This is a genomic window from Derxia lacustris, from assembly GCF_002105195.1.
GTDB classification, from domain to species: Bacteria; Pseudomonadota; Gammaproteobacteria; order Burkholderiales; family Burkholderiaceae_E; genus Derxia; species Derxia lacustris.
In genome coordinates this window covers 113,736-170,408 of the sequence record NZ_MUHU01000001.1, presented here as the reverse complement: position 1 = coordinate 170,408, position 56,673 = coordinate 113,736, and the positions used below count along the sequence as shown (strand labels likewise).

Annotated in this window: 46 protein-coding genes and 2 riboswitches (2 of these 48 running past the window's edge); of the genes, 30 read left to right on the top strand and 16 right to left on the bottom strand. The window is 69.2% G+C overall.

Annotation, left to right across the window (positions count from 1 at the left end; genetic code table 11):
- Both B9P64_RS00660 and B9P64_RS00655 read left to right on the top strand, forming a co-directional pair.
- Positions 1-60: the 3' end of a YkgJ family cysteine cluster protein gene (locus B9P64_RS00660; protein WP_085314566.1), read on the top strand. The gene continues 234 nt to the left of window position 1, outside the view; the window shows 60 of its 294 coding nt (coding positions 235-294); its start codon lies off the left edge, out of view; its stop codon occupies positions 58-60.
- A gap of 120 nt (positions 61-180) precedes the next feature.
- Entirely contained in the window at positions 181-984 is an 804-nt protein-coding gene (locus tag B9P64_RS00655) for a hypothetical protein (protein WP_085314346.1), read from the top strand.
- On the opposite strand, the gene B9P64_RS00650 is transcribed toward B9P64_RS00655, so the two are convergent.
- Positions 945-1,670 carry a GntR family transcriptional regulator gene (locus B9P64_RS00650; RefSeq protein WP_085314345.1) on the bottom strand — a complete coding sequence of 242 codons (726 nt, stop codon included), beginning with the start codon at positions 1,668-1,670 and terminating at the stop codon, positions 945-947. The two genes, B9P64_RS00655 and B9P64_RS00650, sit on opposite strands and share 40 nt — an antisense overlap.
- A gap of 5 nt (positions 1,671-1,675) precedes the next feature.
- Positions 1,676-2,419, bottom strand: coding sequence for an aspartate/glutamate racemase family protein (locus tag B9P64_RS00645; protein WP_085314565.1), 744 nt, complete (start codon positions 2,417-2,419; stop codon positions 1,676-1,678).
- A 124-nt stretch (positions 2,420-2,543) separates the two neighbouring features.
- Here B9P64_RS00645 and B9P64_RS00640 point away from each other — a divergent pair, with 124 nt between their 5' ends.
- From B9P64_RS00640 to B9P64_RS00615, 6 genes are all read left to right on the top strand, one after another.
- Positions 2,544-3,554, top strand: coding sequence for a porin (locus tag B9P64_RS00640; RefSeq protein WP_176256670.1), 1,011 nt, complete (start codon positions 2,544-2,546; stop codon positions 3,552-3,554).
- 96 nt (positions 3,555-3,650) lie between these two features.
- Positions 3,651-4,670: an ABC transporter ATP-binding protein gene (locus B9P64_RS00635; RefSeq protein WP_085314343.1), complete on the top strand. Its 1,020-nt coding sequence runs from the start codon at positions 3,651-3,653 to the stop codon at positions 4,668-4,670.
- Positions 4,671-4,710: 40 nt separating this feature from the next.
- Positions 4,711-6,009, top strand: coding sequence for an ABC transporter substrate-binding protein (locus B9P64_RS00630; RefSeq protein WP_139826064.1), 1,299 nt, complete (start codon positions 4,711-4,713; stop codon positions 6,007-6,009).
- 2 nt (positions 6,010-6,011) lie between these two features.
- Positions 6,012-6,902 carry an ABC transporter permease gene (locus tag B9P64_RS00625; RefSeq protein WP_085314342.1) on the top strand — a complete coding sequence of 297 codons (891 nt, stop codon included), beginning with the start codon at positions 6,012-6,014 and terminating at the stop codon, positions 6,900-6,902.
- Positions 6,902-7,777 carry an ABC transporter permease gene (locus tag B9P64_RS00620; RefSeq protein ID WP_085314341.1) on the top strand — a complete coding sequence of 292 codons (876 nt, stop codon included), beginning with the start codon at positions 6,902-6,904 and terminating at the stop codon, positions 7,775-7,777. Before B9P64_RS00625 ends, B9P64_RS00620 begins: the two co-directional genes overlap by 1 nt.
- A 68-nt stretch (positions 7,778-7,845) precedes the next feature.
- Entirely contained in the window at positions 7,846-8,304 is a 459-nt protein-coding gene (locus B9P64_RS00615) for a hypothetical protein (RefSeq protein WP_217808628.1), read from the top strand.
- A 9-nt stretch (positions 8,305-8,313) separates the two neighbouring features.
- On the opposite strand, the gene B9P64_RS00610 is transcribed toward B9P64_RS00615, so the two are convergent.
- From B9P64_RS00610 to B9P64_RS00600, 3 genes are all read right to left on the bottom strand, one after another.
- Positions 8,314-9,936, bottom strand: coding sequence for a mechanosensitive ion channel family protein (locus tag B9P64_RS00610; protein WP_085314340.1), 1,623 nt, complete (start codon positions 9,934-9,936; stop codon positions 8,314-8,316).
- 134 nt (positions 9,937-10,070) lie between these two features.
- On the bottom strand, positions 10,071-12,098 hold the full coding sequence (locus B9P64_RS00605) for a site-specific recombinase (protein ID WP_085314339.1): 2,028 nt from the start codon (positions 12,096-12,098) through the stop codon (positions 10,071-10,073).
- Between the two features lie 195 nt (positions 12,099-12,293).
- Positions 12,294-13,445, bottom strand: coding sequence for a porin (locus B9P64_RS00600; RefSeq protein ID WP_235839844.1), 1,152 nt, complete (start codon positions 13,443-13,445; stop codon positions 12,294-12,296).
- A gap of 339 nt (positions 13,446-13,784) precedes the next feature.
- Here B9P64_RS00600 and B9P64_RS00595 point away from each other — a divergent pair, with 339 nt between their 5' ends.
- Together B9P64_RS00595 and B9P64_RS00590 are read left to right on the top strand one after the other, a co-directional pair.
- Positions 13,785-14,720, top strand: coding sequence for a beta-propeller fold lactonase family protein (locus B9P64_RS00595; RefSeq protein ID WP_085314338.1), 936 nt, complete (start codon positions 13,785-13,787; stop codon positions 14,718-14,720).
- Positions 14,721-14,929: 209 nt separating this feature from the next.
- The gene (locus B9P64_RS00590) at positions 14,930-16,681 is read left to right on the top strand and encodes a PQQ-dependent methanol/ethanol family dehydrogenase (RefSeq protein ID WP_085314337.1); all 1,752 of its coding nucleotides are present in this window, start codon (positions 14,930-14,932) and stop codon (positions 16,679-16,681) included.
- Positions 16,682-16,791: 110 nt separating this feature from the next.
- On the opposite strand, the gene B9P64_RS00585 is transcribed toward B9P64_RS00590, so the two are convergent.
- Positions 16,792-16,989, bottom strand: coding sequence for a YjfB family protein (locus tag B9P64_RS00585; RefSeq protein WP_085314336.1), 198 nt, complete (start codon positions 16,987-16,989; stop codon positions 16,792-16,794).
- 176 nt (positions 16,990-17,165) lie between these two features.
- Here B9P64_RS00585 and B9P64_RS00580 point away from each other — a divergent pair, with 176 nt between their 5' ends.
- Complete coding sequence (locus B9P64_RS00580) at positions 17,166-18,428, top strand: putative Na+/H+ antiporter (protein ID WP_085314335.1); 1,263 nt, start codon at positions 17,166-17,168, stop codon at positions 18,426-18,428.
- Positions 18,429-18,468: 40 nt separating this feature from the next.
- On the opposite strand, the gene B9P64_RS00575 is transcribed toward B9P64_RS00580, so the two are convergent.
- Positions 18,469-19,362: a cache domain-containing protein gene (locus tag B9P64_RS00575; protein WP_085314334.1), complete on the bottom strand. Its 894-nt coding sequence runs from the start codon at positions 19,360-19,362 to the stop codon at positions 18,469-18,471.
- 371 nt (positions 19,363-19,733) lie between these two features.
- On the opposite strand from B9P64_RS00575, the gene B9P64_RS00570 reads away from it, so the two are divergent.
- Positions 19,734-20,870 (top strand): HD-GYP domain-containing protein, encoded by a 1,137-nt coding sequence (locus B9P64_RS00570; RefSeq protein ID WP_085314333.1) that lies wholly within the window; start codon positions 19,734-19,736, stop codon positions 20,868-20,870.
- Positions 20,867-23,704, top strand: coding sequence for a PAS domain-containing hybrid sensor histidine kinase/response regulator (locus B9P64_RS00565; RefSeq protein ID WP_085314332.1), 2,838 nt, complete (start codon positions 20,867-20,869; stop codon positions 23,702-23,704). Before B9P64_RS00570 ends, B9P64_RS00565 begins: the two co-directional genes overlap by 4 nt.
- Before the next feature lie 24 nt (positions 23,705-23,728).
- Here the strand turns inward: B9P64_RS00565 and B9P64_RS24865 are convergent, their stop codons facing one another.
- From B9P64_RS24865 to B9P64_RS00555, 3 genes are all read right to left on the bottom strand, one after another.
- The gene (locus B9P64_RS24865) at positions 23,729-23,872 is read right to left on the bottom strand and encodes a hypothetical protein (protein WP_176256669.1); all 144 of its coding nucleotides are present in this window, start codon (positions 23,870-23,872) and stop codon (positions 23,729-23,731) included.
- Positions 23,850-24,134: a pyrroloquinoline quinone biosynthesis peptide chaperone PqqD gene (gene pqqD, locus B9P64_RS00560; RefSeq protein WP_235839843.1), complete on the bottom strand. Its 285-nt coding sequence runs from the start codon at positions 24,132-24,134 to the stop codon at positions 23,850-23,852. Before pqqD ends, B9P64_RS24865 begins: the two co-directional genes overlap by 23 nt.
- A 349-nt stretch (positions 24,135-24,483) precedes the next feature.
- On the bottom strand, positions 24,484-26,841 hold the full coding sequence (locus tag B9P64_RS00555) for a sigma-54-dependent Fis family transcriptional regulator (RefSeq protein WP_085314331.1): 2,358 nt from the start codon (positions 26,839-26,841) through the stop codon (positions 24,484-24,486).
- A 276-nt stretch (positions 26,842-27,117) separates the two neighbouring features.
- Between B9P64_RS00555 and pedF the strand changes: the two genes are divergently transcribed.
- From pedF to B9P64_RS00520, 7 genes are all read left to right on the top strand, one after another.
- Positions 27,118-27,606, top strand: coding sequence for a cytochrome c-550 PedF (gene pedF, locus B9P64_RS00550; protein WP_085314330.1), 489 nt, complete (start codon positions 27,118-27,120; stop codon positions 27,604-27,606).
- 3 nt (positions 27,607-27,609) lie between these two features.
- Complete coding sequence (locus B9P64_RS00545) at positions 27,610-28,461, top strand: transporter substrate-binding domain-containing protein (protein WP_139826063.1); 852 nt, start codon at positions 27,610-27,612, stop codon at positions 28,459-28,461.
- Positions 28,462-28,649: 188 nt separating this feature from the next.
- On the top strand, positions 28,650-30,212 hold the full coding sequence (gene adh / locus B9P64_RS00540) for an aldehyde dehydrogenase (RefSeq protein WP_085314328.1): 1,563 nt from the start codon (positions 28,650-28,652) through the stop codon (positions 30,210-30,212).
- A gap of 159 nt (positions 30,213-30,371) precedes the next feature.
- Positions 30,372-30,797: a DUF779 domain-containing protein gene (locus tag B9P64_RS00535; RefSeq protein ID WP_085314327.1), complete on the top strand. Its 426-nt coding sequence runs from the start codon at positions 30,372-30,374 to the stop codon at positions 30,795-30,797.
- A gap of 140 nt (positions 30,798-30,937) precedes the next feature.
- A complete protein-coding gene (locus B9P64_RS00530; RefSeq protein WP_085314326.1) occupies positions 30,938-32,386 on the top strand; it encodes a DegQ family serine endoprotease in 1,449 nt (482 codons plus the stop codon).
- A gap of 315 nt (positions 32,387-32,701) precedes the next feature.
- Positions 32,702-33,268 (top strand): dCTP deaminase, encoded by a 567-nt coding sequence (dcd, locus tag B9P64_RS00525; protein WP_085314325.1) that lies wholly within the window; start codon positions 32,702-32,704, stop codon positions 33,266-33,268.
- A 130-nt stretch (positions 33,269-33,398) separates the two neighbouring features.
- Positions 33,399-35,666: an arginine/lysine/ornithine decarboxylase gene (locus B9P64_RS00520; protein WP_085314324.1), complete on the top strand. Its 2,268-nt coding sequence runs from the start codon at positions 33,399-33,401 to the stop codon at positions 35,664-35,666.
- On the opposite strand, the gene B9P64_RS00515 is transcribed toward B9P64_RS00520, so the two are convergent.
- On the bottom strand, positions 35,642-37,402 hold the full coding sequence (locus tag B9P64_RS00515; RefSeq protein WP_085314323.1) for a diguanylate cyclase domain-containing protein: 1,761 nt from the start codon (positions 37,400-37,402) through the stop codon (positions 35,642-35,644). The genes B9P64_RS00520 and B9P64_RS00515 overlap by 25 nt on opposite strands.
- Positions 37,403-37,543: 141 nt before the next feature.
- Positions 37,544-37,639, top strand: a riboswitch (glycine riboswitch).
- A riboswitch (glycine riboswitch) is annotated at positions 37,640-37,720 on the top strand.
- 79 nt (positions 37,721-37,799) lie between these two features.
- Here B9P64_RS00515 and gcvT point away from each other — a divergent pair.
- The 3 genes from gcvT (at position 37,800) to gcvP (ending at position 42,448) form a co-directional block, all read left to right on the top strand.
- Entirely contained in the window at positions 37,800-38,927 is a 1,128-nt protein-coding gene (gcvT, locus tag B9P64_RS00510; RefSeq protein ID WP_085314322.1) for a glycine cleavage system aminomethyltransferase GcvT, read from the top strand.
- 133 nt (positions 38,928-39,060) lie between these two features.
- Positions 39,061-39,441 (top strand): glycine cleavage system protein GcvH, encoded by a 381-nt coding sequence (gene gcvH / locus B9P64_RS00505; protein WP_085314321.1) that lies wholly within the window; start codon positions 39,061-39,063, stop codon positions 39,439-39,441.
- Between the two features lie 64 nt (positions 39,442-39,505).
- Positions 39,506-42,448, top strand: coding sequence for an aminomethyl-transferring glycine dehydrogenase (gene gcvP, locus B9P64_RS00500; protein ID WP_085314320.1), 2,943 nt, complete (start codon positions 39,506-39,508; stop codon positions 42,446-42,448).
- Here gcvP and B9P64_RS00495 read toward each other — a convergent pair.
- Positions 42,436-43,707 (bottom strand): PEP-CTERM sorting domain-containing protein, encoded by a 1,272-nt coding sequence (locus B9P64_RS00495; protein WP_139826062.1) that lies wholly within the window; start codon positions 43,705-43,707, stop codon positions 42,436-42,438. The genes gcvP and B9P64_RS00495 overlap by 13 nt on opposite strands.
- 179 nt (positions 43,708-43,886) lie before the next feature.
- Here B9P64_RS00495 and B9P64_RS00490 point away from each other — a divergent pair, with 179 nt between their 5' ends.
- The gene (locus tag B9P64_RS00490) at positions 43,887-44,852 is read left to right on the top strand and encodes a hypothetical protein (RefSeq protein ID WP_085314318.1); all 966 of its coding nucleotides are present in this window, start codon (positions 43,887-43,889) and stop codon (positions 44,850-44,852) included.
- 49 nt (positions 44,853-44,901) lie between these two features.
- Here B9P64_RS00490 and B9P64_RS00485 read toward each other — a convergent pair whose 3' ends face one another.
- Positions 44,902-45,945, bottom strand: a complete 1,044-nt coding sequence (locus tag B9P64_RS00485; RefSeq protein WP_085314317.1) for a helix-turn-helix domain-containing protein — start codon at positions 45,943-45,945, stop codon at positions 44,902-44,904.
- A 138-nt stretch (positions 45,946-46,083) separates the two neighbouring features.
- On the opposite strand from B9P64_RS00485, the gene eat reads away from it, so the two are divergent.
- Entirely contained in the window at positions 46,084-47,460 is a 1,377-nt protein-coding gene (gene eat / locus B9P64_RS00480; RefSeq protein WP_085314316.1) for an ethanolamine permease, read from the top strand.
- Between the two features lie 134 nt (positions 47,461-47,594).
- On the opposite strand, the gene B9P64_RS00475 is transcribed toward eat, so the two are convergent.
- The gene (locus tag B9P64_RS00475) at positions 47,595-47,798 is read right to left on the bottom strand and encodes a hypothetical protein (protein ID WP_085314315.1); all 204 of its coding nucleotides are present in this window, start codon (positions 47,796-47,798) and stop codon (positions 47,595-47,597) included.
- A 175-nt stretch (positions 47,799-47,973) separates the two neighbouring features.
- Between B9P64_RS00475 and B9P64_RS00470 the strand changes: the two genes are divergently transcribed.
- From B9P64_RS00470 to B9P64_RS00450, 5 genes are all read left to right on the top strand, one after another.
- On the top strand, positions 47,974-49,413 hold the full coding sequence (locus tag B9P64_RS00470) for an ethanolamine ammonia-lyase subunit EutB (RefSeq protein ID WP_085314314.1): 1,440 nt from the start codon (positions 47,974-47,976) through the stop codon (positions 49,411-49,413).
- Positions 49,410-50,327 (top strand): ethanolamine ammonia-lyase subunit EutC, encoded by a 918-nt coding sequence (gene eutC / locus B9P64_RS00465; RefSeq protein ID WP_085314313.1) that lies wholly within the window; start codon positions 49,410-49,412, stop codon positions 50,325-50,327. The genes B9P64_RS00470 and eutC overlap by 4 nt, the downstream gene beginning before the upstream one ends.
- Positions 50,328-50,447: 120 nt before the next feature.
- Positions 50,448-51,746 (top strand): OpgC family protein, encoded by a 1,299-nt coding sequence (locus B9P64_RS00460; protein WP_085314312.1) that lies wholly within the window; start codon positions 50,448-50,450, stop codon positions 51,744-51,746.
- Positions 51,743-52,564 (top strand): SGNH/GDSL hydrolase family protein, encoded by an 822-nt coding sequence (locus B9P64_RS00455; RefSeq protein ID WP_085314311.1) that lies wholly within the window; start codon positions 51,743-51,745, stop codon positions 52,562-52,564. The genes B9P64_RS00460 and B9P64_RS00455 overlap by 4 nt, the downstream gene beginning before the upstream one ends.
- 20 nt (positions 52,565-52,584) lie before the next feature.
- Positions 52,585-53,553 (top strand): SGNH/GDSL hydrolase family protein, encoded by a 969-nt coding sequence (locus B9P64_RS00450; protein ID WP_085314310.1) that lies wholly within the window; start codon positions 52,585-52,587, stop codon positions 53,551-53,553.
- 24 nt (positions 53,554-53,577) lie between these two features.
- On the opposite strand, the gene B9P64_RS00445 is transcribed toward B9P64_RS00450, so the two are convergent.
- Positions 53,578-54,879, bottom strand: coding sequence for a hypothetical protein (locus B9P64_RS00445; RefSeq protein WP_139826061.1), 1,302 nt, complete (start codon positions 54,877-54,879; stop codon positions 53,578-53,580).
- Positions 54,876-56,673 carry the 3' portion of an outer membrane lipoprotein-sorting protein gene (locus B9P64_RS00440; protein ID WP_217808627.1) on the bottom strand. Its footprint extends 1,346 nt past the window's final position, so the window shows 1,798 of its 3,144 coding nt (coding positions 1,347-3,144); its start codon lies beyond the right edge, outside the window; it ends in the stop codon at positions 54,876-54,878. Before B9P64_RS00440 ends, B9P64_RS00445 begins: the two co-directional genes overlap by 4 nt.

Below are 56,673 nucleotides of genomic sequence, written 5' to 3'. Positions count from 1 at the left end.
GCCAGCCGCGAGCAGGCCATGAGCTGGCTTGCCACGCTCGAAGCGGCCACGCGGCCCTGAGCGGCCGCCCGCAGCGGCTTCGCCCCGTTTTTTGCCCGAACCGCCGGCGCCCGCGCGCGGCACATTCGGCCCTCAGCGCCGGCCGGAATCTCCTGGCGGCGCAGCCGGGGAGGGCGGGGGATGGGCTGGGGAAATCGTCTGGCGGCGCTGGCCGCCGTGCCGCTGGCCGCATCGGCCATCGCCATGCTGGGCGCGCTCGGCTGGGCCCAGCGGCTCGATGACGAGGCCGCCGCCGCCCAGCTGCATGCGCAGCGCAAGGAAGCGGTGCTGGCCGACTGGCTGCGCGCCGAGCATGCGGCGCTCGACGCGCTGAGCGCCGCGCCCGAGCCCGACCGTCCGCGCAGCGACGCCACGCTTGCCGCCGCCGAACTGCGCCAGCGGCTCGGCGCGCTGGCCGTCGGCAGCGCCGAACGCCAGACGCTCGATGAACTCGACCGCCGTCAGCGCGCGCTGCAAGCCGAGCGCCGCGTGCAATCGATGGCGGCCCGGCTTGGCCAGCCCGAGCTGGCGCGGCTGCGCTTCGAGCGCGAGCTACTGCCGGCCGCCGGCGCGCTGCGTCAGCTGGCCGAGCGCTTCGCCACCGACCTGCGCGCCGATGCCATCCAGCGTGCCGCCCGGCGCGAGGCCGAGCGCAGCCAGCGCGCCGGCTGGCTTTATTGCGCGGCGGCCGGGCAGGCGGCGCTGGCCGCGCTGCTGCTGCTGGCGCGTGCCTTCGATGCCGACATTGCCCGCCCCACCGCAGCGCGCGCTCCGGCGGCGGCCGGCCCGCGCGTGCAGCCGGCCGACCGGCCCGGCGTCTTCGATGGCAATCGCTGGTCGCTGGCCAGCGCGCGCCTGCGCGATGCCGACATCGTCGATGTGGAAGCGCGCAGCGCCGATCCGGCTCAGCCGGCGGCGCGGCCCGACTTGCGCGAGCGCGCATAGCTCGCGAACACCGCCGCCAGATCGGGCTCGTCCGGCTCGGTTTCCAGCTTGAGCTGGCGTTCGCAATGCAGCAGATGCTCATCGCTGAGCGCCACCGCGCCGGCCGCGTCGCCACGCTCGATCGCATCGAGCAGCTGGACGTGCTCATCGCTGGCGCAGAGGCTCGCCTGGGCCGACTGGTAGAGCGCAATCATCAGCGAGGTGCGCGCCACCAGCGTCTTGAGCATGCGGCGCAGCTCGTCGTTGCCGGCCGCCTCGGCCAGCCGCAGATGGAAGCTGCCCGACAGCTCGATCCAGGCGCTGCGGTCGCCGCGCTCGAAGGCGGCATGCTCCTCGGCCGCCAGCGCGCGCAGACCGGCCAGCCAGCGCTTGTCGGCCTGCGCGGCCAGCTTGCGCACCAGGCCGGCCTCGATCACCCGGCGCGCCTCGAACACCGCGCGCGTCTGCTCGATGTCGGGGCTGGCCACCGAGGCGCCGCGATTGGGCTGCAACTCGATCACCCGCTCATGCGCCAGCCGCACGAACACCCGCCGCACCACCGCGCGCGTGGTGCCGAACACCTCGCACAGCGGCGCCTCGGTCAGGCGCGCGGCTGGTGGCAGCCGGCGCGTCATCACCGCGTCGAAGATGGCTTCATAGACCTCGTCGTCGATCGCCGAGCCCAGGCTCGCGTCGTCGCTGTTCACAGACCTCAAGAACTTCCTCCCGGCGCGAAACGCGCCATCAATCCCGCATACGGCTTGGCCAGCGGCGCCGCGTAATCGCCGTGGCGCGAGGTGGCCAGCCCCAGCGCCGCCAGCCCTTCCAGCAGCTTGACCGCCGCCGTCACGCCCTCGACCACCGGCACGCCGAGCGCCGCCTGGAGCCGGTCGCGCAGCTCGGCCATGCCGGCGCAGCCGAGCACGATGGCGCCCGAACGGTCCTCGCGCAGCGCGCGCCGGCATTCGTCCTCGATGCGCTCATAGGCGCCCGAGCCCGGATGCTCAAGCTCAAGCACCGCAATCTCGCACGCCCGTATTGCCCGGCATTGACGCGTGAAACCGTAATTGTGCACAAGATGCTCAGTGATGATGCACGTCCGCTCCAGCGTGGTGACCACGGAGAAACCCGTCGCCACCAGCGTGGCCAGATGCATCGCCGCTTCGGCCACGCCGATGACCGGCGCCCGCGCGATCTCGCGCGCCGCATCCAGCCCCGGATCGCCGAAGCAGGCGACGACATGCCCGGCCGCGCCCAGCAGCTCGCCGGCGCGGATTTCCTCCAGCAGCCCGACCGTGGCGATCGCCTCGTCGTAATGGCCTTCGATCGAGGCCGGCCCCATCGCCGGGCTGACGCAATCGATGCGCGTGCCGGGCGCGGCCACGCGCGCGGCGGCAGCGCCGATGGCGGCGGTCATCGGCGCGGAAGTGTTGGGATTGATGACGCGGATGAGCATGGCGAAAAGTCCTCGGGCGGCGATTTGGTATGCGACTTGCTGTATGCAATCGACTCGCCAGATTGTGCACAAAACTGGTGAGCTTCGGGCGCAAACACATTCAAAGCACAACCACGGGGAAAGCATGAAGAAAGCCATCATCGGCGCCGCCCTGGCCTGCGCGGCCAGCACCACCTGGGCCCAGAGCAGCAATGTCACGCTCTACGGCATCGCCAGCACCGACGTCGTCAGCGTCAACAATGTGTACGACGCCAGCGGCAGCAAGAAGAGCCAGACCCGCATCGACAACGGCGCCATCGCCGCGTCGCGCATCGGCTTTCGCGGCAAGGAGGATCTGGGCGACGGACTGAGCGCGCTGTTCGGGCTCGAAGCCGGTCTCAACCTCGACGACGGCAAGTCGAGCATGGACGGCCGGCTGTTCAATCGCGGCGCCTTCGTGGGGCTCGACGGCGGCTTCGGCACGGTCACGGTCGGCCGGCAGTGGAACCTGAACGACGACGTGATGTGTGGCTTCTTCATCTGCGGCGGCTATGCGGCCTTCCGCTATACCGAGTTCGACTGGCTCAGCGACCTGACCAACAACTCGGTCAAGTACTACACGCCCAAGGTCGCGGGCCTGCGCGCGGCGGTGCTGTATTCGGCTGGCGAGTCGACGGTCAGCGCCAACGGCGGCCGCACGGTCGAATCGGCCGTGACTTATGAGCTGGGCGGCTTCAACGCCGGCGCCACCTGGCACGACGGCAAGAATGCCGACGCCAGCCGCGACGACCGGCTCTGGTCGCTCGGCGCCAGCTACAAGCTCGGCGACTGGCGCGTGCGCGGCGCCTATGCCAACAGCAAGATGGAAAGCCTGAGCCTGCCGACCGCCATCGCCTGGGATGTGGGCATCGACTGGTTTGCCGCGCCGCAATGGCGCCTCGCGCTCGACCATGTGGCGCGCAACCAGAAGACCACCGAGAACGACAGCCATTTCGAGCGCTTCATCGTCTGGTATCTGCTGTCCAAGCGCACCGACATCAATCTCAACCTGGTGCACATGAGCAACGACGGCAGCGCGCGCGAGCGCTTCTACGGCAGCGGCGCGGCCGGCAAGGGCCAGACCGTGGCGTCGCTCGGCCTCACGCACAACTTCTGACGCAAGCGAACGGCGGCGCGGGCGAGTCATGGAACTTGCTTCGCCGCCCGGTCGGCGTCGCTCCGGCGCCGGCTTCATCGGCAAGAAAGGGCAGTCATGCGAACCGCATCCGACATCGAACTCGTCAAGGTCAGCAAGCTCTACGGCGGCAACACGCGCGCGGTCGATGCCATCGATCTGCGCATCGCCGCCGGCAGCTATTGCTGCCTGCTCGGCCCCTCGGGCTGCGGCAAGACTTCAACCCTGCGCATGGTCGCCGGCCATGAGGAGGTGAGCGACGGCGACATCGTCATTGGCGGGCGCAACGTCACGCTGCTGGCGCCGTCGGAGCGCGGCACGGCGATGATGTTCCAGAGCTATGCGCTGTTCCCGCACATGAGCGCCATCGACAACGTGGCCTACAGCCTCAAGGTGCGCGGGCAGACAAAGGAAGCGCGCCGCAAGCGTGCCGCCGAGGTGCTGGAGCTGGTGTCGATGACGCCCTATGCCGAGCGCAAGCCGGCCCAGCTCTCGGGCGGCCAGCAGCAGCGCGTGGCGCTGGCGCGCGCGCTGGTGAATGAGCCGCGCGTGCTGCTGCTCGACGAGCCGCTGTCGGCGCTCGACCCGTTTCTGCGCGTGAAGATGCGCGCCGAACTCAAGCGCTGGCAGAAGGACCTCGGCATCACCTTCGTGCATGTCACGCACTCGCAGGAAGAGGCGATGGCGCTGTCCGATCTGGCGGTGGTGATGAACGCCGGCCGCATCGAGCAGGCCGGCTCGCCGCACGACATCTTCAACCGGCCGCGCACCGAATTTGTCGCGCGCTTTCTGGGCGGCCACAACGTCATCCGCACCGATGGCGGCGCGGCGACGGCGCCGGTCGCGGTGCGCGCCGACAAGGTGAAGCTGGCTGCCGGTGCAAGCGCTGTCGCCGGCTTCGACGGCAGCTCGATCGCCGGGCTGGTGCGCGGCATCGAATACCAGGGCGTGCATGTGCTGGTCACGCTCGATGCGCCCGGCAATCAGGAACTCACCGCCATGGTCGACGAGGCCAGCTATTACGCCGCGCCGCTGCAACCGGGCGAGGCGGTCACGCTGAGCTGGAGCGGCAGCGATGCGCACCGGCTCGCCGCCTGAAACCCCATCCCATCCCCGATTCATCCCCCAGGACCGAGACATGACCGACAAGCTTTCCCGCCCCGTGACCGACAACGCCGCGCCCGCCAACAGCTCGCGCCGGGGCCTGCTCAAGGGCGCCATCGGCGTCGCCGGCGTCAGCGCCATCACCGGCTTTCCGTATGTGCATGCGCAGGAAAAGATCGTGCTGCGCTACGTCGGCACGGCGGTCAACCAGAGCAAGGAGATCGCCGACAGGTTCGAGCAGGACACCGGCATCAAGATCCAGTACATCCCGCTCAACACCGACGACGTGACCAAGCGCATCGTCACCCAGCCCAGCTCCTTCGACCTGGCCGACACCGAGTTCTTCTCGCTGCGCAAGATCGTGCCGACCGGCAATCTCGTGGGCATCGACAGCAAGCGCATCAAGAACGCCGACAAGATCACGCCGCTGTTCACCAAGGGTGAAGTGGGCGGCAAGAAGGTCGGCGAGCAGGGCACGGCGCCGAAGAAGGTCATCTATCTCAAGGGCGCCAGCAGCAAGGAGTTTGCGAGCGAGCCGACGCAGTTCATGTCGCTCATTCCCACCGTCTACAACGCCGACACGCTCGGCATCCGGCCCGACCTCATCAAGCGCCCGATCACCAGCTGGGCCGAGCTGCTCAACCCCGAGTTCAAGGGCAAGGCGGCGACGCTCAACATCCCGTCCATCGGCATCATGGACGCGGCGATGGTGGTCGAGGCCATGGGCATCCACAAGTACGCCGACAAGGGCAACATGACCCGCGCCGAGATCGACCTGACCATCAAGACGATGATCGAGGCCAAGCGCGCCGGCCAGTTCCGCGCGCTGTGGAAGGACTTCAACGAGAGCGTGAATCTCATGGCCTCGGGCGAGGTGGTGATTCAGTCAATGTGGTCGCCAGCGGTCACGGCGGTGCGCGGCAAGGGCCTCGACTGCGTGTTCCAGCCGCTCAAGGAAGGCTATCGCGCCTGGGCTGCCGGCTTTGGTCTGCCCAAGGGCCTGAGCGGTCGCAAGCTCGACGGCGCCTACGAGTTCATCAACTGGTTCCTCGACGGCTGGGCCGGCGCCTACCTGAACCGCCAGGGCTATTACGCCGCCGTGCTCGACACCGCCAAGGCAAAGATGGAGCCCTATGAGTGGGCCTACTGGATGGAAGGCAAGCCGGCCGCCAAGGACATCAAGGCGCCCGACGGCACGGTGCTGGAGAAGGCCGGCAAGGTCCGCGACGGCGGCTCGTATGAAGCGCGCATGGGCGGCATCGCCTGCTGGAACTCGATCATGGACGAGAACACCTACATGGTTCAGAAGTGGAACGAGTTCGTGGCGGCCTGAGCATGAGCACACGCCGCTTGCCCGGCCTGCCGGCGTGGTTGCAGGCCACGCCGGCCGTGATCGTCTTTGCGCTGTTCTTTGTGCTGCCGCTCGCGCTCGTCGCCGTCGTGAGCTTCTGGCAGTACAACGAGTACGAGATCATCCCGGCCTTCACATTCCAGAATTACAAAGACATCTTTGCGGGCTGCTTCGGCGGCGGCGCGGGCGACGGCATGTGCACCACGCTGCGCACCTATGCGTCCACGCTCAAGTTCTGCGCGCTGGTCTGGGTCATCACGCTGCTCATCGGTTTCACGGTGAGCTATTTCGTGGCCTTTCATGTGCGCACGCAGGGCATGCAGACGCTGCTGTTTCTGCTCTGCACGATTCCGTTCTGGACCTCCAACGTGATCCGCATGATTTCGTGGATTCCGCTGCTGGGCCGCAATGGCGTGGTGAACCAGGCACTGATGGGCAGCGGCCTTGTGAACAGTCCGGTCGAGTGGCTGCTGTACAGCGACTTTGCCGTGGTGCTGGCCTTCGTCCACCTGTTCACCATGTTCATGATCGTGCCGATCTTCAACTCGATGATGCGCATCGACCGCGCGCTCATCGAGGCGGCGCGCGACGCCGGCGCGACCGGCTTCCAGATCCTGCGCGACGTGATCGTGCCGCTGTGCAAGACCGGCATCATCATCGGCTCGATCTTCGTCATCACCATCGTGATGGGCGACTTCGTGACCATCGGCGTGATGGGCGGCCAGCAGATCGCCTCGGTCGGCAAGATCATCCAGGTGCAGACCAGCTATCTGCAATTTCCGGCGGCGGCGGCCAATGCCGTGATCCTGCTGCTCGTGGTGCTGATGATCATCTTCGGCCTCACGCGCATCGTCGACATCCGCAAGGAGCTGTGATGAACGAAGGCAAGCGTCCGGCGAGCTTCTATCTGCTCGCGCTGTTTTTCGCGGCCTATGTGCTGTTCCTGTACGGGCCTACCATCACGATCTTCGTGCTCAGCTTTCAGGGGCCGGAAGGCGGGCTGACCTTCCCGATGCGCGGCGTGTCGCTGCACTGGTTTGCCAAGCTGGCCGAGGGCGTGGGCGTGGTCGACATCTGGGCCGCGTTCGGTCGCTCGATCCGCGTGGGGCTGGTGGTGATGGCGATCAACGTGGTCATCTCGCTGCTGGCGGGGCTGGCGTTCCGCAAGCGCTTCTTCGGCGATGGCGCGCTGTTCTACACGTCGATCGCCAGTCTCATCATGCCGTCGATCGTGGTGTCGCTCGGCATCGGGCTGGCGTTCCGGCTGCTCGATACCGCGCTCAAGGGCTGGTTCGAGAGCATGGGCTGGCAGGAGCTGGCCGACGGCTTCGGCAGCACGATGGGGCTCTACACCTCGGCGCTCGGCGCCCATCTCACATGGACGCTGCCGTTCGGGCTGCTCATCATGTTTGCGGTGTTCAACCGCTTCAACACCGCCTACGAGGAAGCCGCGCGTGACCTGGGCGCAACGCCGTGGCAGAGCTTCAAGGATGTGGTGCTGCCGATCATCGGGCCGAGCGTGATCGGCGTGGGCATGTTCGGCTTCACGCTGAGCTGGGACGAGATCGCGCGCACCTCGCAGGCCATCGGCGACCTGAACACGCTGCCGCTCGAATTGCAGGGGCTGACCACGACGGTGACGACGCCGGTGATCTATGCGCTCGGCACGGTGACCACGCTGCTGTCGCTGCTGGTGATCGGCGTGGCGGTGCTGGGCATGAAGCTGCTGGCGGCGCGGCGCAAGGGCTGAGCGCGCGGCGCGCATACTCGGCCGACCGGGGCGGCACTCCTTCGCCCGATTGCCGAAGGCCGCCCGTCATGCCTCTCTCCAAGCCGCTGCGCTTCCACGACCTTGCGCGTCTCGGTCGTGAAACTCCCGATGCCAGCTTTGCGCCGTTCGACGGCCGCGTGGCACTCGACGATTCGGGCTTTCTGCGCGCCGGCGCCTTCGTGTTCGACAAGTGGCGCGAGCGCGCAGCGGAGCGCGGCGAGCCGCTGCCGCTCGACCTGTCGCGCTCGTGCAAGTACGGCTCGCTGTTCATGAGTCTGGTCTACGGCGGCAGCATCGCCGGCAACTACCAGCATCAGTACAACATCATCGACGGCCGCATCGTCGACCTGAGCCATGCGGCGGCCGACGTGTTCGCGATGCGGCGGCCGTATGCGCATGAGCCGGAGCTGTTCGATCTGGACATGCATCGGCGGTCGATGGAGAACATCGCGCCGCGGGTGGGGAGTTGGGTCGAGGAGTTTCTGGCCTTGCCGCCCAAGACCTGACACCGGGATTCAGGCTGCGGGCGGCGCCTCATGCCACTGCCCCCTCGGCACCAGCACCGCCTGCGCCGGCTGCTCCATGAAATGCGGCGACATGATCTGCACGCCCGCCGCATTGAACTCGTCCTGGATTGCCGCATGCAGCTGGCTCAGCACCGGCAGCCGGCGCAGCGGCACGTCGATGTGCGCGAACAGCTCGTACTCCACATAAAAGTCTTGCAGCGCGCGCTGGTACACGAAGGGCTCGGGCTGGCGCCGCAGGCCTTCGGTATTGGCAGCGGCGGCCTTGAGCAGCGCATGCACCTGCCGCCACGGCGCGTCATAGCCGATGGTCACCTTGGTCGAGATGAGCGTGCCCTGCTGGCCCGACAGCTTGCTGTAGTTGCGCACCGAGCTGCCGACCATCACGCCGTTGGGAATGGTGATTTCCTCGTTGCGGATGTTGACCAGCTTGACCGACAGCACGCCCATTTCCTTCACCACGCCGTCGACCTCGCCCACGGTCACGAAATCGCCGACGCGAAAGGCGCGCGAATACACCAGCACCAGCCCGCTCATGAGCTGGCTGACCACGCCCGACGAGCCGAGCGTGAGCATGAAGCCGAACAGCACCGACAGTCCCTTGAACACCTCGCTGTTGGAGCCCGGGATGTACGGATAGACCAGCGTGAACGCCAGTGACCAGGTCAGCACCACCAGGATGCGGCGCGTGGCATTGGAGGTTTCGGGATGCAGGCCGGGCACGACAAAGCGGCCGGCGGTCACGCCGTCGAACACGCCGTTGATGACGCTGACCGCGCCGCGCGCGATGAACAGGATGAAGGCGATGGTCACCAGCCCCGGGATGGCATCGAGCGCGCCGCCGGCAAACCGCGCCAGCAGATCGGCCACGAAATCGGCCATGCGCCCGCCGAGCGGCGCCGTCACCGCGAACCGGTTGAGCACGAAGGCGATCCACGAGTAGACCAGGCTGGCGCCGATGACCAGTGCAATGGCTTGCAGCAACCGCACCAGCACGCGAAAGGCATGCTCGGACCAGTCGATGCCGAGCACATGGCGACGTGCGATGCGCGCCTCGATCAGCTTGTGCAGCGGCCGCACCACCCGGCGCGTGGCCTGGCCGAGCAGCCACAGCAGCGTCACCAGCACCGCGCTGGCCACCAGCGACGCGAGCACTCCGCGCAGCAGGCTGGCGCCGCGCGTCAGCTCGACGCGGGCCTGGATCGCATCGCGCAGCCGGCCTTCGGCGCGGTCCACGGCGGCGTCGAGCGTCAGCCCTTCCTCGCCGTCGAGGTCGCGCTCCAGCACGGTGAAGGCCACGGTGTCGCCGAGCCGCAGCGTCACGCCGCGCTGGTTGTTCCACAGGAAGGGCTCGCGCGTGATGCCGGCGTCGAGATGGCGGTCGTCGAGGTTGTCGAGCCGGCGCAGGGCGCGGCTGGCGCGGGTCTCGGGATCGGCGCCGGCGAAGTCGCTGCGCATGGTGTGCAGGTCGCGGTTCATGAAGCGCAGCGTGGCTTCATGCGGCGGCGGGTCGGCCGCGTCGGTGGCGCGGGCGTGGCCCGGGATGGCGGCGGTCAGCGCGAGCAGCAGCAGGCCAAGGCGGAACAGCAGGCGGAGCGGGCGGGCAGCGGACATGGCGGGCGGCGGTGGCGGATGACGGCGCTACTTGTAGCCGCGCGGCGCGCCGGCGGCAATCGCGCCGTGCCCGCGGCGCTGCATCGGCGCGTGCCCGGTGGCGCGGCGCCCGGCCAGCCGGCGCCGCCCGCCGGCTAGCGCTCGATCGTGCGCGGCGGTGCGCCGATGAAGCGCAGCGGCTGGCTGCGCCAGCGCCGCCACAGCGCGCCGGCCAGCGCCTTCACCTGCCGGCCGTCCATGCTCACCTGGCGCGCGCGCAGCGCCATCCACAGCGCGAGCGAGAAACTCACGCCCAGGTTCACCAGCCCGATCAGCGCCACGCCGGCCGCCGCCGTCGCCACCGTCTGCCAGGGCAGGGCGAAGTCGAAGGCCACCAGCGCAAAGCCCAGATTGGCCGAGGCGAAGGCGATGTGCCGGATGTCGATCGGCCAGCCGAGGATGGCGCCGACGGTGCCGGTGCTGCCGAGCATGAAGCCGAACAGCAGATTTCCCATGATCCCGCCGAGCCGGCTTTCCATGTACTCGCCAAAGCGGCCGGCGCGGTGCTCGCCGAGCAGCCGGCGCAGCCAGCCGATGCGCGCCACCCGCGCGCCGAAGCGCTCGATGCGCGCCTTGTTGTCGAAATAGCCCGACAGCACGCCCGAGAAGAACAGGAACACGCCGGCAATCGCCGCATGCGGCAGCGCCAGGCCGAGCGGATCGAGGTCTTCGAGCAGATGCGTGGCCTTCTCGATGCCGACCGCCGGCTGACCGAGCCACAGGCTCATGCCCCAGCACAGCGCCATCGCGGTCGGCAGCGCCACGGTCACATTGCCGAGGATGGCGGCGATCTGGGTGCGCACCACCGCGCCGATGAGTTCGGCCATCTCGTCGAGCCGCGCGATGCGGCCCCGGCTCACCTCGCCGAGCTGGCCGACGAGGGTTTGCGCCGTCATCGCCGGCTGCTTGGTGGCCACGGTCAGATGCAGCAGATAGATCAGCACGAAGCCGATGCCGTAATCGAGGCTGTACAGCAGCGCCGTGCCGGCCAGCGACGCATCGACCTTGCCGAGAAACACCTTGAGCAGCGCCATGCCGGCGATGATCAGTCCGGCGCCGGCGGCCGAGCGCCACATGGCCCAGTACTCGGCGCGGTTGCTGGCGATGTAGTGCTCGCCGGTCTGGGCCGCGTTGTCGGTCACGCGCAGCGCCAGCAGGCCGAGGCCGCCGGCAATGTGGGCGCGCACGCTGTCGCGCCGGCTTTCGGCTTGCAGCGTGTCGTGGGCGATGGCGGTCCAGCCGGCGAGGGCGGCGTCGCGCGCCTCGCCGCGAAACCGCGCGCCGAGCAGGCTCACCACCGCTTCGAGCCGGTCCAGGCTCTGGCCGGCGCGCGTCATCAGATAGGTGAGATGGGTGCTGGTGCCGACGGTGCGCGCGATGCGGTGGGCGCGCTTCAGCACGTCCTGGCACTGGTCGATGATGACCACCAGCTGGCGCTCGTCCTCGACCGGCGCGGACGGATCGTCGAGATGGGCGCGGTAGCCGTCGACGAACACCTGCGTCTCGCGCGCCACCGCCAGAAAGCGCGCGGTGAAGTCGCGGAAGGTCGGCGCGAGCGGCGCGAGTTCGCGCTCGATGCCGAGACCGCCGACGCGATAGGCCAGCAGCAGCGCCGCGTCGAGCAGATCGTCGACCAGCTGGCGCCGTTCGGTCTCGCCGATGCCGTCGCCCGGCGCGATGCAGCGCCAGAAGCGCAGCAGCTCGGCGCGGTCGAGCGAATCGAGCCATTCCCAGTCGCGCGGCCGGTTGAAGATCGAGCGCATCGCGTCGCGGAATTCGCGCTCGTCGGGCAGCTCTGGCAGCAGGCGCTTGGCGACCAGTCGCCACAGTTCGGTGAAGAAGCCGGTGGCCGGCAGGATGCCGCTGTCGGCGAAGAAGCTGGTGAGCCGGCGGCTGGCGAGCAGCGCGGTGAAATGCGCGCGCACCTGGCGGCGCAGCTCGGGCTCGGCTTCGAGCTGGGTCAGCAGCAGGCCGAAGCGGCCGCGCGCCTCGTCGGCATCGTCGGCGCGGCGCGGCCGCACGGCGGCCACGAGGGCGGCAAGCAGCCGCACCGGATCGGCGGCGGGATCGGCAAAGCGCGCGAGCGCCTGCGTCAGCGGGGAGTTGTTGTTGGCTTGAGCCATCGAGCCCTGCGAGGTCGGGTGGCGGGGCTAGGAGCCTAGGCCCGCCCGGCACGGCACGATGAAGTGTTACCCGGCCCGTGCCAATGAAAACGCGGCGGAGCAAAAGGCAGTCGGAGCCGGCCTGCTGGCACCGGCGCACCGCCGCCCGGCCGCTGCCGGCGCAATCCGCCGACACCGGCCGAACCGCGTGCCGCCTTAGAAGAACAGGATTGCGCCGACCGAGCCGCCGTTCATCTTGGCCTTGCCGCCATCGAACGCCTTCGATTCGGTGCGGCCCACTTCGGCCACGACCGTCACCGACTTGGTCAGCTTGTAGTACGCGCCGAGCGTGCCGTTGGTGTTCTTCTCGAAGTCGGAACCCGAGCCGTCCTTCAGCTTGCTTTCGCCGTAGCTGACGCCAGCCTTGAGCTTGGGCGTGATGGCGTAGGTGGCCTGGGTGATCCAGTTGTGCTGCTTGGCCTTGCCGGAGTCGCCTTCCGACAGGATGCCGAGGCCCTTGCCGGTCTGGTAGTTGCCCATCAGGCCGAAACCGGCGATCTCGCCGAGCGCGCCCACTTCCACCGCGTTCATCGTGAAGCTGTCGGGGGCGTTGGTGCTGCCATCGGACTTGAAGCGCTGGGTCTTGCCCGCCACCCACGCCTTGCCGCCCTCGAACTTGTACAGACCGCGCAGTTGCGCCTGCGGCGACTTGCCGCTGTTGGTGGCCGTGCCGTCGACCGGGCTGTACACGCCGCCCTCGACGGAGAAGCCGTTGACGCTCGGCGACAGATAGGTGAGCTGGCCGTAGTAGCCGAGATAGCTGTAGCCGGCGCCGATGTGGCCCAGCGTGACGCGGCCGCGCTGCGTGGCCTGCACGGCGGCGCCGGCGCCCAGCAGCGTCATGTCGCCGAAGATGGCCGCGTCGCCGAACACGCCGCCGTCGCGACCGATCTTGAACGTGCCGGTCTCGGCATTGCCGGCCGTGAAGAAGGCGCGCCGCACGTCGACGTTGTTGTTCTCGGCAACCGCGCTGCTGGTGGCGGTGTGGACCGCGATCAGGATGGTGGCGCCGATGTCCACGCCGTCCTGCGTGGTCTTGACGCTGGTGATGAGCGCGTTCGGCAGCAGGCCATTGCCGATGGTGGTGCGGCCGTCGGTGCCGCCGCAGCCCAGTGCCTTGCTGGCCAGCGCAATGCCGCCGACCTGCGTGCCCGAGCAGCTGGTCGACGTGTAGTAGGCGTTGACGATGCCGCCCAGATCGAGCGTCCAGTCGCCAGCCTTGAATTCGACGGCTTGAGCGCCGAGAGGCAGGGCGAATGCGGGGGCGGCCAGGGCCAGGGCAAGCGTGCGTGCGCGCATCGAGATCATGTGTTGTCTCCTCTCCAGTTGCATTTGTTTGCGTCCGTCCGTGAGCGGTCGGATCGAGGTAACAAGGCGCAACGCACATGCCACCGCAGCGCCGCACGCGGGTTATTCCCGGTGCGGTTGTGGCGTGCTGGAACAGGCTGGAACACTGTCTGCGCCAGTGCGATCCAGTCGCGCGGCTGGCATGTCGCGCGACGGGACGCGTCGCCGGCGGCACATGCTGCACTGCCGCATTCGCACACTGTTTCAAACGGCAACGGGGCACGGCGCATGCATGCTGCGACAACTGTGCAACTGCGCTCCGGCGCAACACATCGACCACAAGACCCAAGAGGAGACTTCATGCAAAAGGCAGTTCTGGCGGCGCTGTTTGCGCTCATGGCGGGCAGCGCATCGGCGGCCAAGGTTTACGTGACCGAGGAGGGCGCGGGCAGCATCGGCGTGATTGATGCGGCGAGCGGCGCGACCGAGGCCAGCATCAAGGTCGGCGGCCGGCCGCGCGGGCTGGCCATCGCGCCCGACGGCAAGCGCGTGTTCGTGAGCGACATGGCCTCGAACGGGCTGCTGGTGCTCGATACCGCCACGCGCGAGCCGGTGGCGCGCATCGCGCTCGGCGAGTCGCCCGAGGGCGTCTACATCTCGCGCGACGGCAAGTGGATTGCCGCCGCGGTCGAAAAGGCGCAGAGCGTGGCCTTCGTCGATACCGAGAAGCTCGCCGTTGTCTTCAAGGTGAAGGTGCCGGGCGAGAACCCCGAGCACTCGGTGTTCAGCCCCGACGGCAAGTACGTGTTCGCCGGCGCCGAGGACGGCGAGCAGGTCGACGTGATCGACGTGGCCAGAAAGAAGGTGGTCGCCAGCGTGATGGTCGGCAAGCGGCCGCGCGGCATCGCCTTCAGCCCGGACGGCAAGCTGGCCTATGTGGCCTGCGAGCTGTCGGATGCGGTCTGGATCGTCGATGTGGCGACCTTCAAGCCGCTGGGCAGCATCAAGGCCGGCGTGCGTGCCAACGGACTGGCGATCTCGCCCGACGGCGCGACGCTGTATGTGAGCAACGGCGGCGACGGCACGGTGAGCTTCATCGACACCGCGAAGCGCGAGCTGACGACCACGCTGCCGGTCGGCAAGCGGCCGTGGAACATGAGCCTCGACCGCAGCGGCGGCAAGCTTTATGTGGCGGCCGGCCGGTCCAATCAGGTGACGGTGATCGACACCGTCGCGCGCACGGTGGCGGCCACGATCCCGGTCGGCGACACGCCCTGGGGTGCGTTCGCCGACTGATCCGTCGCTGTTCCAGCCCGGCCCCCCGGCGCTGTTGCACCGTGCAACAGGTGTGTCATTAGCGTCCGGGGTGGTCGCCAAAGAGCTGGGACTTTCCCTTGCAAAAAGCCGTCATTTGAGGCTTGCAAGCGATGGCATGCGGATTGCCCTTGAGGAGTCACGATCGTCATCAGAACGACGTGCACACCAAACGAGAGGAGGCAACCCCCATGCGCAAGACTCTGCTTTCCGCGGCCATTTCGGCCGGCTTCATGTTCGGCGCCGCGGCCGCTGCGCATGCCGGCGTTACCGATCAGATGATCGAGAACGCCGCGTCCAACACCAGTCAGGTCGTCACCTGGGGCATCACGCCCGACGGCCAGCGTTTCAGCTCGCTCAACCAGATCAACACGACCAACGTCAAGCGGCTGGTGCCGGCGTGGAGCTTCAGCTTCGGCGGCGAGAAGCAGCGCGGCCAGGAAAGCCAGCCGGTCATCCACAACGGCAAGATGTTCGTCACGGCCTCGTACTCGCGCATCTATGCGCTCGACGCCAAGACCGGCCACAAGCTGTGGAAGTACGAGCACCGCCTGCCCGACGGCATCATGCCCTGCTGCGACGTGGTGAACCGCGGCGCCGCGCTGTACGACAACCTCGTCATCTTCAACACGCTCGATGCGCAACTCGTCGCGCTCGACCAGGACACCGGCAAGGTGGTCTGGAAGGAGAAGGTCGACGACTACCAAGCCGGCTACTCCAACACCGCAGCGCCCATCATTGCCCACGGTCTGGTCATCACCGGCGTGTCGGGCGGCGAATTCGGCGTGGTCGGTCGCGTGGAAGCGCGCAATGCCAAGACCGGTGACCTCGTCTGGTCGCGTCCGACGGTCGAAGGCTACATGGGCTACAGCTACGACAAGGATGGCAACAAGACCGATGCCGGCGTCAGCGGCACGACCAATGCCACCTGGCCCGGCGATCTGTGGAAGACCGGCGGCGCGGCCACCTGGCTCGGCGGCACCTACGATCCCAAGCTCGACCTGATCTTCTTCGGCACCGGCAATCCGTCGCCCTGGAACAGCCATCTGCGCCCCGGCGACAACCTGTTCTCCAGCTCGACGCTCGCGCTCGATCCGAAGACCGGCAAGATCGTCTGGCACTACCAGACCACGCCGCATGACGGCTGGGACTTCGACGGTGTGAACGAGTTCGTCACCTTCGACCAGGGCGGCAAGCGTCTGGGCGCCAAGGCCGACCGCAACGGCTTCTTCTACGTGATCGACGCCAAGGACGGCAAGCTGCAGAACGCCTTCCCGTTCGTGAAGAAGATCACCTGGGCCTCCAGCATCGACCTGAAGACCGGCCGTCCCAACTACATCGAAGACAATCGTCCGGGCGCGCCCGCGACGACTGGCGACGACAAGAAGGGCACCAGCGTGTTCGCCGCGCCGGCCTTCCTCGGCGCGAAGAACCAGATGCCGATGGCCTACAGCCCGAAGACCGGCTACTTCTACGTGCCGGCCAACGAATGGGGCATGGACATCTGGAACGAGCCCATCTCGTACAAGAAGGGCGCGGCCTATCTGGGTGCCGGCTTCACGATCAAGACCATCGACGACTACATCGGCGCCCTGCGCGCGGTCGACCCGAAGACCGGCAAGATCGTCTGGGAAGTCAAGAACAACGCCCCGCTCTGGGGTGGCGTCATGACGACCGCCGGCGACCTGGTGTTCTATGGCACGCCCGAAGGCTTCCTGAAGGCGATCGACGCCAAGACCGGCAAGGAACTCTGGCAGTTCCAGACCGGCACCGGCGTGGTCGCGCCTCCCGTCACCTGGATCGACAACGGCGTGCAGTACGTCGCGGTCGTGTCGGGCTGGGGCGGTGCGGTCCCGCTCTGGGGCGGCGACGTGGCCAAGAAGGTCAACATGCTCGAACAGGGCGGCTCGGTCTGGGTGTTCAAGCTCGCCGACAAGCTCTGATCCGTTTCGATTGCAAGGGCCTTCCTACCGGGAGGCCTGCGACGGGCGCCGTATCTGCGGCGCCCGTTTTTTTTGCGTGCGCGGAATGCGCCGGCCAGTCGCGCGCTGCGTCAGGCGTGGGTGTCGATGCTGTGCCCGAGCGAACCCACCGGCGCGCGCAGTGCCGGTGCGGGCAGGTTGCCTATCAGCTGACCGGCGCTGCTGGCCTGGGCATCGAGCGCCTTCTTGAGGACGGCGATGCCGATGCTGTCGCCGCTGCTGGCGCCGGCAATGGCGGCCGACGGGCTGGCGTTGATGCTGATGCTCATGACGAATCTCCCGGGCGCGGGCCGATGCCCGCCATGCCGCAGATGACGGCGGCCTGCGCCGCCTCTTGAGCGGCGGTCGGCCCGACGGTGCGCAAGCGTCGGCACGGCGCAGCGAGGCCGTAAGCTCGGGCTCCGCGCGCGACCGGTGTCGCGCGCCACAACCTTGCCACCTGCCCATGCCCAGCCCCACCACGCTCCAGCTGATCGGCGCGGCGCTGTTCGCCGTCGCGCTCGTCCACACCTTCTCCACCAGGATCTTCGAGCGGCTGGCGCATGCCCAGCCGGTGCATGCGGGCCTGTGGCATCTGCTCGGCGAGGTCGAGATCGTGTTCGGCTTCTGGGCCATGGTGCTGGTGCTGGTCACCTTCGCCATCGACGGGCGCGAGGCCGCCATCGGCTATCTGGAAGGGCGCAACTTCACCGAGCCGATGTTCGTGTTCGTCATCATGGTGGTGGCCGGCACGCGGCCGGTGCTGGGCTTTGCGCGCTCGGTCATCGGCCAGCTGGCGCGGCTGCTGCCGCTGCCCGAGGTGACGGCGGTGTTCTGGCTCACGCTGGCGCTGGTGCCGCTGCTCGGCTCTTTCATCACCGAGCCGGCGGCGATGACGCTGGCCGCGCTGATGCTGCGCAGCCGCTACTTCGCGCCGGGCGCGAGCCAGCGGCTCAAGTACGCGACGCTCGGCGTGCTGTTCGTCAATGTGTCGATCGGCGGCACGCTCACCAGCTTTGCCGCGCCGCCGGTGCTGATGGTGGCAAGCGCCTGGGGCTGGGACAACGCCTTCATGCTCGGCACGCTGGGCTGGCGCGCGGCGCTGGCGGTGGCGGTCAACGCCACGGCAGTCACGCTGCTGTTCGGGCGCGAGCTGGCCGGGCTGGCTGCGGCTCCCGCCGGCGAGGCGGTGGCGCCGGCGCCGCTGCCGGTCGTGGCGGTGCATCTGCTGTTTCTGGCCGGCGTGGTGGTGTTCGCCCATCACCCGGTGGTGTTCATGGGCCTGTTCCTGTTCTTCATGGGCTACACCACGGCCTATGCGCGCCATCAGGAGCGGCTGATCCTGCGCGAGGGGCTGCTGGTGGCTTTCTTTCTGGCCGGGCTGGTGGTGCTGGGCGGGCAGCAGCAATGGTGGTTGCAACCGGTGCTGACCAGCCTGAGCGCCGAGCAGGTGTACTACGGCGCGACCGCGCTGACGGCCATCACCGACAACGCGGCGCTGACCTATCTGGGCTCGCTGGTGCAGGGCCTGAGCGATGAATTCAAGGTGGCGCTGGTGGCCGGCGCGGTGACCGGCGGCGGGCTGACGATCATCGCCAATGCGCCCAATCCGGCGGCGGTGTCGATCCTGCGCGAGCGCTTCGAGCACCAGACGGTGGCGCCGCTGCCGCTGCTGCTGGCGGCGGCGCTGCCCACGCTGGTGGCGATCTGCGCCTTCCGCTTCCTCTGACCGGCCGGCGCGGCGGCCTTGCACCGCCGCGCCGGAAGGATCACTTGACGCTGTAGTAGCCCACGCCGATCAGCGCATCGCCGCTGCGGCGCACATAGGCGGTCTTGTTCTCGACCTTGTTGGTGACCGGATTGCGCCAGATGTAGTCGATGTAGCCGGCGCCCTGCTTGTTCACGATGGAAATCATCTCGGCCACGATCGGCGTGCCGGCGGCGTCATGCAGATTGGCCACATCCTTGCCGGCCAGCCCGGGGTTGGCGCCGTTGGCGCGATAGCGCGCATCGTTCAGCCCGATGGCGAACACGTAGAGGTCGTTGCGCACGAAGGCGCCCTTGGGATCGTTGAATTCCTTGAAGGCCTTCTTCGGGCCCACGCGTTCCAGCTCGGCATAGGCGCCGTTGAGGAAGGCATGCGCCTGCTCGGCGGTGGAGCGCGGCGTGTAGTAGCCGACCGCCAGCACCACGTCGCCCACGCGCTGGAGCAGCGCGGTCTTGTTCTCGATGTGGTTGCTGACCGGGTTGCGCCACAGGTACTGCGTCTTGCCCTGGCCGGTGGCGGCGGTGGCGTCGAGGAAGTCGCGGAACAGCGCATTGCCGGCGGCGTCGTGCACGTCGAGCACCGGCTTGCCGACCAGGCTTTCGGGATTGTTGGCGCTGGCCTTGAGCACGCCGTCGGTGCCGAGCGCCACGACGTACAGGTCGCCGACGACGAAGCTGCCGGCGGGCTGGCTGAACTCGGCCAGCGCGGCGGCGCCGTCCTTCACGTAGGCGACGACGGCGCGTTCGAGCAGCGCTTCGGCCTGGGCGCGGCCGGCGCGCGCGACGACGGCGGTCTGGGTGTGGGCGGTGACGACGCTGGCGGCTTCGCTCGCGGCGGGCAGGAAGGCGCAGGCAAGAGCGAGCGCGGCGCCGATTCGGATGAAGTTGGCTTGCATGGTGGCCTCGTATGGTCGGGTCGAACGGATGAATCGCTGGTATCGACGCTAGAAGCCCGAGGCCGTGGCCAAGTTGATTTAGGTAGTGCGACGGCGGTGCGGCGGGCACCGGTTCGCTTTGGACTGAGCGAAGTCAAATTGCGCCGGCCGGCGTTGCCGTGCGACGACGACCGGTGACGCTCCAGCTTCGAGCGCTTGTCGCAAGACGGTGTTTTCGCGCTGTGGCGCGCGCATGCAGACGCCGACACTGAAGCTTGATGCGAATCAATCGGCCGGCTGTTGCAATCGGCGACGCGAGCCGTTGCATCGTGCAATTCGCCTGCCTTTCATATCCGCTCACGAAATCGCCTTTCAGGCCACCCCTTGATGCCATGGACCTACGCCTTTCCGATGGCGATGCCGACACCCAGTCCCATGTGGGCGCGACTCTGCTCGTGGTCGACGACAACCCCGACAACATCGCCGTGCTCGGCGCCATGCTCCAGCCGCTGTACCGCGTGCGCGTGGCCACCTCCGGCGCGCGTGCGCTGGAGGTGGCGCTGACGCCACCCGAGCCGGAGCTGATCCTGCTCGACCGGATGATGCCGGGCATGGATGGCGACGAAGTGCTGGCCCGGCTGCGGCTCGATCCGCGCACCGCCAGCATCCCGGTGATGTTCGTGACCGCCATGAGCTCGGTGGACGACGAATGCGCCGGCCTCATGCTCGGCGCGGTCGACTACCTGACCAAGCCGCTGGTGCCGGCGCTGGTGCTGGCGCGGGTGCGCAACCAGCTCGAACTCAAGCGTGCCCACGACCGGCTGCGCGACATCAATGCGGCGCTCGAAGACGAAGTGGCGCGCCGCATGGCCGAGAACCAGATCATCCAGGACGTGACCATCCATGCGCTGGCGCGGCTGGCCGAGACCCGCGATGTCGGCACCGGCAACCATCTGCGCCGCACCCGTGCCTACATGCGGCTGCTGGCGTCGCGGCTGCGCGAGCATCCGCGCTTTCGCGCCGAGCTGACCGGCGACAACATCGAGCTGCTGGCCAAGTCGGCGCTGCTGCACGACATCGGCAAGGTCGGCATTCCCGACTCGGTGCTGCTCAAGCCCGGCCGGCTCGACCCGGACGAGCGCGCGCTGATGGAAACCCATGCCCGCCTGGGCGCCGACGCCATCGCCAATGCCGAGCGCGACGCCGAGCGGCCGGTGGCCTTTCTGACGCGCGCCAAGGAGATTGCGCGCCATCACCACGAGCGCTGGGACGGCCGCGGCTATCCCGACCGGCTGGCGGGCGACGCCATCCCGGCCGGCGCGCGGCTGATGGCGCTGGTCGACGCCTTCGACACCATGGCCTGCCGCCGGCCCTACAAGGCGCCGATCCCGCTCGACCTGGTGCGCGCCGCGCTGATGGCCGAGCGCGGCGGCCAGTTCGACCCCGATGTGGTCGATGCCTTCGACCGCGCCTTCGACGACTTTGCCCGCATCGCTGCCAGCTACCGCGACGACGAGGCCCGGCCATGACGCCCGCGTCGGCCGCCACACCGAACCAGGCACTCATCGAGAAAGTAGCGGCGACCGCGCCCGGCGTGCTGTGCGCGTTTCGCCGCGGCGCCGACGGCCGCATGTCGATGCCCTATGCCGCCGCCGCGTTGCGCAGCATCTACGGGCTGGAGCCGGCCGAGGTGCGCGACTGCGCCGATGCGCTGTTCGAGCGCATCCATCCCGACGACCGGGCCGCCGTCGCCGCCTCGATCGAGACCTCGGCCAGCCGGCTCGCGCCGTGGCTGGCCGAATACCGCGTCGTCCATCCGCAGCGCGGCACGCTCTGGGTCGAGGGCCGCTCGATGCCCGAGCGCGAAGCCGACGGCGCCATCCTCTGGCAGGGCTTTCTGGTGGACGTGACCGAGCGCCGCCGCGTCGCCGACGAGCTCGACCGGCACCGCTACCGGCTGGAAGAGCTGGTGACCGAACGCACCGCCCAGCTCGCCGATGCCAACCGCGCGCTCATGCATCGCGCCGCCGAATTCCACGACCTGTACAACCAGGCGCCCTGCGGCTACCACTCGCTCGACGCCGACGGCCATTTCATCGAGATCAACGACACCGAACTTGGCTGGCTCGGCCTGGCGCGCTCGGAAGTGGTGGGCCGGCTGCGGCTGGCCGATGTGCTGGTGCCGGCCGACGTGCCGCGCTTCGAGTACGGCTTTGAGCATTTCAAGCTCACCGGCGAAGCCTCGGGGCTCGACTTCGAGCTGCGCCACCGCGACGGCAGCCGGCTGCCGGTGGTGCTCAATTCGCGCGCCGTCTACGACCGCGACGGCCGCTTCGTGTGCAGCCGCACCACCACCTTCGACAACCGCGAGCGGCGCGCGCGCGAGGAGCAGATCGCCGCGCTCAATGCCGCGCTCGAACGCCGCGCGCTCGAAGCCGAAAGCGCCAACCGCGCCAAGAGCGATTTCCTGGCCAACATGAGCCACGAAATCCGCACGCCGATGAACGCCATCATCGGCCTGACCCAGCTGCTGCAACGGCACAGCCGCGACCGGGTGCAGGCCGAGCGGCTGGGCAAGATCGCCGACGCCGCCCACCACCTGCTCCAGGTCATCAACGACATCCTCGACATCTCCAAGATCGAGGCCGGCAAGGTCGAGCTCGACATCGGCGATGTCGATCTGGGCGCCATCTTCGGCCGCGTGGCCGAGCTGATCGCCGACCGCGCCGGGGCCAAGGGACTGGCGGTCACGGTCGAGCTGCCGGCGCTGCCGGTCGCGCGGCTGCGCGGCGATCCGATGCGGCTGACCCAGGCGCTGCTCAATTACGCGAGCAATGCCGTCAAGTTCACCAGCCGTGGCGGCGTGCGGCTGGCGGCGCGGCTGCTGGCCTGCGAGCCCGACGCGCTGCTGCTGCGCTTCGAGGTGCGCGACAGCGGCATCGGCATCGCCGAGGCCGACCAGATCCGGCTGTTCCGGCCCTTCGAGCAGGCCGACAACTCCACCACCCGGCGCTTTGGCGGTACCGGGCTGGGGCTGGCCATCAACCGCCGGCTGGCCGAGCTGATGGGCGGCACGGTCGGCGTCGAAAGCCAGCTCGGCGAAGGCAGCTGCTTCTGGTTTACCGCGCGGCTGGCGCGGCTGGCCGGCGCAGCGGCCGCCGCTACCGCCGCGCCCACCGTCACCGCGCTGCTGCGCGAGGAGCTGAGTCTGGTGGCGCGCTGCCGGGGCCGGCGCGTGCTGCTGTGCGAGGACGATCCGGTCAATCAGGAGGTGGCGCGGGCCCAGCTCGGCGAACTCGGGCTGGAGGTGAGCATTGCCGCCGACGGCCACAGCGCGGTGGAGCAGGCGCGCGCCAGCGCCTGGTCGCTCATCTTCATGGACATGCAGATGCCGCGCATGGACGGCCTCGATGCCACGCGCGCCATCCGCCAGCTGGCCGGGCATGCGGCGACGCCGATCGTGGCGCTGACCGCCGGTGCCTTCGGCGAGGACCGCGCGCGCTGCCTGGCCGCCGGCATGAACGACCACCTCGCCAAACCGGTGGATACGCGCGCGCTGCACGCCATGCTGGCGCGCTGGCTGCCGACCAGCGCCGGCGGCAGCCCGGCCGATGCGACGGCGCCGGTCCGGTCGGCGGCTGCGCCCGTCGCCACCGTCGTACCGGCGGCTGCCTTGGCCGTGCCCGCCGCCGTCACCCTCACCGTCGCCGCGCCGCCGCCGACGGCATTGCCCGAGCCCAATGCCGCCTTCGGGCTGGTGGCGCGGCTGGCGCGACTGCCGGGCCTGGACGTGGCGCGTGCGCTCGAAGCCGTGGCCGGCCGGACCGATCTGCTGGAACGGGTGCTGCTCGCCTTCGTGCGGCATGCGCAACGCCGGCCCGGCGATCTCACGCCGGCCGAGGTGCGACGCTGGAGTCATGCGCTGGCCGGCGCGGCGGGCGGCATCGGCGCGCTCGGGATCATGGATCTGGCCCGGGCGGCCGAGGCGGCAGCGCGTGCCGCCGAACTTGCCGACGGCGCGATTCAGCCGACACCCGAAGATTCGGCCGCTGGCGCCAGCCTGCCGGCGCGGGTCGACGCCTGCGCGCTCGCGCTCGGCGCCTTGCTCGACGGACTGGCGCCCGCGCTTGCCGCGCCCGTGCCACCGGCGGCCGAGCGGCACGCGCTCGGCAAGGCGCTCGATCAGCTCGACCGCCTGCTCGCCACCGACGATTTCGCGGCGCGCGATGTCTTCAGCGAACTGCGGCCGGCGCTGGCCGCCAGCATCGGCGCGGAGCCGATCGAGCGGCTGGCACGCCAGATCGAGGATTACGACTGCGGCGCTGCGCTGGTCACGCTGCGCGCGCTGGTGACCGCGCGCTGAACCGGCGCGGCCCGTCGACTGCAATCACCAGCCGCCCTGCACCGGCAGCAGCAGCCACACCACCAGCGCAAACCAGAGCACCAGCGCGATCAGACTGCGTGCCAGTACCGCGCGCAGGGCGCGCAGCTCGTCGGCACGCGCATGCTCAGACGATCCATCCTTCTTCATGGGCAGTGAGCAGGAAGCCGTGAACCTCGTCGGCGATGTCGCGGGCGTCGAACTGCTCTTCGAGCTGGGCGACGATGGTGCGCTCGGGCAGGGTGCCGTCGCAGCGGGCAAGGATGGCGCCGGCACTCGCGTTGAGGCGGATCGGACCATTGGGGTGGAGCAGTACATAGGACTCCTCGGCGGCCTCCCAGCGCAGATGCAGCGGAGCGACCAGGCGTGGCGGATCGACGAACGGGGCTTCGGCGGTGTGGATCATGGTCATCGAAGGCTCCTTTGAGGACGGTCCGGCAGGCAGCCGTCCGGCGGGATGTGATCGGGAGGAGGGCGCGCGACAGGCCGCGCCGATCCGCTCCGCGCAACTTGTGTGCCGAGGGTTTCGTGACCAGGGTGTGACGCCGGATGACGCGGCGCGGGCGGAAAGGCGGGCGATTGGCCGCCGTCGGCGGGGCCGGAACGCTTGCCGCCGGCGCTGCCTCGGGCCGGCGTGCGCCGGGCTGTCGCAGCGCTGTTCCAATTGGTGACAGCGTCTTGAAGGCTGCCGGGCCGGCCGCTGGCGATGGACGTCAGGCCGACCGGGCTGCGCCGCGCGATTGCCGCGCGACGCTGCGTGCTCAGTTGCCGCTGTCGCTGGCGCGCTGGCCCAGTTCTGGGAACTTGCGATAGATGGTGTTGCGGCTGATGCCGAGCGCGCGCGCGGCGGCCGACACATTGCCGCGATGGGTTTCGAGCGCCCGGCGAATCAGTTCCAGCTCGATCTGGTCGAGCGAGCGGCCGACCGGCCAGCCGGCGCCACCCGGCTGCGGCGCGGCGGCGGCCGGCAGCGGAGCCGCATTCGGCGCCAGACCGCTGGCGGCGGCATCGGCGCCAGCGCCGCCGGGCCAGCTCGGGTTCCAGGCCGATGCCGTGGTGGCGCGCTCGCCAGCCGCCATGCCGCTGCCGAATTCGGGCGCGGCCGTGCGTGCCGGGGCCGCCATGGCCGGTGCCGCGCCGAAACCCGCGCCACCGGGCGCCGTCGTCAGGCCGGGCTCGGCGGCCGGTACGCTGGCCGCTGCCATCGGCTGGGTCTGCTGCACATGGCCGCCGGGCGCCGTCGTGGGGCCGTTGCGGTCATGGGCGGCGTACTCCAGCTCTTCGAGGAAGTCGTCGGGCAGATGGTGCAGACGGATCGTCGGCTCGCCGTCGGCCATCACGATGGCGGTGCGGATCACGTTGGTGAGCTGGCGGAAATTGCCCGGCCAGCGCGAGCGGTGGAAGGCGTCGAGCACCTCGGCGGCCACGCTGTAGCGCGCGCCGTTGCTCGATTCGTTGAGCAGGATCTTGCTGACGATGGCGCCCAGGTCGGTCCGGTCGCGCAGCGGCGGCAGCTTCACCACCAGCCCGTTGAGCCGGTAGTACAGGTCTTCGCGGAATTCGCTGCGGGCGATCATGTCGCGCAGGTTTCGGTTGGTGGCGCAGATGATCATCACGTTGACCGGGATGCTCTTGCTGCTGCCGAGCGGCGTCACCACGCGCTCCTGCAGCACGCGCAGCAGGCGGGCCTGCAATTGCAGCGGCATGTCGCCGATCTCGTCGAGGAACAGCGTGCCGCCGTTGGCCGCCACGATCTTGCCGTGCGAGCCGCGCTTGCGTGCGCCGGTGAAGGCGCCGTCCTCGTAGCCGAACAGCTCGCTCTCGATCAGCGTGTCGGGCAGCGAGGCGCAGTTGACCGCCACGAAGGGCATGCGGGCGCGCGGCGAATCGTTGTGGATGGCCTGGGCCAGCAGCTCCTTGCCGGTGCCGGTCTCGCCGATGACCATGATCGGGATGTCGCGGCCGATCACCTTCATCGCCTTGCCGATCACCGTCTGCATCTGCGGATCGCCGGTATTGAGATAGCGCAGGCTCGACAAGCGGTTGGAGCGGCCGTTCTGGCGATCGTCGTGCGCGGCGGCAGCGGCGGTGGAGGCCATGCCGCCGCCCGGCGGCAGCCCGCCCGAGCCCGGCAGCGGTTCCTGGCTGGCGGCGAAGCCGGGCGTGATCCAGCGCTGGTTGGTGCGCAGATCGGCGCGCAGCCCGACGATCAGGCCGTTGAGCAGGCGCGCAGTCAGCGGCGCCGGATTGACCGTGCGGTAGTGCTCGCGCAGATCGTTGAGCGGCATGCCGAACAGCGAGCTGAAGGTATGGGTCTCGAGCGCGCCCTTGCCCAGACCGGTGAGGAACAGCGCGCCGCGGTTGGCGGCCAGCACGCGGCCTTCCTGGTCGCAGGCGATGATCCCTTCCATCAGCGTGCCGATGAACTCGGGCCGGCTGTGGAAGTGGATGCAGATCGCCTTCTGGAAGGCGTTGTCGAACAGCTGGTTCTCGATGATGCGGGCCGACATGCGCACCAGCGCCATCGTGTGCTTGTGGAAGTTCCGGAAGTCGCCGGTCACGTCGAGGATGCCGGCGACCTCGCCGCGCGGATCGAAGATGGGCGTGGCCGAACAGGTCAGGAAATGGTTGGCGCGCAGAAAGTGCTGCTCGGCATGCACGGTGGTCGGCGCAGCCTCGGCGATGGCGGTGCCGATGGCATTGGTGCCGCGCTGCTGCTCGGCCCAGCTCACGCCCGGTTGCAGCGCCACGCGCTGGGCGCGTTCGACGAAATCGCCGTCGCCGAGCGTGTGCAGGATGGTCCCGATCGCATCGGTGAGCACCACCATGCTGTGGGTGTTGATGATGTTTTCGTACAGCGATTCCATGACCGGCATCGCATGCACGCGCAGCACGCGGCTCTTTTCGAGCGCGTGATTCATGTCGGGCTGGGCCAGCGGCGCCGCATCGGGCACGCGACCGCTTTCAAGGCCGAAGCGCTGGGAGCGCTGATGCGCCGCCTCGATGACCTGGCGCGCAGTTTCTTCGGCGGACTCGGTGGCAAGAGCGGGGTTCAGCGTCGCGAGTGCGGCATGGCCTTCGAGCGGATACCGCCCCGGAAATGCGTCCGATACGGGCATGTTGTCTCCTCTTTTTGCCGTGGCCGGCCTGACTCCCGGTCCACAAGCTGTCTTTTGGCGTCGGTGTCCCCCGATTGCTCGTCGATGGTACACCTGTTGCAAATGAGCGCAGATCGTGCCAGCTGGTGACTTCCACGCTTGCGCCACGCTGGTTTTCCCGCGTTCGCGGCGGTGGCACATGACTTGCCAAACATCCCCCACCAAACACAGTCAAGGTGGCGACAAACAGCCGCCGCCTGGCGCAATCCATTCAATGTCCAGGTGAGGAGACAAACCATGCGGTCCACCCGCTCAGCCCTTCGTTCGCGCGCGCTCGCAGCCGCGCTCGCCATTGCCGGTCTGTCGCTGACGACCGCAGCCTTCGCGCATGGCGATGTGGTCCCGCATGCAGTCGATACCTCGGCCCTGCCGCAGCTCGGCGAGGAATGGCGCGACAACAACCCGTTCACGGGCAATGACGCGGCCATCAAGATCGGTCAGTCGGCCTTCGGCCAGAACTGCGCGCGCTGCCACGGCCTCGACGCCGTTTCGGGTGGCATCGCCCCCGACCTGCGCAAGCTCGACCGCGACTGCATGGACGTGCCCAACGAGCGCAAGAAGGCCGCCTGCTACAAGGAGGTCAACCAGTATTTCCTGATGTCCATCCGCGGTGGCAAGGTCCGCAACGGCGCCATCTACATGCCGCCGTTCGAAGGCATCCTGAGCCAGGAAGCCATGTGGTCCATCAAGGCCTGGCTCGAAACCCGCCGTACCAAGGACGAGTGACACTTGAGCTTCTGCAACTCCTCGCGTCGCGCGCTGCTGCGCGGCGCCGCCTGCGCCACCGCCCTAGGGCTGGGCGCAGTGCAGGCAGCACGGGCCGACGAGGCCTATGACCGCATCCGCGCCACCGGCATTCTCAAGGCTGCGGTCTACAAGGATTTCTTCCCGTTCTCCGATGACGACAAGGGCATCGATGTCGACATCGCGCGGGCGCTGGCCGACAAGCTCGGGCTCAAGCTCAAGCTGCTGCCGTTCGACGCCGGCGAGGAGATGAACGACGACCTGCGCAACATGGTCTGGAAGGGGCACTACCTGGGCTACGGCCCGGCCGATGTGCTGCTGCATGTGCCGGTCGAAAGCCGGCTCCAGCAGGCCAATGAGCAGGTGGAGATCTTTGCGCCGTACTGGCGCGAGGAATTGCAGATCGCGCGCAACAAGCAGCGCATCGCCGACTGGGACGGCGGCTATTCGGCCTTCGAGCACGAAAAGATCGCGGTCGATGGCGCGTCGCTGGCGTCGATCGTGATGCTCGGTGCCGAGGGCGGCCGCTATCGCAACAACGTCATCAACGAGCGCAGCGTCAAGGACGCGATCGCGGTCTTCCGCAAGGGCGAGGCCGCTGCGGTGATGGCCACTCGCGCCGAACTCGAGGCGGGCCTTGCCGGCCTGCCCGACATCGGCTTCGAGAAGGTGGTGCAGCCCGGCGTGCCGGTGAATGGCTGGGTGGTCGGTCTCGCGGTCAAGCGCGAGAGCATGGACCTCGCGCATGCGCTGCAAGGCGCCATGAACGGGTTGATCGAAGCGGGCGCGATCAAGGAGATCTTCGCTCGCTACAAGGTGCGCTACACGCGCCCCTGATTGTCGTCCCGGCGGACGCGGCGGGCTGTGTTCGCCGCTTGTGCCAAACGTTGTGACAGTCGCTGTTCCATCGCGCAACAGTCACTGCATTGCAGTCAATGGCATGCGGCTTGCCCGCTAGCCCGTCGTCGGGATCAAACCCTATAAGCCTGACGACTTGATGTCCCATCGCCACCAAGGAGGCACAGATGACCGCTTCGAATTCCGCCGCTCAGCTGGTTCTGAGCAACTCGCTGCTCAACCATCTCAACTCGATCACCACCAAGATCCCGTTGCGCAACCGCTACGACAACTTCATCGGTGGCAAGTGGGTCGCGCCGGTCAAGGGTCAGTACTTCGACAACAAGTCGCCGGTCACCGGCCAGGTCATCGGCCAATGCGCCCGTTCGACCGCTGAAGACATCGAACTCGCCCTCGACGCCGCGCACGCCGCCGCCGACAAGTGGGCCCGTACCTCGGTTGCCGAACGTTCGAAGGCCCTGCTGGCCATCGCCGACCGCATCGAGCAATACCTGCCGTTCATCGCCGCCGTCGAAACCTACGACAACGGCAAGCCGATCCGCGAAACCAACGCCGCCGACCTGCCGCTGCTGGTCGATCATTTCCGCTACTTCGCCGGTTGCCTGCGCAGCCAGGAAGGTTCGCTGTCGGAAATCGACGACGACACCGTCGCCTACCACTTCCACGAGCCCCTGGGCGTCGTCGGCCAGATCATTCCCTGGAACTTCCCGCTGCTGATGGCCGGCTGGAAGCTGGCCCCGGCCCTCGGCGCCGGCAACTGCGTGGTGATGAAGCCCGCCGAGCAGACCCCGCTCGCGATCATGGTGCTGGTCGAAATCATCGGCGACCTGCTGCCCCCGGGCGTGCTGAACATCGTCAACGGCTTCGGCGCCGAAGCCGGCAAGGCGCTGGCCACCAACACGCGCATCGCCAAGATCGCGTTCACGGGTGCCACCACCACCGGCCGTCTGATCATGCAGTACGCGTCGGAAAACATCATTCCGGTCACGCTGGAACTGGGCGGCAAGTCGCCCAACATCTTCTTTGAAGATGTGATGCAGGAAGACGACGCCTTCTTCGACAAGGCGCTCGAAGGCTTTGCGATGTTCGCGTTGAACCAGGGCGAGGTTTGCACCTGCCCGTCGCGTGCTCTGGTGCAGAAGTCGATCTACGACCGCTTCATGGAAAAGGCGATCAAGCGCGTCGAAGCCATCAAGCAAGGCGACCCGTTCGACTTCGCCACGATGATCGGCGCCCAGGCGTCGAACGAGCAGTACCAGAAGATCCTGTCGTACCTGGACATCGGTCGCCAGGAAGGCGCCAAGGTGCTCACGGGCGGCAGCGCCACGACGCTCGAAGGCGAACTGGCCGGCGGCTACTACATCAAGCCGACCGTGTTCGAAGGCAACAACAAGATGCGCATCTTCCAGGAAGAGATCTTCGGACCGGTGCTGTCGGTCACGACCTTCGACACCAAGGAAGAAGCCCTCGAGATCGCCAACGACACGCTGTACGGCCTTGGCGCCGGCGTGTGGTCGCGCAACATCAACACCGCCTACCGCTTCGGCCGCAACATCAAGGCCGGTCGCGTGTGGACGAACTGCTATCACGCCTACCCGGCGCACGCTGCCTTCGGCGGCTACAAGAAGTCGGGCATCGGCCGTGAAACCCACAAGATGATGCTCGACCACTATCAGCAGACCAAGAACATGCTGGTCAGCTACAGCGAGAACAAGCTGGGCTTCTTCTGATCGGAACTGCCCGCTGCGGGCCGGACGATGCGGCATCGGTGCAAAGCTGCCGATGCCAGCGGAACTTCGGTGCGCTCGGGCAGTCGAAAACAAGACGGCTAAACAAAGGCCGCCGGGTCGATACCGGCGGCCTTTTGCATTCCTGAGGAGACGAAGAACATGGGCATTGCCACGCGACCGAACGATCTGCGCACCGACATTCCCGATCCCGATCCTGACAACCTGCCGGTCGACATGACGCCGGTGGCGCGCGAGCTGCTGGAGCGCATCGTGGCCGACCACGGGCCGGTGATGTTTCATCAGTCGGGCGGCTGCTGCGAGGGCAGCTCGCCGTTGTGCTTTCCGAAGGGCGAGTTCAAGGTAGGCACGACCGACGTGCTGGTCGGCCGCATCGGCGAGACCGAGGTGTGGATGGACCGCGAGCAGTGGCGTACCTGGGCCCATACCGGCTGGTCGATCGATGCGGTGCCGTCGCGCGGTTCGAGCTTCTCGCTCGATGTGCTCTACGACATGGCCTTCATCGTGCGCACCACGTATTGCGCATTGCCGGGAACGGTGGCCGGCGCGCACCCCGGTAACGTCTGACGCAAGCCTGCTCCGGTTGTAAGCGAAGGTTATCGGCGGCGTCCGTCAGCATGGAATTCCGGCCCGGCTGCCCTTACGTTCTGGCGGCCTGACGGCGGGTCGCTCGACCCGCCCTGATCAACCAAACCAAGACGACTCGGATGCAAGCCAATCTTTCCCGCAAGGTCATCGTCGCCGCCATCGCGGCATCGTTCTTCGCCGCCGGTGCATGGTGGGCGCGCAGTCCCGATGCGCCACCGGCGCCGGCGATCGCTTCGCCGGTGGTGGCGGCGGCCACGGCGGTGCCGGTGCAGCCGGCGGGCCTGGCCACGTCGCGTGGGTTGCCGGGCTTTGCCGACCTGGTCGCGGCCAACGGGCCGGCGGTGGTCAACATCACGGTCCAGTCCAAGGTGGAGGCGCAGGGCATCGATCCGCGCGATCCGCTGTCGCAGTTCTTCGGGCCGCAGAACGGCCAGCGCGCGCCGCAGAGCCGCATCCAGCGTGGCCTGGGTTCGGGCTTCATCATCAGCGCCGACGGCACCATCCTGACCAATGCGCATGTGGTCGATGGCGCAAGCACCGTCATGGTCAAGCTGACCGACCGGCGCGAGTTCAAGGCCAAGGTCATCGGCATCGACAAGCGCACCGACGTCGCGGTCGTCAAGATCGAGGCGAGCGGTCTGCCGGTGGTCAAGATCGGCAATCTGGCCGAGTCGCGCATCGGCGACTGGGTGGTGGCCATCGGCTCACCGTTCGGCTTCGAGAACACGGTGACGAGCGGGATCATCAGCGCCAAGAGCCGGGCGCTCGGTCCGCAGAGCAACTACGTCAACTTCATCCAGACCGACGTGCCGATCAATCCCGGCAATTCGGGCGGACCGCTGTTCAACATGAACGGCGAGGTCATCGGCATCAACTCGCAGATCTTCAGCGAGACCGGCGGCTACATGGGGCTGAGCTTCGCCATCCCGATCGACATCGCGATGAATGTCGAGCAGCAGCTGGTGAGCACCGGCAAGGTGGTGCGCGGTCAGCTCGGCGCGCTGGTGCAGCAGGTGAGCGCGCCGACCGCCAAGAGCCTGAAGCTGCCCGATCCGTCGGGCGCGCTGGTGGTCAAGATCGAGCCCGGCAGCGCGGCCGACAAGGCCGGCCTGCAACCGGGCGACGTGATCCGCGGCTTCGGCGGCCAGAAGGTGGATATGTCGTCCGATCTGCCGCTGCTGGTGGCCAGCACCAAGCCGGGCGCGAAGATCAAGCTCGACGTGTGGCGCGACGGCAAGGCCACGACGCTCGACGCGGTGATCGGCGAGCTGAAGGAATCGCAGACCGCCGCTGCCGAGAGCGATGCCGGCAAGCTCGGTCTGGCAGTGCGCCCGCTGACCAAGGATGAGCAGCGCGAGGCCAAGGTCAGCGGCCTGCTGGTCGAACAGGTGCAGGGCAATGCCGAGGCGGCGGGCATCGAGCCCGGCGATGTGCTGCTCCAGGCCGGCGGCAAGTCGCTGAAGACGCCGCTCGACCTGCAGAAGGCGGTGAAGGAATCGGACGGCAGCGTCGGCCTGCTGGTGCAGCGCGACGACGCGCGCTTCTTCGTGCCGGTGCCGCTCAACTGATCTGAGTCTCCCGGAAATGACGAAGGCCCGATGCATCTCCTGATGCGTCGGGCCTTCGCTTTCTTGCCGACCGGTGGACCGGTCTGTGCGGAGGGAGAGACAACAAGCAAACCGGTGCGGATGATTCACTCGACGCACGAATCCTAGCGGGTCGTGTTGCGTTGCAACAAGCCTGTTGCCGAAAAAATTTTGCGATGCGGTTTATGCGGCGGATGCGGGCGATCGTTGCGCCGAAATGCCGCTTGGTGCAGCGGGCAGCGGCCTCGGGCGGTGCTTTGAGACAATCGCCGTTTTGCAGAAAAGCAGGACCACGCCATGACAATCAAGAGCGACCGCTGGATCCGCCAGATGGCGACCGATCACAAGATGATCGAACCCTTCGAGCCGGGCCAGGTGCGCCAGCAGGGCGGCCACAAGATCGTCAGCTACGGCACGTCGAGCTACGGCTACGACATCCGCTGCGCCGATGAATTCAAGGTGTTCACCAACATCAACAGCACCATCGTCGATCCCAAGAATTTCGACGAGAAGAGCTTTGTCGACATCAAGAGCGACGTCTGCATCATCCCGCCCAACAGCTTCGCGCTGGCGCGCACGGTCGAGTACTTCCGCATCCCGCGCAATGTGCTGACCATCTGCCTGGGCAAGAGCACGTATGCGCGCTGCGGGATCATCGTCAACGTCACGCCCTTCGAGCCGGAATGGGAAGGCTATGTGACGCTGGAGTTCAGCAACACCACGCCGCTGCCGGCCAAGATCTACGCGGGCGAGGGCTGCGCCCAGGTGCTGTTCTTCGAGAGCGACGAGGTCTGCGAGACCTCCTACAAGGATCGCGGCGGCAAGTATCAGGGCCAGCACGGCGTCACCTTGCCCAAGACCTGAACCGCGCCGGCGACCGGCCCGGGCCGTCGTCGATGCAACGACGCAGCAGCGTCAAAACGCGGCGCTATCATCCGCCGCTCTTTCTTCCGGCCGCGCCTTCGCGCGGCCGTTTCACTTGGGGCTCGCCGCGATGAAATTCCGCTTTCCCATCGTCATCATCGACGAGGACTTCCGCTCGGAGAACGTGTCAGGTTCGGGCATCCGGGCGCTGGCGGATGCCATCGCCGCCGAGGGCGTCGAGACCGTGGGCGTGACGAGCTTTTCGGACACCGCGATGTTCGCGCAGCAGCAAAGCCGCGCGTCGGGCTTCATCCTCAGCATCGACGATGACGAGTTCAACTCCGACATCCCGCAGGAGCAGCAGCAGGCGATCGTGAATCTGCGCGCCTTCGTGCGCGAGATCCGGCACCGCAATGCCGACATCCCGATCTTTCTCTACGGCGAGACGCGCACCTCGCGCCACATCCCCAACGATGTGCTGCGCGAGCTGCACGGCTTCATCCACATGTTCGAGGACACGCCGGAGTTCGTGGCGCGCCACATCATCCGCGAGGCGCGCGCCTATCTGGATGCGCTGCCGCCGCCGTTCTTCCGCGCGCTCACGCATTACGCGCAGGACGGTTCGTACAGCTGGCATTGCCCGGGTCATTCGGGCGGCGTGGCGTTCTTGAAGAGCCCGGTCGGCCAGATGTTTCACCAGTTCTTCGGCGAGAACATGCTGCGCGCCGACGTGTGCAACGCGGTCGAGGAACTGGGCCAGCTGCTCGACCACACGGGGCCGGTCGCGGCCAGCGAACGCAATGCCGCGCGCATCTTCGGCAGCGACCATCTGTTCTTCGTGACCAACGGCACCAGCACGTCCAACAAGATCGTCTGGCACAGCACGGTGGCGCCGAACGACATCGTCGTGGTCGACCGCAACTGCCACAAGAGCGTGCTGCACTCGATCATCATGATCGGCGCGATTCCGGTGTTCCTCATGCCCACGCGGAACAACCTCGGGATCATCGGCCCGATCCCGCTGGAGGAGTTCACGCCCGAGGCCATCCGCGCCAAGATCGAGGCGCATCCGCTGGCCAGCAAGCTGCCCGAGCATGTGAAGGCCAAGCCGCGCATCCTGACCATCACGCAAAGCACCTACGACGGCGTGATGTACAACGTGGAGACGATCAAGACGCTGCTCGACGGCAAGATCGACACGCTGATGTTCGACGAAGCCTGGCTGCCGCATGCGGCCTTCCACGACTTCTACGGCGACTTCCACGCCATCGGCAAGGACCGGCCGCGCTGCAAGGAATCGATGCTGTTCGCCACGCAGAGCACGCACAAGCTGCTGGCCGGCCTGTCGCAGGCGTCGCAAATCCTGGTGCAGGACCCCGAGAACAACAAGCTCGATCAGTACCGCTTCAACGAGGCCTATCTGATGCACACGAGCACCTCGCCGCAGTACGCGATCATCGCTTCGTGCGACATCGCGGCGGCGATGATGGAAGAGCCGGGCGGCCCGGCGCTGGTCGAGGAAAGCATCGTCGAGGCGCTCGATTTCCGCCGCGCGATGCGCAAGGTGGACGAGGAATTCGGCGCCGACTGGTGGTTCAAGGTGTGGGGGCCCGATGTCATCTCCGACGACGGCATGCCCGATCCCGATGAATGGGAACTGCGCGGCGACGAGCACTGGCACGGCTTCGGCAAGCTGGCGCCGGGCTTCAACATGCTCGATCCGATCAAGGCCACGGTGGTCACGCCGGGGCTGGACGTGGACGGCAAGTTCAGCGACGAGTTCGGCATTCCTGCCGGCATCGTCAACAAGTATCTGGCCGAGCATGGCGTGATCGTGGAGAAGACCGGGCTCTACTCGTTCTTCATCATGTTCACCATCGGCATCACCAAGGGCCGCTGGAACACGCTGGTCACGGCGCTCCAGCAGTTCAAGGACGACTACGACAAGAACGCGCCGCTGTGGCGGATTCTTCCGGAGTTCGTGCAGGCGCATCCGCGCTACGAGCGCATCGGCCTGCGCGACCTGTGCGAGCAGATCCACGGCATGTACCGCAAGCACGACGTGGCCCGCCTGACCACGGTGATGTACACGTCGAAGATGGAGCCGGCGATGAAGCCGTCCGACGCGTTTGCGGCGATGGCGCACCGCGAGATCGACCGGGTGCCGATCGACGAGCTGGAAGGCCGGGTCACCTCGATCCTGCTCACGCCCTATCCGCCGGGCATTCCGCTGCTGATCCCGGGCGAGCGCTTCAACCGCACCATCGTCGACTACCTGCGCTTCACGCGCGAGTTCAATGCCGCCTTCCCGGGCTTCGAGACCGATGTGCACGGCCTCGTGGCCGAGAAGCGGCCCGACGGCAGCAAGGTCTACTACGTGGACTGCGTGCGCGCCTGATCGGGCGCGCCGAAGCCGAACTTGACCGCATACATGCTGCGGTCGGCCGTCTTCACCAGGGTGTTGGCATCGCCGGCATCGGCCGGATAGCGCGCCTCGCCGATCGAGCAGCCAAGCGTGATGCGCAGCGCCGAGCCGTCGTCGGCGCTCACATGGATCGGCTCGGCGAAGGCCGCGACGATGCGGCTGCGGAAGGCGGCGAGGTCGGCCAGGCTTTCGATGCCGGCCGCCAGCACGACGAATTCGTCGCCGGCAAAGCGCGCGATCAGGTCCACGTCGCGCATGCGTGCCGACAGCCGCGCCGACAGCGCCTTGAGCACCTGATCGCCGGCGTAATGGCCATGGCTGTCGTTGACGGCCTTGAACGCATCGAGATCGAGGAACAGCACCGCGAACGGCGCGCCGATGCCCGAGCGGTGCGAGGCGATGTCGCGCTCGACGCGGCGCAGGAAGGCGTCGCGATTGGCCAGACCGGTCAGGCTGTCGGTGCCGAGCTGGTCGCGCATGGCGGCGAAGCTGCGCGCCAGATCGCCGATTTCGTCGCGCCGCAGCAGGTTGAGCGGCGCATCGACGCGGCCCTCGCCGAGCTGGCGCGCCGCGACCGACAGCCGCTTGATGTCGGCCGTGACCCAGTGGATCACGCGCAGGCCGATCAGCACCGCCAGCAGGCTGGCGCACAGCGCGGCGATGGCGGTGCGGCCCACGTTCTCGAGCACGCCGCCCATGAAGTCGGCGCGCGGCATCGCCACCACGGTGATCCATTCCAGGCCGGCGCTGTCGCGGACCCGGTCGTAGGCCGCATGCACGCGCTGGCCGCCGGCATCGGTAAACACCAGGGTCTGCGGCAGGCCGGACGGATTGCGGTCGACCAGGCCGCGCCGCACTTCCATCCAGGTGGCGGTGAGCAGCGGCGAGCCGCTGTCCATCGCATTGATGCGGGCGCTGGCGCCGCCCGGCACCGGCCGCACATTGGGGCTGACCGACGAGGCGATCAGATCGCCGTCGGGCTCGACGATGAAGGCCAGCCCCTTGGGCGAGACCTTGAGCCGGCGCACGAAGTCGTTGAGCGCGCGCAGCGACATGTCGGTCGCGACCACGCCTTCCACCTGACCGTTCACGCTCAGCACCCGGCGCGCGCGCGTCGCCACCAGCTCCTGGGTGCCGAAGTCGATGTAGACCGCGGTCCAGGTGTCGGTGCTGGCGGTTTCGCCGGCCTTGTACCAGGGCCGCAGGCGCGGATCGAACAGCCGTTCCTCGCGCTTGTCGAATTGCAGGTCGCCGTTGATGCCCTTGAAGCGGTAGATGTCGCGCCGGTCCTCGGGCTTGAGCTTGATGCGCAGCTCGCCATCGACCAGCGAATGCCGGTAGATGCCGAAGTTCTGCCCGGCGCGGTTGCCGTAGTAGACGTAGTTGTTCGGATCGATGTGCAGCGAGGTGGCGATCCAGAACCGCGTGCGCAGGTTGGCGAGGTCGCTCTCGATGGTGGTCGGCGCCGGCATGCCGTCGGGGAAGGCGGCTTCGAGCGTGGCGCCCGAGCCCACGATGTGGCGGTCGACGGCCTGGCCGATGCGGCCGACGGTCTCGATCAGCAGCTGATCCGACAGCGTGGAAACCGCGCTGCTCCCGGTGAGGTAGGACAGCAGTCCGATCGTCCCGGCAAGCCCGATCACGAGGGCCAGATACGGGACGATGAGGACGAGGCGCAGCGAAAGCTGATTCTTGGGCGGGATGGTCATGCGGAGCGCGCGGTTCGGAGGCGGCGCGACTGTCTCACAGGCAGGGCCGGTGTGCAGCCTTGTCCGACCGACCGGCGGCGGGTGCGAGCGCTCGCGGCACGCCGCCGAAAAGCCGTCGTGTACCATCCGCCGCTTGCCGCGACACCGCACGCGGGAGAGCGCGAGGGCCGGTCACCGGCCCCGCCGCCGAAGGCGCAACCCCCGAAATCGCTCAGGCTCCCGAACCGCATGCAGGCATGGCAACTCTGGAGAGCGCGCGGGCGAGCCGCGCCACCGAAGGGGCTCAAAACTCTCAGGTAACAGGACAGGGCGGGGGATCGGGCGCAGGCTGCGCGCGTGGACAGGTTCCGCGCATCGGCCGGCGCCTGTTGGCCACCCAACGATCCCGAGCCCCGCCATGACCGACGCCTCCCGGCCGCTGCGCCGTACCCCGCTTTTCGATGCCCATCGCGCTGCCGGCGCCCGCCTGGTCGACTTCGGCGGCTGGGAAATGCCGCTGCATTACGGCTCGCAGATCGACGAGCACCACGCCGTGCGCCGCGCCGCCGGCATGTTCGACGTGTCGCACATGTGCGTGGTCGATCTGGCCGGCGAAGCGAGCCTGCCGTTCCTGCGCCGGCTGCTGGCCAATGACGTGGCCAAGCTCGCCACGCCGGGCAAGGCGCTCTACAGCTGCATGCTCGATGCGACCGGCGGCGTGATCGACGACCTCATCGTCTACTTCCGCGCGCCGGGCCGGTACCGGCTGGTGGTGAATGCCGGCACCGCCGGTGGCGACGTGGCCTGGATCGCGGCGGCGTCCGAAGCCTTTGGCCTGCCGGTGAGCATTGCGGTACGGCGCGATCTGGCGCTGATCGCGGTGCAGGGGCCGCAGGCGCGCGCCGCCGTCTGGGCCGCGCTGCCGGTGCTGCGGGCCGCGACCGAGCCGCTCGGCGCCTTCTTTGGCGTGGCGGTCGATGGTGCCGGCGCCGTGGTGCTGGGCGACGGCGAGCTGTTCGTCGGCCGCACCGGCTATACCGGCGAGGACGGCTTCGAGCTGATCCTGCCGGCCGAGCGCGCCGCCGCCGTGTGGACCGCGCTCGCAGCGCAAGGCGTGGCGCCGGCCGGCCTCGGCGCGCGCGACACGCTGCGCCTGGAAGCCGGCATGAACCTCTACGGCAACGACATGGACCGCAGCGTGTCGCCGCTCGACGCCGGCCTGGGCTGGACCGTCGACCGCAAGACCGAGCGCGACTTCACCGGCCGCGCCGCGCTCGATGCCGCCGGCCAGCGCCACGCCTTCCTCGGCCTGGTGATGACCGAGCGCGGCGTGCTGCGCGCGCATCAGCGCGTGACCACGGCCGCCGGCGATGGCGAGATCACCAGCGGCACGTTCTCGCCGACGCTCGGCTACTCGGTGGCGCTGGCGCGGCTGCCGCTCGGCGTGCAGCCGGGCGATGCGGTCACGGTCGACATCCGCGGCAAGGCGCATGCGGCGCGCGTGGTGAAGCTGCCCTTCGTGCGCCACGGGCAGGCACTGGTCTGAGCCGGCGGCCCGCCCGGCGCGCCCGTGGCTCTGGCTGCAACAGCGCCGGCAAGCTGCCCCGGCTTTGCGCCAAACTCGAATTCCGGCCGCCGCCGCGCGGCCCCACTTCCCTCAGAAACCTCCGGAGCCGCCAATGACTTTCCCCACCGAACTCAAATACGCCGCCAGCCATGAATGGGCCAAGGTCGGCGACGACGGCCTGGTCTGGGTCGGCATCAGCGACACCGCCCAGGCCGCGCTCGGCGACCTCGTCTTCGTCGGCGAGGTGAAGGTCGGCGACACGCTCAAGGCCGGCGACGTCGCCGCCGTGGTCGAGTCGGTCAAGGCCGCGTCCGACATCTACGCGCCGGTCGGCGGCACAGTCGTCGCCGCCAACGAAGCGCTGGCCGACACGCCCGAGCTGCTCAACAGCGCGCCCTACGAGCACTGGATCTTCAAGCTCGAAACCACCGAATCGCTCGATGGCCTGCTCGACGCCGCCGGCTACGCCGCCGTCGCCGACGAGACGCGCTGACCGCCCCGCGCGCCAGCCGCTGTGGCCGGCGCGCCCCCCGCACCTCATCCGCCTGCCCAAGCCCATGTCCTTCACCGATCTCGAACACCACGACGCCTTCTGCCAGCGCCATCTCGGCCCGCGCGACGCCGACATCGCCGCGATGCTGGCCAGCGTGCTGCCCGGCGCCGACGCACCCTCGCTCGATGCGCTGGTGCAGGCCATCGTCCCCGACGCGATCCGGCTGAAGGGCGGGCTCGATCTGGCCGCGCCGCTCACCGAGGAAGAAGCGCTCGCAAAACTGGAGCGCATCGCGGCGCGCAACCTCGTGTTCCGCAGCCACATCGGCTGCGGCTATCACGGCACGTTCACGCCCAAGGTCATCCTGCGCAACATCCTCGAGAACCCCGCCTGGTACACGGCCTACACGCCGTATCAGGCCGAGATTTCGCAGGGCCGCATGGAGGCGCTGGTCAACTTCCAGACCATGGTCTGCGACCTGACCGGCATGGAAATCGGCAACGCCTCGCTGCTCGACGAGGCGACCGCCGCCGCCGAGGCCATGACGCTGGCCAAACGCATGGCCAAGAACAAGAGCGATCGGTTCGTCGCCTCGTCCGACTGCCATCCGCAGACGCTGGCGGTGCTGGCGACGCGCGCCGAATCGCTCGGCCTGCACCTCGCGGTGCTCGACGATGCCGAGCTGCTGGCCGATGCGCGCGCCGCCGGCGCCTTCGGCTACGTGGTGCAGTACCCGGGCTCGACCGGCGCCATCCGCGACTGGCGCGCGCTCGCCGACGCGGCGCATGCCGCCGGCGCGCTTGTCGTCGCCTCGGCCGATCTGCTCGCGCTGGCGCTGATCGCGCCGCCGGGCGAATGGGGCGCCGACATCGTCGTGGGCAGCAGCCAGCGCTTTGGCGTGCCGATGGGCTACGGCGGCCCGCACGCCGCCTTCCTGGCCTGCCGCGATGCCTACAAGCGCTCGATGCCCGGGCGCCTGGTGGGCGTGAGCGTGGATGCGCGCGGCAAGCCGGCCTACCGGCTCACGCTGCAAACCCGCGAGCAGCACATCCGGCGCGAGAAGGCCACGTCCAACATCTGCACGGCGCAGGTGCTGCTGGCGGTGATGGCGAGCATGTACGCGGTGTGGCACGGCCCCGAGGGCCTGCGCCGCATCGCGCTGCGCGTGCATCGGCTCACGGCCGCGCTGGCCGGCGAGCTGCGCACCGCCGGCTTCACCGTGGCGCAGGAATTCTTCTTTGACACGATCACCGTGGCCGACGTGGATGCCGCGCTCATCCACGCGACCGCGCGCGCCAACCGCATCAACCTGCGTCACATCGACGCGACGACCGTCGGCATCAGCCTCGACGAAACCACCACCGCCGCCGACGTGCGCGCGCTGCTTGCGCTGTTCGGCGTGATCGTCGGCGAGGACGAGTTGCGCGGCGACGCCGACCGGCTGGTGGCGCGCGCCGAGAAGGCCGGGCAGGGCGCCGCCGTGCCCTTCGAGCACGCGCTGCCGCCGGCGCTGGTGCGCGGCAGCGCCTACCTCACGCATCCGGTCTTCAACACGCATCGCAGCGAGACCGCGATGCTGCGTTACCTGCGCCGGCTCGCCGATCTCGACCTCGCGCTCGACCGCACGATGATTCCGCTCGGCTCCTGCACGATGAAGCTCAACGCCACGGCCGAGATGATTCCGGTCACCTGGCCCGGCTTCGCCAGCCTGCATCCGCATGCGCCGCCCGAGCAGGCGCTCGGCTATGCCCAGCTCGTCGATGAGCTCGAAAAGATGCTGGTCGCCTGCACCGGCTATGACGCGGTCAGCTTCCAGCCCAACTCGGGCGCGCAGGGCGAATACGCCGGCCTGCTCGCGATCCGCGCCTGGCACCGCGCGCGCGGCGAGGCGCATCGGCACATCTGCCTGATTCCGGAAAGCGCCCACGGCACCAACCCCGCCTCGGCCCAGATGGCCGGCATGGAAGTGGTCGTGGTCAAGTGCGACGCCAACGGCAATGTGGACGTGGCCGATCTGCGCGCCAAGGCCGGGCAGCACTCGGCCAACCTGGCCGCGCTGATGGTCACCTACCCGTCGACCCACGGCGTGTTCGAGGAGGCCATCGTCGAGATCTGCGAGATCGTCCATGCCCACGGCGGGCAGGTCTATACCGACGGCGCCAACATGAATGCGCTGGTCGGCCTCGCCGCACCGGGCAAGTTCGGCAGCGACGTGTCGCACCTGAACCTGCACAAGACCTTCTGCATTCCGCACGGCGGCGGCGGGCCGGGCGTGGGGCCGGTGGCGGTCAAGGCGCATCTCGCGCCGTTTTTGCCGGGCAACCTGCCGCATGGCAACGACTCGCTTGCCGACGGCAAGGTCGGCCACATGGTCAGCGCCGCCGAGCATGGTTCGGCCAGCATCCTGCCGATCTCGTGGATGTACATCGCGATGATGGGCGGCGCCGGCCTCAGGCGCGCGACCGAGGTGGCGCTGCTCAATGCCAACTACATCGCCGCGCGGCTGGCGCCGCATTACCCGGTGCTCTACGCCGGCCGCAACGGGCTGGTGGCGCATGAATGCATCCTCGACCTGCGGCCGCTGAAGGACGCCACCGGCATCGGCGCCGAGGACGTGGCCAAGCGGCTGATCGACTACGGCTTCCACGCGCCGACGCTCAGCTTTCCGGTCGCCGGCACGCTGATGGTCGAGCCGACCGAGTCGGAATCGAAGGAAGAGCTGGACCGCTTCATCGCCGCGATGATCGCCATCCGCGCCGAAATCCGCGCGGTGGAAGAAGGCCGGCTCGACCGCAAGGACAACCCGCTCAAGCACGCGCCGCACACGGCCGATCAGGTGGCCGGCGATGCGTGGACGCATGGCTATTCGCGCGAGCTGGCGGCCTTTCCGCTGCCGGCGCAGAAGCTCGGCGCCAAGTACTGGCCGCCGGTGGCGCGCGTGGACAACGCCTGGGGCGACCGCAACATCCAGTGCAGCTGCCCGCCGGTGGCGGATTACGCGGGCTGAAGCGCGGCCGGCGCCCGGGCTGGGCGACGCTGCCGGCGCAGCCAGCACGCCAGCGCCAGCAGCCCGGCGCCGGTGAGCAGGCCCTCGGCCGGTTCGGGCACCGGCGAGCCGATCAGGGCAAACGTGCCGGCCGCCGTGCCGGCAAAGAAGTCGAGCTGCGCCTCGGCCCAGCTGCCCGAACCGTTGGTGAGCGAGATCTGCCACGGCACTTCGCCGCGCGTGCCGGGCAGGGTCACGGCCTCGTTGTGGACCGCGTCGCTGAGCAGCTGGATCAGGTCGGAACCCGCGCTGACCGACGACCAGCGCGCATAGAACAGCGTCTGCGCGCTGCCGCCCCGGTCGAGATCGATCGCGGTCTCGTAGCGCGCGATGCCGCTCAGCGTGACCGTGGTGTGCGGCGCGAGCTGAAACAGCGACGGGCCCGGATGGAGCGGATCGTCGGTCAGGTCGAAGCGGCTGCTGGTGCTGGTGTAGGCATTGGGGCCGACGGCCGGCAGCGCGCGGCTCGCGACCGAGATGCTGTCCGGCAGCTGCCAGCTGCCGCTGCCGCGCGCCTCGACGCTGCCCGAGCTGGCGCCGCCGGGGCCATCGAGCCGGGCGGCGAATGGGCCGGTCGGCGGCGTCGCGCCATAGCTGCCGAGGCTGTCGGCATGGCTCGGGCGCTGCCGAGGCTGTCGGCATGGCTCGGGCCGGTGGTGGTCGGGGCCGAGGGGCGCACGACATAGTCGATGAGATAGCCGAGGCCGAAGCCGTCGAAGCGCAGCGCCGGCGTGGCGCCATCGCTGGCCGACAGCGCCAGCTGCAGTTCGGCGATGTCGAGCGTGGCCTGACTGGCGGCCAGCGCGGGCGCCGCATGCAGCGCACCCAGGCAAAGCAGCGATGCGAACAGATTCTTCATGGGCGACCTCCGGCGCGGGAGCGCGGTCGCTGCCGATCAGACTGCCGTTTGCGGATCGGCCGCCGGCTGTTACATGCGGCGCAGCGACAGCGCACGAGGCTGTAAGCGGATTTGTCGCCACGCCGGCACGCGATCCCAGGCTGGCGCCGGCCGCCGGCGGATCGGCAAGCCGGCCCGGCAGCCGATGCTTGCAGTGGGACATGCCGCAGCCATCGACCGGCAATGAAGCGCTGGTGGCGCGGGCGGTCGACGCTGGCCGACCGCCGTGGCCCGAGGCTGTCGCGAAGCTGTAGCGGCCTGCGTTGCGGCCGTCCGCGCAAGCCGGCACGCCGGTGCCCGCGACCGCGCCGGCAGCGCCCACGACCGGCCGGCAGTCCGCCCGCCGCGCGCCTTGCCGGCCACTACGCCTGCTCACCAAACCGCCGCCGCCTGAAAGCCCGCCGCAGGGCTGGGCTGCGTGTACTGGTCGCCCGGACTGACCGGATTGGCGCAGGCAGCGGGCCCGCCCTCCGCATGTCAGTCATGCCCGGAGAACGCGCCATGTACAAGAACACAGCCCTGCTCGTCGCGGCAGCCCTCAGCCTCGGCGCGGTCGGCGCCCATGCAGACGACGCCGCCGCACCCGCCACCAATGCCGCCACCAACGCCGCCGCCGCGCCGGCCGCAGCACCGGTCGAATGCCGCAGCGACAACCCGCCCTGGTTCAACCTCTGCCGGCTGCTGCCCTACGAGCCCACCTACATCGTCCATCGCACCGCCAGCCATGACGAAGCTGCCGTGCGCGGCGACTTCTCGCTGCGCTATGTGCTCTGGGCCGCCGACGAAAACGGCCAGACCCTGGCGCATCCGATCCGCTACGAGCGCGGCCCGGAAGCCTTCGTCTCCTACACCGGCGAGTTCGACTACTACGCCGGCACCCGGCCCTCGAGCCCGGTCGTCAACCGCATCAGCAACCCGGCCGCGCACCTGCGCTACTACCTCCAGACCGATGCGCTCAACTGGGTCGACCTGGGGCTGGAGCATTCCTCCGACGGCCAGACCGTGGGCACCAAGTCGGCACGCGACATCGCGCGCGCCAACGAGGAATACGCGGCCGGCAACCACAGCTATTTCGACGGCCTGAGCCGCAGCATGAATTTCGTGTCGGCCGAAGTGGAGTCGGGCAACGTCGACAGCCTGCTGCTGCGCGCCCGCGTCAAGCGCTACATCACCACCGATTCGGCCGTCACCTGGGGGCCGCTGGCCGGGCGCGACATCTCGTTCCGCGACTACGACCGGCTGCGGCTGGTGCTGGAGCATCGCTTCGGCGACAGCCTGCTCGGCGATGTGACCTGGCGTGCCGGCGACAACGGTCTGGCCGGCGATTCGGTCGATCTGGGCCTGCGCTTCGATGCCTGGAAGACGCTGCCGCTCTATCTGCACGCCCACTTCGGCCCGATGGGCACGCTGGCCAACTACACCGAGTCGCAGCGCTCGATCGGCATCGGCCTCAAGTTCAGCGACTGAGATTCGGCGTCAGAGGTTCGGCGTCAGAGGTTCGGCAGCGGCGACCGGCTCAGTTGTGGCCGGCGCCGCGCTTGCGGCCCAGCGTCTGCGACGGCCGCTCGCCGAACAGCTTGCGGTAGTCGCTGCCGAACTGGCTCAGGTTCCAGAAGCCGAAGGCCGAGGCGGCATCGCCGACCGACACGCCGACCGACCGGCCGTCCAGGCCGCCGTCCGCCGCATCGCGCAGCCGGCGCCGCACCGCATTGAGCCGCAGCATGCGCAGCCAGGTCACGGGGCTGGCGCCCAGCACTTCCTCGAAGGCGTATTGCAGTGCGCGCCGGCTGACGTGAAAGCGCTGGCACAGCTCGGGCACGGTGGGCACGGCATCGGGCTCGGCGCGCGCGGCGTCGCAGATGGCGCGCACCAGCTGCTGACGGCGCGCAAAGCTGGCATGGCTGCGCGGCGGCTCGGTCGGCGCTTCGAGCAGGCCGACGAGCACGTCGAGCACCGCCTGCTGCAACTGCCGGCGCGCCGCGTCATGCATGGCCGGGCCGGCGCCGATCTCGGCCGCGTCGCCCGCTGCGCCAAAACCGCCGAGCGCGCCATCGAGCAGCTGGCCGAGCTGGGTCAGCGCCGCCGCGCGCCGCGCATCGCCGACCTGCCACCAGCCCGGCGTCACCAGCCGCTCGGCATCGATGCGGCAGCCGATCGCGGCGGCATAGCCTTCGAGCGCATCGCGGCCCGCCACCACGCCGAAGATGTCGTGGTCCGACGGCGTCAGCAGCTCGAACGGCGCGCCGCCGGCCCGCAGCATCACGCCGTCGGCGCCGACGGTGCGGCCCTCGATCCGGGTGCCGTCATGCACCACCGGGATGCCGCACCACACCGCATCGGCGCGGATGCGGCAGGTCTGGCGCACCGCATGGCTGGTGCGCTCGCGGAACACCTGCACCGAGTCGACCCAGAACTCGGCCAGCTCGCCGGCAAAGGCGCCGGGCGCGAGCTGGTCGTATTCCTGGTCCCAGCCGCTCAGGTTGCGGGCGTGCTCATCGGCGTCATGGGCGCGCAGACGGCGGGTACTGAAGGGTGAACGGTGGGTTGCGGCCGGCTGCATGCCACCTCCGAAAACGTGCCGAATTTCGATAACGCCGCGCAGCTCATGAGTCCTAGCCTCGGCGGCCTGAATCGGCAAAAGCAACCGTCGGGCCACGCTTTTTTCCTCGCGCGCCCGGCCTTTCTGACAGGACTCCGCATGACAACCAATTCCGAACCGGCGCTGCAGAAGACGCTCAGCACGCTCCAGCTCTGGGGCATCGCCGTGGGCCTCGTGATCTCGGGCGAATACTTTGGCTGGAGCTTCGGCTGGGCCTCGGCCGGCACGCTCGGCTTTCTGGTCACGGCGGCCTTCATCGCCGCGATGTACGCCTGCTTCATCTTCAGCTTCACCGAGCTGACCACCTCGATCCCGCACGCCGGCGGCCCGTTCGAGTACTCGCGCCGCGCCTTCGGGCCGGTGGGCGGCTATCTGGCCGGCTTCGCCACGCTGGTCGAATTCGTGTTCGCGCCACCCGCGATCTCGCTCGCCATCGGCGCCTATCTCAACGTCCAGTTCCCGGCGCTCGATCCCAAGATCGCGGCGCTCGGCGCCTACATCGTGTTCATGGCGCTCAACATCGTTGGCGTGCAGATCGCGGCCACCTTCGAGCTGTTCGTGACCGTGCTCGCCATCTTCGAGCTGCTGGTGTTCATGGGCGTGGTGTCGCCGGGCTTCAGCGTGGCCAACTTCGCCAAGGGCGGCTGGTCGGGCGCCGACGGCTTCAGCCTCGCGGCGCTGCCGGGCATCTTTGCCGCCATCCCGTTCGCGATCTGGTTCTTCCTCGCCATCGAGGGCGTGGCCATGGCGGCCGAAGAAGCGCGCGACCCCAAGCGCTCGATTCCCATCGCCTACATCGCCGGCATCCTGACGCTGGTGGTGCTCGCGGCCGGCGTGATGCTGTTTGCCGGCGGCGCGGGTGACTGGACCCAGCTCGCCAACATCAACGACCCGCTGCCGCGGGCCATGAAGATCATCGTCGGCGAGAACAGCGGCTGGCTGCACATGCTGGTGTGGCTCGGCCTGTTCGGTCTGATCGCCAGCTTCCACGGGATCATCCTGGGCTACTCGCGCCAGATCTATGCGCTGTCGCGCGCCGGCTTCCTGCCCGAAATCCTCGGCCGCGTGCATCCCAAATTCCGCACGCCGCACATGGCGATTCTTGCGGGCGGCATCGTCGGCATCGCGGCGATCTTCAGCGATGAGCTCATCAGCTTCGGCGGCCAGACGCTCACGGCCAACATCGTGACCATGTCGGTGTTCGGCGCCATCGTCATGTACATCCTGAGCATGGCCAGCCTGTTCAAGCTGCGCGTCACCGAGCCGGGCCTGCCGCGCAGCTTCCGCGCGCCGGGTTACCCCATCGTGCCGGGCTTCGCGCTGCTCGCGGCCGTGGTCTGTCTGGTGGCGATGACCTACTACAACACGCTGATCGCGGGCGTGTTCGTCGGGCTGATGTTCCTCGGCTATCTGTACTTCATGGCCACGCGCGCCCGGCGTGCCGCGCATGCGGCGACGGCGCCGTCGCGGGCCTGAATCGCGCCGGCCGCGCCCATGAAAAAGGCCGGGCTTGCGCCCGGCCTGTCGTGATTCACCGCCGTCGTTCAGCGGGCTGTGCGGAGAGCGCGGCCCGTGTCGGTCACGGCGGCGAGTTCACGGCTCGATGGCGATCAGCTGTCGCGCTTGCCGGTTTGCGCCGGGTGGGCGTGCGACGGGTCCTGCTGCTGACCCGCCTGTCCGCCAGATGCCTTGTTGCTGTCCTGCTGCTGGCGCCCGGTCTGGTTGGACTGCTGCGCCTGCTCCCGGGCCTTGTCGGTACCGGCCTGGTTGCCCTGCTGCTGGTTCTTGTCCTGACTGCCTTGTTGCTGGCTCATCGTAAGTCTCCTTGTATGGATCGAAGTCCGCACTCAACGTTGCGGCAAGGTCAGAGTGCGCCGGTCGCCTGGCCGCGCCTGTCGGTCGCCGACCCGCCCGTCTGTCGGCGCGGCTGGGACTCGGGTTGCAACGCCCGGGCCGCCGGCGCCGATACCGCTTGTGAAGGAATCCCCCATGCCCCTCCATCGCCATACCGTCGGTGCCCGCGGCTATGTGTTCGACGACCTCGCCATGCTGATGGCGCGCGCCACGCCCGAGCGCTCGGGCGACCATCTGGCCGGCGTCGCCGCGCGCAGCGCCGAGGAGCGCGTGGCCGCGCAGATGGCGCTCGCCGCGCTGCCGCTCGCGCACTTTCTGAATGAAGCCGTCGTGCCCTACGAGGCCGACGAGATCACCCGCCTCATCCTCGACACGCACGATGCCGCCGCTTTCGCGCCGGTCGCGCACCTGACCGTCGGCGACTTCCGCAACTGGCTGCTCAGCGACGACTGCGACGAGCTGGCGCTGGCCGCGCTCGCGCCCGGCATCACGCCCGAGATGGCGGCGGCGGTGAGCAAGATCATGCGCAACCAGGACCTGATTCTGGTCGCGCGCAAATGCCGCGTCGTCACGCGCTTCCGCGGCACCATCGGCCTGGCCGGCCGCATGTCGACCCGGCTGCAACCCAACCATCCGACCGACGACGCGGCCGGCATCGCCGCCAGCACCTTCGACGGCCTGCTCTACGGCAGCGGCGACGCGGTCATCGGCATCAATCCGGCGACCGACAACGTGCCCCAGGTGATGCGCCTGCTCGACATGCTCGACGCCGTGATCCGCCGCTACGACATCCCGACGCAGAGCTGCATCCTCACCCACGTCACCAACACCATGCAGGCGATGGAACGCGGCGCGCCGGTGGACCTGGTGTTCCAGTCGGTCGGCGGCACCGAGGGCACCAACACCAGCTTTGGCGTGAACCTCGCGCTGCTGGCCGAGGCGCATGCGATGGCGCTGGAACTGCAACGCGGCGCGCTGTTCGACACCGACATCCACGGCAATGCGCTGGCCGTGCCGCAGCGCGGCGACAACGTCATGTACTTCGAGACCGGGCAGGGCAGCGCGCTGTCGGCCGGCGCGCATCACGGCTGCGACCAGCAGACCATCGAGGCGCGCGCCTATGCGGTGGCGCGGCGCTTCAGGCCGCTGCTGGTCAACACCGTGGTCGGCTTCATCGGGCCGGAGTACCTGTACGACGGCAAGCAGATCATCCGTGCCGGGCTCGAAGACCACTTCTGCGGCAAGCTGCTTGGCGTGCCGATGGGCTGCGACATCTGCTACACCAACCATGCCGAAGCCGACCAGAACGACATGGATGTGCTGCTCACGCTGCTGGGCGCGGCGGGCATCAACTTCATCATGGGCATTCCGGGCTCGGACGATGTGATGCTCAACTACCAGACCACCAGCTTTCACGATGCGCTCTATGCGCGGCGGGTGCTGGGGCTGCGCGCGGCGCCGGAGTTCGAGGCCTGGCTCACGCGCATGCGCATCTTCTCGGGCGACGGGATTGCGCGGCTGGAGAGCGCGCCGCCGCCGGCTTTCGAGAAGCTGCTGACCGGGAGTGCGGCATGAGCGCCCGCCGCAGCGACGACGACGAAAGCTGCATTGCCGATGAAGCTTTGCCGGCCAGCGCGCCGGCCGTGGTCGGCAACCCGTGGGCGCATCTGCGCCGGCACACGCCGGCGCGCATCGCGCTCGGGCGCGCCGGCATCAGCCTGCCGACCGCGCCGATGCTCGACTTCCAGCTCGCGCATGCCCAGGCGCGCGATGCGGTCCACACGCCGCTCGATGCCGACGCGGTCGCGCGCGACATCGAGGCGGCGGGCTTCGCCACCCTGCGCGCCGACAGCGCGGCGGCGGATCGCCACATCTATCTGCAACGGCCCGACCTCGGCCGGCGGCTCGGCGATGCATCGCGCGCGGCGCTGACGGCGGCGCGCGCAGCCCGGCGGCAGGCGGCGGGCGAGGGCGCCGCGGCAACGCCCGGCGCCAGCGCGCACACCGGCGCCGCGCCGCGCTTCGACCTCGCCTTCGCCGTCGTCGACGGGCTGTCGTCGCTGGCCATCGCGACCAATGCCATGCCCTTTTTGCGCGCGATGCAGCCCTTCATCGACGCCGAGCGCTGGCGCGTCGCGCCGGTGGCCGTGGTGCGGCAAGGCCGCGTGGCCATCGGCGACGAGATCGGCGAGCTGCTCGACGCCAATCTCATCGTGGTGATGATCGGCGAGCGCCCCGGCCTCAGCTCGCCCGACAGCATGGGGCTCTACCTCACCTGGTCGCCGCGCCCCGGGCTGACCGACGCCGCGCGCAACTGCATCAGCAATGTGCGCGCCGAAGGTCTCGCGCATGCCGACGCCGCCGCGCGCCTGGCCTGGCTCGCGCGCGAGGCCGGCAAGCGCGGGCTGACCGGTGTCGCGCTCAAGGACGAGACCGCCGCGCCGGCGCTGCGGCTCGAGGGCGGCAGCGGCAACTTCCTGCTCGACTGAGCTGGCGCGGCGCGCGCCGACGCGCCGGCGGCCGCCGGTCCGACAGCGGTCGGCCCCGGCGCGACGCGAGCATCGCCAGCGAGCCGGCCGCCATCCACGGCGGCCGGCAATTCGCCGCCGATGCTCCCGACCGCTTCCTCCGCCGCCCTCATCGCCGATCCGCCCGTGCCGCCGCGCGAGCCGCTGCGGCTCGACCGCGTCTTTCCCGGCCGCGATCCGCGGCTCGACTTCTTCCGCGGTCTCGCGCTGTGGTTCATCTTTCTCGACCACACGCCGGGCAACCTGTTCGCGTGGCTCACGCCGCGCAACTACGGCTTCAGCGACGCAACCGAGATCTTCATCTTCATCTCGGGCTATTCGGCCGCCATCGCCTATGGCCGCGCCTGGCAGCGCAAGGGGCTGGCCTTCGCCTCGGCGCATGCGTGGCAGCGCGCCTGGACCTTGTATGTCGCCCATCTCGTGCTGCTCATGTTCTACATCGCCGAGGTGGCCTGGGTCGCGACGCGCTATGCCAATCCGGCCTATGTCGATGAACTCAATCTCAACGAGTTCCTGAAGGCGCCGCACATCGCGCTGGTCGAGGCGCTGCTGCTGCGCTTCAAGCCGGCCAATCTCGATGTGCTGCCGCTCTACATCGTGCTGCTCGCCGCCTTCCCGCCGATGCTGGCGCTGATCGGCTGGCGGCCGCGCTGGCTGCTGGCGCTCTCGGCGGCGGTGTATGCCGGCGCGCGGCTGTTCGACTGGAATCTGCCGGCCTATCCGGGCGACGGCGGCTGGTTCTTCAATCCGTTTGCATGGCAGCTGCTGTTCGTGCTCGGCGCGGTCTGCGCGGCGGCGCCGCAGGCGCTCGGCGGCGTGTTGCGCTGGCGCCCGTGGCTTGCATGGCTGGCGGCGGGCTGGCTGCTGTTCGCGTTTGCGGTGGTGATGACCTGGCATGTGCGCGCGCTCGAGGATGCGCTGCCGATCTGGCTCGGCAATCTCATCTACCCGGTCGACAAGACCAATCTCGGGCTCACGCGGCTGCTGCATTTTCTGGCCATCGCCTATCTCGCGTCGGGGCTCATCGGCGCCGATGCGCGCTTTCTGGGCCGGCGCCGGCTGCGGCCGATCCTGGTCTGCGGGCGCCAGTCGCTCTACGTGTTCTGCTTCGGCATCTACCTGTCGTTCTTCATGCAATTCATCCTGGTGGAGATCGACGGCAGCCTGCTCGCCCAGGCGCTGTGCAGCGCGGTCGGCATCGCGGCGATGTGCGCGCTGGCGGCGCTGATCGACTGGTACGGCGCGGCCGGCGGCAAGCGCAAGCCGGCCGCGCCGCGCGACGCCAGGGCCCCGGTCGGCGCGCCGGCGTCCGGCGCCGCCGGCGACCGGTCCGACGACCGCCAGATGCGCGCCGTGCTCGATCCGGGGGCCGCGCCATGAACGCCATCCACCGCTTGCTGTTCGGCGGCTGCGTCGCGCTGGCCGCCGCGTCGGCCGCTGCCGCGCCGGGCCTGCCCGACGAATGCTCGGCGCCGGCCGACCTGGTCGCCACCGAGGCGCCGCTGCCGCGCCTGCGCGCCGCGCTGCGCGGCCGCGATCCGGTGCGCGTCATCGTGCTCGGCACCGGCTCGGCCGAGGGCGCGGTGCCGCGCGAGGAGGCCGAGCGGCTCGGCGCCGAGCCCGATCCGGCGCGCGGCAACCACAGCGCGCGCCTGCCCGATGCCACGCCCGACAGCGCCTGGCCGGCGCGCTTCGCCGCCGCGCTGCAAGCCGCGCATCCGGGCCGCCGCATCGACCTGCGCGTGATCGCCAAGCCCGGCGCCAGCACCGCCGACCTGCGCCGCGTGGTCGACGCCGAGGTGCTGCGCGAGGCGCCCGCGCTGCTGGTGCTGCAAGTCGGCATCGCCGATGCGCGCCTGGGCCGCGCCGTGCCCGACTTCGGCGCCGACCTCGAGGCCGCGCTCGACCTGCTGGCGCGGCGTCGCATCGACGTGCTGCTGGTCGACATGCAGTACGGCGCCACGACCGCGCTGTTCATCAACACCGCGCCCTACCGCGCCTATCTGCGCTGGATCGCGCGCAGCCACGATCTGCCGTATTTCCGCCGCCATGAACTGATGCAGCACTGGTTCGACAACGGCAGCTTCGAGCCGCATCCGGCCGACGTGGCGCGCGCCCGCGCCGACAAGCTGCGCATGGATGCCTGCGTCGGCGGCCAGCTCGCGGCGCTGGTCGAGATGGCGCTCGACAGCCCCTGAGCGCCTGCATGAGGACAACGATGACGACTCCCGCCACGCCGCATCCCGCCCGCTCGCGCCCGCGCCGCGCGCCCTTGCTGCCCTTGCTGCTGGCGCTGCTCGGCCTGGCGCCGGCCGGCGTGCTGGCGCAGTCGCAGCCGGCGCCGCCGCTGCCGGCCGCCGGCCCGACGCCGTCTCCGGCCGCGCCGGTCGCGCCGCAGGATGCGCCGCGCATTCCGGCGCCGCCCGGCACCGCGCCGACCGCGCCGGCGGCCGCGCGCAGTCCGGCCGCCGTGGTGCGCCCGCCCGAGGGCGCCTGCGCCGGCATCGGCCGGGCCGCGCCGCTGCCGCCGCTGCCGATCACCGCCGCGCGGCTGGCGTCGAACCAGCCGCTCACCATCGTCGCGCTCGGTTCATCGACCACGGCGGGCGCCGGCGCGACCAGCATCGCCGCCACCTATCCGAGCCGGCTCGGCGTGGAGCTGACGCGGCGGCTGCCGGGCAAGTCGGTGCGCGTCATCAACAAGGGCGTCAACGGCCAGGATGTGCAGGAGGAGATCGCGCGCTTCGAGCGCGACGTGTTCCGCGACGAGCCGCAGCTGGTGATCTGGCAGCTCGGCACCAATGCGCTGCTGCGCGGCATCGATTTCGCGACCTTCACCGCGCTGGCCGAGGACGGCGTCGCGCGCATTCGCGCCCACGGCATCGATCTGGTGCTGATGGATCTGCAATACGCGCCGCGCGTCAACGACGCCGCCGGCATGCGCGACATGCTCGGCTGGTTCGACCGCCAGGCCCAGCGCGACCGGGTGCCGGTGTTCCGCCGCTTCGAGCTGATGCGGCAATGGGCCGAGCATGCCGGCGACGGCTATGCCGACCGCCTGCTCGCGCCCGACGGCCTGCACATGAACGACGAGAGCTACGGCTGCCTGGCCGCCGCGCTGGCCGACACGCTGGTGCAGGCCGCCGCGCCGCCGGCCGGCTCGGCGGCGCACGGCCCCAGGCACTGAAGCGCCGAACCTGGCCGGCGCGGCTCAGAGGCTGCGGCGCAGCTGCACATAGGCCACGCGGTTGTCGCGCAGCAGGCCGAAGAAGCTCACGCCTGGACCGAAGGGATGATCGAAGCCGGCGGCCAGATTCCAGTGGTCGTCGACCGCCCAGTCGAGCTTGCCGCGCCACAGGCCGCTGAGCGCCTGCGAGTTGTCGCCGGGCGGGCCGGCGCGCAGCACGACGGCGCTGGTCTCGGCCAGCAGCGTGTCGTTGAAGGCGCGCCGCGCAAGCCGCACGGTGAAGCCGGTCTGGGTCGCCGACACCTGGTTGGACAGCGCCGATTGCGCCCGCGCCACCTCGCGCGCGATCGGGTCGGCGATGCCGTCGGGGCTGCGCCAGCCGAACACCCGGCGCAGCGTGAGCTGGGTGCCGAGCGTCCATTCGCCCAGGCTCCATTCGGGGCCGGCCACCATCCAGAGCTGGGGCTTCTTGTGCGTGAAATCTTCGCCGCCCTGGCTCGGCGTGCGGGTCCAGGCGGCCTCGGCGCGCCAGACCACGCCGTCGCCGGCGGCGCTGAAATCGGCGCCCAGCACGCGCTCGCGGGCATTGCGCTCGGCGACGGTCAGGCCGCTGGCCGACAGGCTGCCCGGCACCAGATCGGGCATCGGATCGATGCCGTCGAACCACGACAGCGAACCGTCGCTGCCGGCACCGGCGAATTCCCACTTGAGCGCGGTCTGGCTGCCGCCGGGCAGCGGATCGCGCCGGTAGTCGAGGCCGGGCCGGCGTTGCAGCGGCATGCGGTGGCTGGCGCCCTTGGGGAACCACATCGCGCTGAACTCGCCGAGGCTGTCGTGGTTCCAGGCCAGGCGGATCGCCTGATTGCCGTGGCGCAGGTCGCCGTCCTCGGGCGCGAGCAGGGTGAAGTCGCGCGGCGACAGCTGGTCGGTGGGGTTGAGGCCGTCGGCGCGGCCCCAGGCCGGCATCTGGCGGCCCACGGTCAGGTCGAGCGGGCCGAGGTCGCCGCGCCAGTACAGCTCGCGCAGGCGCGCATGCGGCGGCGTCGGCGAGCCGGCGGCGCCGGAAGTCTCGGCGCGCAGCCAGCCGCTGGCCACCGCCTGCCCGGCGCCGGCGCCGTCCCAGCGCAGCCGGTCCCAGAGCGAGGCAGCGCCGATGGCGCCGGCGTCGTCGAGCTGACGCGATCCGCTCCAGCCGTCGGCGCGCAGCGAGCCGCGGTTGTCGATGGCGTCGCGCCAGTCGGCATCGGCATCGGCCGCGCCGGCCGCCGTGGCGCAACCGGCGGCGACGGCCAGCACCGCCGCCCGGCACAGGGTCGCAGGCGTCACGAGCGCTCCAGCGCCTTCACGTCGAACAGCTTCTCGTCCACGCCCTGGTCGGCCTTGAAGTCGTCGAAGCGGATCGTCGTGCGATGGCCGGTCTGGAGGTTCTCGACCGTCGAGACCATGGCCTGCCAGTGACCGTTGCCGACCGCGCGGATCTCGCCCGCGGTCATGCGCTTGAGCGGCTGGCCGGCCAGGTCGAAGAACTCGGCGCGCTGGGTCATGAAGTTGTCGTCGCGCACCCAGGTCAGGCGGCGCGCATAGCCGCTGTTGTCGCGCGCCGCCGGGCTGGCCGGCAGCGACTCGACCACGGTGCAGGCCACGCCGTCGACGGTCTCGGCGCGCAGCACCGCGTGGGTCCAGTCGCCCGGCTTGTGGCCGAGGATGTCGCCGTAGGAAAAGTCGGTGCCGACGAAGGCGTCCTTCTTGTTCGAGGCCGACAGCCGGCGCGTCTTGCCGAGCGCCGGCAGATAGATCCACAGGTCGTCCTCGCCGGCGCCGTTCTCGGCCAGCAGCGTGGCCGTGCCCTTGATGTCAGCCGGCGCGGTGAAGCGCACGTAGCGCAGGTTGTCGTCGCCGTTGGCGCGCATGCGGGTGGCGCCGGTGGTCTCGCGCACGCGCTGGGCGCCGTCGCGGTTGACCAGGGTGAAGGTGGCGCGGGCGAGCGAGTCGTGCACCCGGCTGGCGGCGTAGTTCTTCTGCATCAGCGTGGCGGCGGTCTCGGCGGCCGGGGCCTTGCGCGGCGCGACGGCCAGCGTGAGGCCAAGCGCGCCGGCCAGAAGCAGCGCCGCCGTGCGCAGCGCCGGCTGCGCCACGCCGCCGCCGAGGATGAAGCCGGGCCGCAGCCACAGCACCAGCGCCGGCACCAGGAACAGCGAGGCGAACACGCTGACCGTCATCGCCAGCACGATGAACAGCGACAGCCACAGATGCACGTTGTAGCCGAGGGACAGCGCCAGCACGCCATAGCCGCCGGCCACGGCGGTGGCGACGAACAGCGCGGCCTTGCCGGCGCTGGCCAGGGTCTGGCGCACGGCGTCTTCCATGCCGGCGCCGGCGCGCACCCGTTCGCGCATGCGGTAGAGCAGATAGATGGCGTAGTCGGCGCCGATGCCCACCGCCATCGCCGAGATCAGCGAGTTGGGAATGTTGAGCGGAATGCCGGCCAGCCCCATCACGCCGAACACCGCCGCCACCGCCATCGCCAGCGGCACCAGCACGATCAGCCCGGCCAGCGGCGAGCGGAAGGCCAGCGCCGAGATGATGAAGATGGCACCGGCGATCTGCGCGATGTTGGCCAGCTTGCCGTGGACCATGGTGTCGGTCAGCGCGATGGTCTGGGCCACGTCGCCGCCGAAGGTCACGGTCACGTCGGGACCGAAGGTCTGGTCCACATGCGCCTGCAGCGCATCGACCAGCGCGCGGATGCGGGCGTTGCTGCCGGTCTTGAGCAGCAGCGTGATCTTGGCCGCCTTGTAGTCGTAGTCGACCCAGGCGTCGAAGTCGCCCGGGTTGCCCGACATCGAGTACAGCAGCAGGTATTGCGCGATGAGTTCGCGGCTGTCGGGCAGGCGGTGCGCGGCCGGCGCGTCGCCGTTCATGGCCTGGTTCATGCGCTCCAGGTAGTCGACGATGGAAATCGTCTTGCCCACGTCGGCCTGGCTTTCGGCAAAGCGCTGGGTGCTCTCGATGGCGCGCAGCACCGCCGGGTCCTTGATGGCATCGGCCTGCTTGCCCTCGACCATGATGTAGAGGCTGTTGGTGCCGCCGAGCGCGCGGTTGAGCTGCTCGTCGTCGCGC

What these genes read in the sequence shown, in the direction of transcription:
- B9P64_RS00625 (WP_085314342.1), top strand. Translation starts at nt 6,012, where the DNA reads ATGAGCACACGCCGCTTGCCCGGCCTGCCGGCGTGGTTGCAGGCCACG.
- dcd (WP_085314325.1), top strand. Translation starts at nt 32,702, where the DNA reads ATGACAATCAAGAGCGACCGCTGGATCCGCCAGATGGCGACCGATCAC.
- B9P64_RS00530 (WP_085314326.1), top strand. Translation starts at nt 30,938, where the DNA reads ATGCAAGCCAATCTTTCCCGCAAGGTCATCGTCGCCGCCATCGCGGCA.
- B9P64_RS00605 (WP_085314339.1), bottom strand. Translation starts at nt 12,098, where the DNA reads ATGGCTCAAGCCAACAACAACTCCCCGCTGACGCAGGCGCTCGCGCGC.
- pqqD (WP_235839843.1), bottom strand. Translation starts at nt 24,134, where the DNA reads ATGACCATGATCCACACCGCCGAAGCCCCGTTCGTCGATCCGCCACGC.
- B9P64_RS00475 (WP_085314315.1), bottom strand. Translation starts at nt 47,798, where the DNA reads ATGAGCCAGCAACAAGGCAGTCAGGACAAGAACCAGCAGCAGGGCAAC.
- B9P64_RS00570 (WP_085314333.1), top strand. Translation starts at nt 19,734, where the DNA reads ATGGACCTACGCCTTTCCGATGGCGATGCCGACACCCAGTCCCATGTG.
- B9P64_RS00565 (WP_085314332.1), top strand. Translation starts at nt 20,867, where the DNA reads ATGACGCCCGCGTCGGCCGCCACACCGAACCAGGCACTCATCGAGAAA.
- B9P64_RS00615 (WP_217808628.1), top strand. Translation starts at nt 7,846, where the DNA reads ATGCCTCTCTCCAAGCCGCTGCGCTTCCACGACCTTGCGCGTCTCGGT.
- B9P64_RS00490 (WP_085314318.1), top strand. Translation starts at nt 43,887, where the DNA reads ATGTACAAGAACACAGCCCTGCTCGTCGCGGCAGCCCTCAGCCTCGGC.
- B9P64_RS00515 (WP_085314323.1), bottom strand. Translation starts at nt 37,402, where the DNA reads ATGACCATCCCGCCCAAGAATCAGCTTTCGCTGCGCCTCGTCCTCATC.
- B9P64_RS00600 (WP_235839844.1), bottom strand. Translation starts at nt 13,445, where the DNA reads ATGATCTCGATGCGCGCACGCACGCTTGCCCTGGCCCTGGCCGCCCCC.
- B9P64_RS00520 (WP_085314324.1), top strand. Translation starts at nt 33,399, where the DNA reads ATGAAATTCCGCTTTCCCATCGTCATCATCGACGAGGACTTCCGCTCG.
- B9P64_RS00640 (WP_176256670.1), top strand. Translation starts at nt 2,544, where the DNA reads ATGAAGAAAGCCATCATCGGCGCCGCCCTGGCCTGCGCGGCCAGCACC.
- adh (WP_085314328.1), top strand. Translation starts at nt 28,650, where the DNA reads ATGACCGCTTCGAATTCCGCCGCTCAGCTGGTTCTGAGCAACTCGCTG.
- B9P64_RS00635 (WP_085314343.1), top strand. Translation starts at nt 3,651, where the DNA reads ATGCGAACCGCATCCGACATCGAACTCGTCAAGGTCAGCAAGCTCTAC.
- B9P64_RS00580 (WP_085314335.1), top strand. Translation starts at nt 17,166, where the DNA reads ATGCCCAGCCCCACCACGCTCCAGCTGATCGGCGCGGCGCTGTTCGCC.
- B9P64_RS00645 (WP_085314565.1), bottom strand. Translation starts at nt 2,419, where the DNA reads ATGCTCATCCGCGTCATCAATCCCAACACTTCCGCGCCGATGACCGCC.
- B9P64_RS00620 (WP_085314341.1), top strand. Translation starts at nt 6,902, where the DNA reads ATGAACGAAGGCAAGCGTCCGGCGAGCTTCTATCTGCTCGCGCTGTTT.
- B9P64_RS00585 (WP_085314336.1), bottom strand. Translation starts at nt 16,989, where the DNA reads ATGAGCATCAGCATCAACGCCAGCCCGTCGGCCGCCATTGCCGGCGCC.
- B9P64_RS00450 (WP_085314310.1), top strand. Translation starts at nt 52,585, where the DNA reads ATGACGACTCCCGCCACGCCGCATCCCGCCCGCTCGCGCCCGCGCCGC.
- gcvT (WP_085314322.1), top strand. Translation starts at nt 37,800, where the DNA reads ATGACCGACGCCTCCCGGCCGCTGCGCCGTACCCCGCTTTTCGATGCC.
- eutC (WP_085314313.1), top strand. Translation starts at nt 49,410, where the DNA reads ATGAGCGCCCGCCGCAGCGACGACGACGAAAGCTGCATTGCCGATGAA.
- B9P64_RS00590 (WP_085314337.1), top strand. Translation starts at nt 14,930, where the DNA reads ATGCGCAAGACTCTGCTTTCCGCGGCCATTTCGGCCGGCTTCATGTTC.
- B9P64_RS00535 (WP_085314327.1), top strand. Translation starts at nt 30,372, where the DNA reads ATGGGCATTGCCACGCGACCGAACGATCTGCGCACCGACATTCCCGAT.
- B9P64_RS00470 (WP_085314314.1), top strand. Translation starts at nt 47,974, where the DNA reads ATGCCCCTCCATCGCCATACCGTCGGTGCCCGCGGCTATGTGTTCGAC.
- B9P64_RS00555 (WP_085314331.1), bottom strand. Translation starts at nt 26,841, where the DNA reads ATGCCCGTATCGGACGCATTTCCGGGGCGGTATCCGCTCGAAGGCCAT.
- B9P64_RS00485 (WP_085314317.1), bottom strand. Translation starts at nt 45,945, where the DNA reads ATGCAGCCGGCCGCAACCCACCGTTCACCCTTCAGTACCCGCCGTCTG.
- B9P64_RS24865 (WP_176256669.1), bottom strand. Translation starts at nt 23,872, where the DNA reads ATGAAGAAGGATGGATCGTCTGAGCATGCGCGTGCCGACGAGCTGCGC.
- B9P64_RS00655 (WP_085314346.1), top strand. Translation starts at nt 181, where the DNA reads ATGGGCTGGGGAAATCGTCTGGCGGCGCTGGCCGCCGTGCCGCTGGCC.
- B9P64_RS00630 (WP_139826064.1), top strand. Translation starts at nt 4,711, where the DNA reads ATGACCGACAAGCTTTCCCGCCCCGTGACCGACAACGCCGCGCCCGCC.
- B9P64_RS00610 (WP_085314340.1), bottom strand. Translation starts at nt 9,936, where the DNA reads ATGTCCGCTGCCCGCCCGCTCCGCCTGCTGTTCCGCCTTGGCCTGCTG.
- gcvH (WP_085314321.1), top strand. Translation starts at nt 39,061, where the DNA reads ATGACTTTCCCCACCGAACTCAAATACGCCGCCAGCCATGAATGGGCC.
- B9P64_RS00460 (WP_085314312.1), top strand. Translation starts at nt 50,448, where the DNA reads ATGCTCCCGACCGCTTCCTCCGCCGCCCTCATCGCCGATCCGCCCGTG.
- pedF (WP_085314330.1), top strand. Translation starts at nt 27,118, where the DNA reads ATGCGGTCCACCCGCTCAGCCCTTCGTTCGCGCGCGCTCGCAGCCGCG.
- B9P64_RS00595 (WP_085314338.1), top strand. Translation starts at nt 13,785, where the DNA reads ATGCAAAAGGCAGTTCTGGCGGCGCTGTTTGCGCTCATGGCGGGCAGC.
- B9P64_RS00455 (WP_085314311.1), top strand. Translation starts at nt 51,743, where the DNA reads ATGAACGCCATCCACCGCTTGCTGTTCGGCGGCTGCGTCGCGCTGGCC.
- eat (WP_085314316.1), top strand. Translation starts at nt 46,084, where the DNA reads ATGACAACCAATTCCGAACCGGCGCTGCAGAAGACGCTCAGCACGCTC.
- gcvP (WP_085314320.1), top strand. Translation starts at nt 39,506, where the DNA reads ATGTCCTTCACCGATCTCGAACACCACGACGCCTTCTGCCAGCGCCAT.
- B9P64_RS00575 (WP_085314334.1), bottom strand. Translation starts at nt 19,362, where the DNA reads ATGCAAGCCAACTTCATCCGAATCGGCGCCGCGCTCGCTCTTGCCTGC.